This window comes from Saccharopolyspora gregorii (genome assembly GCF_024734405.1).
Taxonomy (GTDB): Bacteria; Actinomycetota; Actinomycetes; order Mycobacteriales; family Pseudonocardiaceae; genus Saccharopolyspora_C; species Saccharopolyspora_C gregorii.
On the sequence record NZ_CP059556.1, the window covers coordinates 4,811,569 to 4,869,239 of the forward strand.

Here is a 57,671-nt window from a genome sequence, read left to right on the forward strand (position 1 = left end):
GCGGGCAGGTTCTCGCAGCCGCTGAACCCGGACACGTTGCCCTCGACGCTGACCAGGTGCGCCGCCAGCGGCTCCCACTCGTGGTAGCGCAGCGGGTAGGCGGAGCGCTCCACGCGCTGCGCGGCGGTGCCCGGCTGCAGCTGCTCCCAGCCGGGGATGTTCAGCAGCACGTCGTAGAACTTGTTGATCTGGTACTCGACGTTGGTGACCTGCGCGACGCTGCCCCAGCCCATCGACGGCCGCATCTGGAAGATGCCCAGCGAGTCCCGGTCGCCGTAGGTCAGGTTCGACAGGTTCGACTCGGTCTTGCCCGCCTGGATGGCGATCTGCCACGCCCGCGGCGGCAGCTTCCGCTGCTGGCCGATCTTGATGATCTCCTTGGCGATCAGCACCGACTCCTGGTCGAGGCTGCCCGCGTCCCGCTCCCCGCGGCCCGCGCCGTCCCCGGACGGGCCGAGGCCCGAGCTGCACTCCGACCAGCTCTGCCCGCCCTGCATGCCGGAGAGCACGACCACGAACGCGCCCAGCCCGACCAGTCCGGCGAAGCCGGACAACACCACGACCGCGACCAAGAGTTTCCGCATGTCAGCTCACCTTGTTGTAGCCGGAGACGCGCCATCCCTGCTCGGTTCTCATCACGTCGACCTCGATGTCCCCGGCATCGGTGGGCAGCCGGGCCGCGATCGAATTGGCGGTGGAGCTCAGCGGGACCGCCGGCCCGGTGATCCGGGTGGACGGCACGTTCGCCGGGTCCACCGAGGTCATCACCGTGATGAACTCGTCGGTCGTGTAGGGCCGCAGCGACTCCACCCACTTCCCGGCGGGGGTGCCCGGCGGGTGGGTGGCCCACTTGGCGCCCCACGCCTCCACCACGTGCAACCCGGCCGGGTCGGCCGGTGCCGGGGCGGGTGGCGTGTTCGGCACCGAGATCGTCGGCGGCGCGGGAGTCGGGCTCGCCGGCGCCGGGACCGCCTGGTGCTGCTCGGTGGTGCCCGACTGGTCGCGGTAGCTCCGCGAGGGCGGCGGCTCCGGCAGCATGATCCCGATGGTGGTGGCCGCGGCCGCCAGCACGATCACCGCGGTCACCAGGTGCTTCGGCGAGCGCAGCGGCCAGCCCCACAGCCTCCGGTAGACCGCGGCGCGTCCCCGATGCGTCCGGATCGGCATGGCCCGTTCCCCTTCACCCGGCCGGTCGGGATCGCGCCCGCCCGGCCCGCTGCAGCTGTCGAATCACCGGTCGCGACCGATCAGTCCCCATCGGCCACCTCCAAGCCCCGGGACGGCCGGTACACCACGTGCACCGGCTTGCCCGCGACCACTTCCAGGTCCGCGCGGCGCGGCGCGGTCGGCTCCGCCGGGGAGGGGATCGGGGAGCTGTCCGCGCGGGACGGCACCAGCACCGGCTCCTCCTCCCGCCGGTCCCAGGAGGCGTCCGCGACGGGCGCGGTGTCCACGACGCGGCTCGGCCTGCCCTCCGGCAGCGCCGCCGCCGGGCCACCGGGTCGCCGGGACTCGGCGGGACCGGAGGCGGGCAGCGCGGGCGAACCCGCCCCGCCGCCGGTCGGGGAACCGCTGCCGGGCAGCGCCGCCCACGGGCCGCCCTGCCGGTCCAGCCGCTGCGCCGTCACCGACATCGTCTGGTGGTCGGCCTCCGGGCGGGTGTGGCGCCTGCCGCGCTGCCCGGCCGGGTCCGGCGGCGGCGCGTCCGGGTCGGATTCGCGCACCTGCTCCCAGAAGTCGCCGCTCGGATCGTCGGCGGACCTGCGGCCGCGGAACCAGCCGAACACGCCGCGGGCCTGCGCCACCCCGCCGGAACCACCGATCGAGAGCTGCACCATCTGCCCCATCCGGCGGACCGGTTTCCCGACCATGATGAACACGATCGTCACCAACCCGGCCAGCAGGATCTGCGTCAGCACCGGGAAACCGCGCAACGGGTTGAAGATCCACGCCAGCACCCAGGTGTGCAGCCCGGCCATCGCCGCGATCACCAGCACGTTGAGCATCGCCGCCCCGCCCACGCGGCCCACCGCCCGCAGGATCTGGTGGTTGAGCAGCGCCACCAGGCCGATCAGCGGCCCGGCCAGGATCAGCACCCGCAGCAGCACCTGCGCCAGCAGGATCGCCGCCTTCGCCATCAGCTGGAACGAGGCGAACGCGAGGCTCTGCACCAGCGACAGCATCCCCGCGCCGACGCGGCTGCCGTCCTTGCCCTGGAAGTAGCCGTAGGCGCTGGTCGTGCTGAGCTGCCCGGCGACGTTGGTGAACGCCGTCTCCTTCGGCGTCGACGGCCCCGCGTCGGCCCCGGCCGCCACCTCCTGCTTCGTCCACGCCTGGGCGCGCAGCAGCTCGCGGCCGTACTGCTCGGCCTGCGGGGTGTCCGGCGAACCGAACTCGCCGCGCAGCCAGTTCCGGTAGACCACCTGGTGGTGCAGCACGGTCGGCAGCGTGTTCGCCTCGTCCACCCCGACCTGCTGGAGGAACCCGGCCTGCACCGCCGACGTCCCGGTGAGCACCACCTCGTCCAGCGCGTGCGTGTAGATCATCGGAGTCAGGTAGGTGGCGGAGGCGAACCACAACCCGGCCAGCGCCCACATGGTGCGCTTGCCGATCGAGGCCAGGTCGCCCTGCCAGATGTAGCGGAACAGCAGCACGGCCAGCACCAGCGCCGCCACCCCGAACCACGGGGTGAACACGCTGTCGTACAGCGCGACCGTGCCGGTGGCGATCAGGTCGTCGAGCGGGCCCATCAGCTCGCCGTTGAGCAGCGCGTAGTGCAGCCCGTTGGTCGCGCCCACCAGGTTCTTCGAGACGTTGAACAGCTCGTTGCCCAGCCAGGTGTCGACCAGCGCGTTCGGGTTCATCACCCCCTGCGGCCCGCAGCCGAGCCCGTAGGTGTGCCACACCAGCCCGGCGTAGCCGACCTCGTCGTAGGCGGTGCCCGGCTGACCGGAACCCAGCGGCGCCGGGTCGATCGCGCCGACCATGCCGGAACCGGGGCGCTCCGGGCTCGGCGGCTCCGAGCAGTCCAGGCTCTGCGCCGAGGCCGGGGCCCCGATCAGCGCCTGGATGGCGACGAGCGCGCCCACCAGCAGCACCGCCGAGCGTCGGCCGCGGGCGCGCTGCGCCGGGAGCTGCCGGGCACGCCGGGGCAGCACTCGTTTCGCGGCCCGCACCAGCACCACGATCACCGCCGCCATGATCGTGGGCGCGACCAGCGCGCTCACCGCACTTCGTCTCCGCCTCGACCGGGCCGCTGCTGCGCGCGCTCGGTGCCGACGGTGCGCTCCTCGCCCGGTCCGATGCCGACGGATTCGAGCTCGAACTCGTCGAAGCCCTCGATGTCGTCGGCGTAGTCGTCCTCGGGCACGTGCGGTGGCGAGGGCAGCGGCGGGGTGTCGGAGTTCGCCGCGCCCTCCGCCCCCGGCAGCGCCCGCAGGTCCTGCTCGGACTCCGAGCTCGCCGGGGTGGTGTCCAGCGCCTCGCGCAGGTGCTCCAGGTGCGGTCCGCCGAAGTCGATCCGGATGCGCTCCACGCCGCCCGCACCGTCGCCGAAGATGAACTGCCGCGGCGCCCGGTCCCGCTCGGTGCTGCCGCGCGCCGGGCCGGGCTTGCGCCCGAGGGCGGACACGACCTGCTCGTAGCCGGCGCCCACCGGGACCTTCAGCAGCCGCAGCGCGTCCGACTGGGCCTGGTCGTCGTCGAGCCTGCCGACGAACACCGAGTCCAGCAGCGACACGAAGCCCTGGATGCGCAGGAAGTCCGCCGGGATCTGGCTGGACAGCAGCACCCGGACGTTCCACTTCCGGGAGTCGCGGGCGAACCGGTTCATCAGCACCCGGCCCGTCGGCACCTCGGACAGGAAGAACGCCTCGTCGATCCAGACGCCCTTGCGCTCGTTCTTCGGCCGCTCGTACACGGAGCGCTGGGTCAGCCACGCGGCCAGGTTCAGCATCTCCACGCCGAGGGCTTCGGCGTCGGTCCAGTGCTCGCGGCCGACGCCGTCCTTCGGCAGCGTCAACCCGGCCATGGTGAGCACCGTCAGCCGGTCCTCGCGGGTCTCCGAGTACGGGTCGGCGTCGGCCTCGGGGATCAGCAGCGACATGCGCTCCCGGATCTCGTCGAGGAAGTCGGCGACGACCACCGCGTGCTCGTGGTGCTCGGAGGCGTCGCGGCGCAGCGCCTCGAACACCATCCCCGGGTGCGCGTCGGGACGTCCGCCGACGGCGCGCACCGCGCGCAGCAGCACGATCCGGGTCTGCGGCAGCCGCGCCACCTCGTAGGGCAGCAGGCCGGTGAGCACGTCCAGCACCAGCCGCCGCCGGGTCGCCGCCGACAGGGCGCGTTCGCGCCGCCAGCTGCGCTCCGGGTCGTCCTCGTCGACGAAGTGCTCCAGCTGCGGCTCCGCCACCACCCGGTACGGGTTGAGGATGCCGGGCTGGGCGTTGAGCAGGTTGATCGGCCGCGCGTAGGGCCGCAGCTCCGGCAGCTTGCACAGCTCCGCCAGCGGACCCGACGGGTCCAGCAGCGTCCAGTGCGCCCCGGCCCGCAACGTCTTGTAGACGGTGCCGCCGCCGAGGAACGACTTGCCGCCACCGAGTCCGGCGACCATCGCGGTCAGGCCCGAGGCGTCCCGCACCTCCTGCGCCATCCACGGGTCCCAGGCCACCGGGCGCCGCGTCGCCGTGCAGGTCTCGCCGAGCAGGATGCCGCGGCGGTCGCCGACCTCCGCGGTCGCCTGCGGCACCGAGGAGGCCGCCCACACCACCGAGCCGCGCCGCATGTAGGCGCCGGAGGCCAGCTGCTCACCGGGGATGAACTCGCGGGCCATCGCGTACTGCGCCTCGGGGTGCTCGATGGCGACCTTCGGCTTGTACAGGTCCAGGATCTGCTGGGCGAGCCGCAGCGCGTCCCGCTCCGTCGGCCCGGACACCGCCAGCCGCCACCACGAGCGGACCCGGGTGGCGAGCGCGGTGAACCCGGTGCTCATCTCGTCGTCGATCTCCAGCACCCGGCCCGCCTGGCGGGCCAGCGAGGTCGGCGGCTCCAGGCCGTGCTCCTCGGTGTAGTGCCGGACCTGCGAGCGCACCTTGTTCATCTGGCGCTGCAGCTCGCCGCCCACGTCCTCCGGGCGGCGGACGTAGATCCGCGCGGACCACTCCACCGGCGCGGGCAGCCGGTCGGAGTGCTGGATCCACGGGTCGTCGATCTCCGGGATCTGCAGGCCGTGCGTCTGCCCCACCGTCAGCACCGCGACGTGCCGGGTGATGCCCGCGTTGGAACCGGTGCGGCCGCGCACGGTGGCGGTCGGCGAGTACGGCTCCTGGTACATGTCGGCGGCGTCGGTGAACGACGCCAGGTCCTCCGGCTCCCACTCGGCGCCGGGCACCGCGGGCAGGTTCCGCGGCGCGGGCAGGCCCAGCGAGCAGGACCGGTGCATCAGCCAGGAGATCTCCTCCGCGGTCACCGGACGGCCGTCCAGACCGGCGGAACCGATCACCTGGTCCAGGTGCTCGATCTCGCTGTCCAGCGCGACCAGCTCGGCGTCCACCGCTTCCGGGAACACCCGGCGCAGCAGCGGGGCGGCGCGCTCCACGGCGCGGTCCACCACGTTCCGGGTCTGCACCTGGACGCCGAGGTAGACCTCCTTCTCCGCCATCGAGCGGCCCATCAGCTGCTGCTGCTCGCCGACCATGTAGTCGTCGAAGCTCAGCGCGCCGGGCACGTCCGGCAGGGCGCCGCGCGCGTTGTGCACGTGCGCCTCCGCCCACATCCGGATCGGGTAGGGCCGGCTGGTGACGCGCAGGTGCATCCACCGGCCCTGCAGCTCGGCGTACTGGCCCGCGATGGCGGCGATCAGGTCCTGGCGCTGCGAATCGGAGCGGAACGACCAGCGCTGCGGGGACAGCCGGTACCAGGCGAACACGTCCTGGCCGGTGCGCAGCAGGTGCCCGTCGATGGACCGGGCGGCGATGGACGGCGTGTAGCTCGGCAACGACTGCTCGTCGGGGAGCCTGCGGTCCTGCCGCTTCGCCTTGCCCCGCGCCCCGCCCCTGCCCTGCGGGGCGCGCTGGGGTGCGCCCGGCCCTGGGGCCTGGCGCTCACCGCCTCGACGGCGACCGAACACCGCGAACCTCCTTGCTACGCGCACGCCCGCCTGCGGACCGGGTCCGTTCCGCGGACTTCCTGGGGCGGCGGACCTGCCGGGTCGCGCCGCCGGTGGGCTGGGTCCCCTGCTGGACCCGGTTCGTCCGCCGGGTCTGCCGGGCGGGGGTCGCCCGGCCTCGCCGGGCGGACTTCTTGGCTCGTCCGGACTGCTTCTGCTTGGGCCGCGGCCGCTCGGCGCGCACCTTGAGCCGGGCGGCGCCCGCCGCACCACCGCTGCCGGTGGTGCGCTCCCGCGGCGCGGTGAGCTCACGCAACCACATCACCATCACGGCTCCCAGCGGCCGTTCGTGGGTGATCCGGGAACACACGATCCGCGTAACCAGGATCGTGAGGACGACCGCCCAACCGGTGGAGAAGAAGCCGAAGCCGATGTTCATCCGCCGTTCGATGGCCAGCACCAGCAGGAACACGACGGTCCCCACGCCCCAGGCCACGTAGCGCGCCCGCCACGGGAAGGTCGCCTTCGGCGGGCCGAGCCACACGGCGTCGACGCGGTACACCTCGTCATCGGTGCGGATCCGCACGGCTGATCACCCGTTGGTGCTGAACAGGCCGGCGATGAACGTGCCGATGTCCACGCCCGCACCGGTGACCGCGAACCCGATCAGCGCCAGCGCCACGAACACGCCCATCACGCGGCGCATGACGCCGGCGTTGTCGCCCTTGCCACCACCGAGCCACAGCAGCAGCAGCGCGACCGCCAGCAGCAGCAGTGGCAGCAGGTTGTTGAGGATCCAGCCGCGGATGCCTTCGGTCCCGAGACCAGTCTGCTGCGCCAACGGGTCGAGCGCGGCCAGCACGTGCACGTGCGCCAACGTTTCCAGCGACATGGCGGTCATCTTGTTACCCCTGGATGCGTGAAGGGTCGTCGGGCGGGTACGTCGGCCGACCGGATCTCCCCGGCGCGACGGTACGAGTAGAACATGTCATGGTCACCAGCAGTAGTGGTCGATCGAGCACCACAGATGACGTCGGCACACCGGCTCAGTCACCGAATGGGCCGATCGGGCTTGACTCGGATGGAGCAGTGCGCGCGGCGGAGCGGAAGGCGGGCACGCGCCGGATCGGGAACCACGAATCGTTCACCCTGTTGCGAGCCCCTTCCTCACGGACCGTGCACGAATCGGCCGGTCAGTGGAATTCGGCACACCTCGCCGCGGCGCACCGGAACCCGATCACCGGACATCGCGCGACGAGACCGTCGCCCGCCACCCGGACGTGATCTTGACTGCATCCAGCGTAGCGGCCGCACCGGTCACGGCCGCGATCAGGTCGCTGCACGGGCAGTGACCAGCGACCCGGTTCGGCGCCGTCGGAAATGACCGGATCCGCGCAGGCCGGGCCGCGTCGGGCGCGCACCCGCGATCGCTAGACTGGAGCCGGTGGATGAGTCGGCCGGGCGGCCGCGTCGCGGGAGACCGCGTCGAGGAAAGTCCGGACTCCACAGGGCAGGGTGGTTGCTAACGGCAACCCGGGGAGACCCGCGGGACAGTGCCACAGAGAACAGACCGCCCGACCGGTTCGCCGGACGGGCAAGGGTGAAACGGTGGTGTAAGAGACCACCAGCGCCCCGGGTGACCGGGGCGGCTAGGTAAACCCCACCCGGAGCAAGGCCAAGAGGACGCCACGGCGTCTGCGCAGGTGTTCGAGGGTTGCCCGCCCGAGCCTGCGGGTAGGCCGCTGGAGCCTGCCGGCGACGGCAGGCCGAGATGGATGGTCGCCGACCGGACGATCGCGAGATCGCCGGGAACAGGATCCGGCTTACAGGCCGACTCCTCCACCCCCTCTTCCCGTCCGGTGGAACCGGATTGACCGGATTCGCGGGCGTTGCTCTACTTCCCGGATGACCGGTGCCCGGCTGACCCGCTGCCGCTTCGTGGACTTCGCCCGCGTCGGCACCGAGCGCTGTTTCGCCTGCTGAACGATCGCCGCCACGCCCGTTCCGGCCGGATCCCGGCCGCACGCAGGAAGAACTCCCGATGCGCACCGTCGTCACCGTCGTCGCCAGCCCCCACCCCCGTTCGCGCGCGGCTGAACTGGACCGCGCCGCCGCCGACGCGCTGCGCGGCGCCGGGTTGCGGGTGCGGCGGCTGCCGCTGGAACTGCTGCCGGAATCGGCGCTGCTGGCCGGGCGCGCGGACGCCCCGGCGCTGCGCTGGTCGCGGCGGCTGCTGGAGCGCGCAGACGGGATCGCGCTGATCACCCCGACCTACAAGGTGTCCGGGAGTCCGCTGCTGCGGGCCTGGCTGGACGTGGTGCCGCCCGCGGGCGAGCGGCCGGTGCAGCCGGTGTGCCTCGGGTCCACGCAGGCCCAGTCGGGCGCGGCGGACTACGCGGTGCGGCGGCTGCTCACCGACCGCGGGGCGCGGCGGGTGGCCCCGGCGTGCTTCCTGTTCGACAGGTGGCTCACCGCGGTCGACGACGGCTGGGAGTGGGACCAGCGCGCCACGGCTCGCCTCACCGGCGCCCTCACCGCCTTCGCCGACGACCTCGCGGGCGCTCCCGCGCGGCCTGAGCCGAGCGGGAGGGGCGCCCGCGGGCCGGGCTCAGAGGTGCGAGATGTCGTTGACCAGGCGCACCGAGGCGTTGTCGTCGGGGTAGAACTCGACGATCGACAACGAGGCCAGGTCCAGGTGCAGCCGGTAGTACAGCGACGGTCCCACGTCGAGGCCGAGCCGCAGCATCGCCTTGATCGGGGTGACGTGGCTGACCACGACGACGGTGCGCCCGGCGTAGCGGTCGACGATCTCGTCGCGGACCGCGGTGACCCGCTCGAAGACCGCTTCGAGGCTCTCCCCGTCCGGCGGTTCCACCGTGGAGTCGCCGAGCCAGCTGCGGTGCAGCCGGGGGAACTCCGCGGCGGCCTCGGTGAAGGTGAGGCCCTCCCACCCGCCGAAGTCCGTTTCGAGCAGGCCGTCGTGGAAGGTGAGCTCGGAGCCGGTGGCGGCGGCGATCGCCTCGGCGGTCTGCCGGGTGCGGCCCAGCGGGGACGCGAGCACCGGGGCGCCAGGGACGCCGTCCATCTCGGCGAGCCGGGCGGCGGCGGCCCGGGCCTGCCGCTCCCCCAGTTCGGTCAGCGGCACGTCGCCGCGGCCGGAGTAGCGGCGGTCCACCGACATCGCGGTCTGCCCGTGCCGCACCAGCAGGATCTTGGTGGGCGAGCCGACGGCCCCGTTCCAGCCGGACGGCCGGGTGCGGTCCTGCGCGGCGGTACCGGACTCCGGAGCGGTGCCGGCGGGCGCGGCGGTACCGGCGGGCGCGGCGTCGGAGCCCCCGTCCGCGCGGTCGTCCATCGCCGCGTTGGCGAGCCGGTCCGCGTGCGCGTTCTCCGCCCGCGGGATCCAGTCGAAGGTGACGGAGGTGAACCCGGCGACGAGCTCCCGCGCCTCCTCGGCGAGGGCCCGCAGCGCCTCGTGCTTGATCTTCCACCGGCCGGAGAGCTGCTCCACGACCAGCTTCGAGTCCATCCGCACCGCGACGTCGTCGGCACCGAGCTCGGCGGCGGCGCGGAGCCCGGCGAGCAGCCCCTGGTACTCGGCGACGTTGTTGGTGGCGACGCCGAGCCACTTCGACCGCTCGGCGAGCACCGCCCCGGCGGCGTCGCGCACCACCGCTCCGCACCCGGCGGGCCCCGGATTGCCCCGGGAACCGCCGTCGGCTTCGACGACGACGCGCATCAGGAATCCTTGGTGCGCACCAGGATGGCGCCGCACTCCTCGCAGCGGACCACGTCGTCGGCGGCGGTGTCGCGCAGCTCGGCGAGCTTGGAGCGGTCGAGCTCGATGCGGCAGGCCCCGCAGCGGTTGCCCTGCAGCGGGCCGACGCCGACGCCCTTGGACTCGCGAATCCGGTCGTAGAGGGCCAGCAGCGGTTCCGGCAGCGTCCCGGCCACCGACTGGCGTTCGACGGTGCGCTTGGCCTCGGCGGTGTCCAGGTCGGTCATGGCCTCGTCGCGGCGGTGCTGCACGTCGGCGAGGCGCTGCTCGGCCTCCTCGACCCCGGCGCGGGCGCGGGCCACGTCGGATTCGAGCGCTTCGCGCTGCTCCATGACGTCGAGGAGCTCGTCCTCCAGGTTGCCCTGGCGGCGGGCGAGGGTCTGGAGCTCGTGCTGGAGGTCTTCGAGCTGCTTGGCGCTGCCGCCGGACTCCATCAGCTTGCGGTCGCGCTCTTCGCGCTTGCGCACCTGGTCGACTTCGCCTTCGAGCCGCTTCGCGTCGCGGTCGATGTCGCCGAACGAGGTCTGCGCGGCCACCAGCGAGTCCCGCTGGGCTTGCAGCTCGCGTTCGCGCTGGCCGATCTCCTCGAGTTCGGGCAGCGTGCGGCGGCGGTGGTTGACGCGGTTGAGCTCGGCGTCCACCTCCGCCAAGTCGAGCAACCTGCGCTGCACGGCGGGGTCGGCTTTCACGCGGGAGTCCTCCCAGAGTCGGGGGCCGTACCGGCGGCGTGAGCGGTCCACGGGTCGGTCCGGCGTGTGGAGACGAGAACCTCGACAGTATCCGGTAGCGCCGCGCCGACGACGTCGGCAGCCTGCTGGCACCACGGCCACTCGCTCGCCCAGTGCGCCACGTCCACCAGGGCGGGCACCTGAGCTCCCGGGAGGTCGCCGCGCGCGATGTGCTCCCCGGCGGGGTGATGCCGCAGGTCGGCGGTGACGTAGGCGTCGACGCCCGCGGCCTGCGCGGTGCCCAGCTGGGAGTCCCCGGCGCCGCCGCACACGGCGACGGTGCGGATCTCCCGGTCGGGGTCGCCCGCTCCGCGCACGCCCCACGCGGTGGTGGGCAGGTTCTCGGCGACGCGCTGCACGAAGCGGCCGAACGGTTCCGGCTCGGGCAGCGTCCCGATGCGGCCGAGCCCGGTGGCGGAGCCCTCGGCGTGCGGCGCGAGGGGCCCGGTGACGGTGAGGCCGATCGCCTCCGCCAGCGCGTCGGAGACGCCGACGGTGGCGGTGTCGGCGTTGGTGTGCGCGCAGTACAGCCCGATGCCGGCGCGGATCAGCCGGTGCACCAGCCGCCCCTTCGGGTCGTCGGCGGGGACGCCGTGCACGCCGCGCAGCAGCAGCGGGTGGTGCGAGACGAGCAGCTGCGCCCCGAAGTCCACCGCTTCGTCCACAGTGGACTCGATCGGGTCGACGCAGAACAGCACCCGCTGCACCACCGACTGCGGGTCCCCGCACACCAGCCCGACCGCGTCCCAGCTCTCGGCGAGCTCCGGCGGGTACGCGGCCTCCAGCGACTCCACGACGTCCTGAATCCGCACGGTCATCCGAATCGCACCCCTTGGTTCGGTCTTCGCACTATCCGAGAAGTTCGCGCAGCGCCCGGACCAGCACCGCGTTCCGCGCCGCATCGCGCACCGCCACCCGCAGGTGGTCCGGTCCCAGCCCGGGGAAGGTGTCGCCGCGGCGGACCGCGATGCCGCGCTCGCGCAGCGCGGCGCGCACCTTCTCGCCATTGTGGACTTTTAGCAGCAGGAACGGTCCGCGGGCCGGTCCGGCGACCGCGACGCCCGGCACCGCGGCCAGGTCAGCGGCGAACCGGTCCCGGACCTCGGCGATCTCCACCGCCGCCCGCTCGGCCTCCGCGACGGCCTGCGGGGCGCAGCAGGCGGTGATCGCCGCCAGCGCGAGGGTGCCCAGCGGCCAGTGCGGGCGCGGCGCGGCCAGCCGCGTCAGCAGCTCCGGTTCGCCCAGCGCGTACCCGGCGCGCAGGCCGGGCAGCGCCCAGGTCTTGGTGAGGCTGCGCACCACCAGCACGCCCGGGATCCGCTGCGCCGCGAGGGATTCCGGCTCGCCCGGCACCGCGTCGGAGAACGCCTCGTCGACCACGACCAGCCGCCCCGGGCGGGCCAGCCGCCGGATCGTCGCGGCCGGGTGCAGCACCGACGTGGGGTTCGTGGGATTGCCCAGCACCACCAGGTCCGCCTCGTCCGGCACCAGCGCCGGGTCCAGCCGGTGCTCGTCCAGCAGCACCCGCCGCACCGGCACGTCCGCGGCGCGCAGCGCGAACTCCGGCTCGGTGAACGACGGGTGCACCACCGCGGCCAGCGACGGGCGCAGCCCGGGCAGCAGCGCGAAGAGCTCCGCCGCCCCGGACAGCAGCAGCACCTCGGCCGGGTCCCGGCGGTGCCGCTCGGCGACGGCGGCGCGGGCCGCGAGGTCGTCGGCGGCCGACGGGTAGCGGCCCAGGTCGTCCAGCGCGGACGCCAAGTGCTCGCGCAGCCAGCGCGGCGGCCGTTCCAGCCGGACGTTCACCGCGAAGTCGAGCAATCCCGGTTCGGCGTCGACATCACCGTGGTGGCGCAGCAGCGCCCGCTCGTCCCCGCTCGTCATCGGAGGCAGTCTAACGACCGGCGGATGATCACCGGCGCCGATTCCCGGACCGGCAGCGGCGCCCCGTACGGTCGTTGGCCGGACATGTCGAGCCCGGTAGCCGCGCAAGGAGCCGCACGTGCACATCTCGTTCATCTGCACCGGGAACATCTGCCGATCGCCGATGGCGGCGGTGGTCTTCCGCGAACACGCCCGCCGCGCGGGCCTGGCGGAGGTCGAGGTCAGCAGCGCCGGAACCGGGCCGTGGCACGTCGGCGAGGGCGCCGACCCGCGGACGCTGAAGGTCCTCGCCGACCACGGCTACCCCACCGAGCACGTCGCCGCGCAGCTCGGCGACGAACACTGGGACGCCGACCTGCTGCTGGCGATGGACGCCGGGCACCTGCGGGTGCTGCGGGACGCGCTGGACGACCCGGAGCGGGCCCGGCTGCTGCGCTCCTTCGACCCGGCCGCCGACGACGGCGCCGAAGTCCCCGACCCGTACTTCGGCGGCGACCGCGGCTTCGAGGACGTGCTCGCCATGATCGAAGCGGCGATGCCCGAGCTGCTCGACTGGACCCGCGAGAACATGTGAGCCGCCGGGTCGTCGGACCCGCGGTCGTCGCCGCTGCCGCCGGCGGCGGGACCGCCGACCGGGCACGCGACCCGAGTGCCGCCCGGCACGAGTTCGAGGACGAGGCAGGTCCCATGGGTGAGATCGAGGACGTGGTGCTGCGCTGCACCGGATCCGCGGCCGTGTCGGTGCGGGCGCTCGGCGGCGGGGACGCCGGGGACTCCCGGTCGGTGCGGCTCGCCGACGGCCGCGAGGTGTTCGTGAAGACCAACCCGGACGGGATGCCCGGGGCGGTCGCCGCCGAAGCCGCCTCGCTGGCGTGGCTCGCCGAACCCGAGGTGGTGCCGGTGCCCGCGGTGCTCGGCAGCACCGAGCGGCACCTGGTCACCGAGCACCTCGGCTCCGGACCGCCGTCGGCCGCCGCCGCCGAGGAGCTCGGCCGCGGCCTGGCCCGGCTGCACGCCACCGGCGCCTCCGCGCACGGCGCACCGCCGCCCGGCGGCCCCACCGACGCGTGGATCGGGCTCGCGCCGATGCGCAACGAGCCGTGCCCGGACTGGCCCGAGTTCTACGCCGACCAGCGGGTCCGCCCGTACCTGCGCCGCGCCGTCGACGCCGGACTGCTCGGCGGGGAGGCCGCCGCGCTCGTCGACCGGGTCTGCGAACGGCTGCCCGAGCTGGAGGGCGCCGACGAGCCGCCGTCGCGGCTGCACGGCGACCTGTGGGCGGGCAACGTGCACTGGGACGGGCGCGACGCCTGGCTGATCGACCCGGCGGGGCACGGCGGGCACCGGGAGACCGACCTGGCGATGCTGGCGCTGTTCGGCTGCCCCCACCTGGACCGGGTGCTGGCCGCCTACGAGGAGGTGCGGCCGCTGGCCGAGGGCTGGCGAGCTCGGGTGGGCGTCCACCAGCTGTTCCCGCTGCTGGTGCACGCGGTGCTCTTCGGCGGCGGCTACGCGCGGCAGGCCGTCGCCGCCGCCCGCGAAGCCCTGGGCTGAGGCCGCCGGCCCGCTCACCTGGGCCGGGATCGTGTGCTGCACCGCACTGCGCCGGGGGTGGAGGGGACCTCCCGGTCCGCGCCGCCTACCGTGGTGGGGTGCGCCTGAAGTTCCTGCTCCGGCCCGGCTGGATCGGACTGATCCTGCTGGTCGTGCTGTTCGCGACGTTGTGCTTCACGCTCCTCGCGCCCTGGCAGTTCGGCCGCGACGACGAGACCCAGGCGCGCAACGCGGCCATCACCCACTCGTTCACGGCGGACCCGCAACCGCTGGCCGAGGTGCTGCCCGGCGGCGCCGCCCCCGGCCCGGACACCGAGTGGACCAAGATCACCGCCACCGGTTCGTACCTGCCGGAGGGCGAGACGCTGGCCTGGTTGCGGTCCGTGCAGGGCGAGCCCGCGATCGAGGTGCTCACCCCGTTCCGCACCACCACCGGCGAGACGCTGCTGGTCGACCGCGGCTTCCTGCGCCCGGTCGGCACCGACGCGCCCGACTACGACCCGGCGCCCGCCGGGCAGGTCACGATCACCGCGCGGGTCCGGATGGACGAGCGGGACCAGGAGCACCGGCCGGTCTTCGACCGCCAGGGGCACCGCTGGACCTACTCGGTGGACTCGCACGTCGTCGGGGCCGGCACCGGGATCGCGCTGCGGCCCGGCTACTTCGCGCTGGTGGAGGACCAGCCGGGCACGCTCGGCGCGCTGCCGCTGCCGCAGCTGTCCTCCGGGCCGTACTTCTCGTACGCGCTGCAGTGGATCTCGTTCGGCGTGATGGCGCTGGCGGCCATCGGGTACCTGATCTACGCGGAGCTGCGGCCGCCGGAGGACGCCGCCACGGGCGGGGCGCGGAAGCCGCGGAAGATGTCCGTCGCCGAGGCGGTCGCCGAGGACGAGCGCCGCGAACGCGAGCAGGCCGGCTCCGGCGAGTGATCAGCCGCGGCGCCGCACGCCGAGCGCGACCACCGCGACCGCGGCCAGCGCGCCGGTGACCGAGCCGATCACCCGGGACAGCTCCACGCTGCGCCGCACGTCGCCCGCGTCGGCGGTGCGGCCCTCCCCCATGATCGGCCGCTGCTCGGTGGTGTGGCCGTAGACGGTGCGCCCGCCGAGGCGGATCTGCAACGCGCCTGCGAACGCGGCCTCGATCTGCCCGGCGTTCGGGCTCGGGTGCGCGGAGGCGTCCCGCCGCCAGGTGCGCCAGGCACCGCCCGCGGAACCGCCGACCACGGGCGCGCACAGCGCGGTCAGCACGGCGGCCAGCCGCGCGGGCCCCAGGTTCAGCGCGTCGTCCAGGCGGGCCGAGGCCCAGCCGAACCGCAGGTAGTGCGGGCTGCGGTGCCCGACCATCGCGTCCAGGGTGTTCGCCGCCCGGTAGCCGAGCAGGCCGGGGACGCCGAAGACCGCGCCCCACACCAGCGGGGCGACCACGGCATCGGAGGTGTTCTCCGCGAGCGATTCGACGGTGGCCCGGGCGAGCCCCTGCTCGTCGAGGTGCGCCGCTTCCCGCCCGCACAGGTGCGCGAGGCGCCCGCGCGCGCCGTCCAGGTCGCCCGCGTCGAGCAGCCTGCCCATCGCGGTGCCCTCGTCGGCCAGCGAGGCGCCGCCGAGCACCGCCCAGGTCGCCAGCGCCGTCACCGCGGCCTCCGCGGCCGGGCCGCCGCGGCGCGCGGCGCGGTCGGCGAGCACGCCCAGCGCGGCGGTCCCGCCGACGAGGAGCCCGCTGTAGAGCACCCCCGCGGCGCGTTCGTCGCGGTGCAGCACCCGCTCCGCGGTCTGGGCGAGGCGACCGAAGCCGGCGACGGGATGCCCCCGCCGTGGGTCACCGAGTGCAGCGTCCGCCGCGACTCCGAGTAGCAATCCGACCGCTCGTCCCGCTCTCACCGCCGAGTCTCCCCCTTCGTTCGCCCGTCCGGGCAGCACAGAACGCTACCGCTGTCCCGGACCACCGCGGCGGGCGGCACGCACGCAGGGTGAGCGTTCGGCCGGGCTGTCGACCGGGAGCACCGGCACCACGGGTTATCGTGGCCGACCGTGACGGCCCCGGATCACGAAGCTGACGTGCTGCGCGCGGGGGTGGCGGGCACCGAAGCCGACTCCGCCGCCCCCGCGCAGGCACCGGACGACGTTCGGGCGGACCAGCAGCGGTTGCGGCTGTTCGCCTACCTGAGCGCGCGCGAGCACCGCACCTACCTGGCGATCATGCGGTTGTTCACCTCGACGCTGCTCGCCGACCTGTCGATCGGCGAGGTGACCGCCGCGCTGGCCGCCGCCGAGCGCGAAGGCCGCATCGACCCCGGCGAGTCCGATGTGGACACCGTGGTGGAGCGGCTCAAGCAGCTGCGCAGCTGGGGGAACCTGGTGCTGGGCCGCCGGGAGACGATCGCGGCCAGCATCGCCGAGTTCCAGCACGGCAGCGTCCGCTACCAGGTCAGCAAGCTCGCCGTGCGGGTTCAGCGGGACATCGACGCCCTGCTGCGGGTCCCCGAGGGCGCCCGCGAGGTGTCCCGGGAACTGCTGCCCGCCATCGAGCGCGGCCTCGGCGAGATCGGGTCGGCGCTGTCCGCCGCGCTCACCGCCGAGCACCGCGAACCGGGCTCGAAGCGCGCCCGGCAGACCAGGGAACGGCTCGCCGAGCACGTCACCACCGTGTTCCTGCAGCACGCCGAGCTCGCCGCCACCGTCCGCGACTTCTACGCCTACCTCGGCGAGATCGTCACCCGCCACCACCTGGCGCCGGACGAGATCTCCGGGTTCCGGAACCTGCTGGTCGAGTACATCCAGATGGTCGTGGAGGACGTGCTGCGGCACACCGAGACGATCGCGGGCTCGCTGGCCGGGCTGGCCGGGGCGCGCGGCGAGCTGCTGCGGCTGCTGGGCCCGGCCGACCAGCTGGGCACCGACGTGGAGCGGGCGCGCGGCCGGACCTCGGCGGACTGGCAGGAGCTCACCGACTGGTTCGTGGACGCGCCCGGCCGCCCCAGCCAGGTCGCGGCGCTGCGCGAGGCGACGGCGCGCGCCATCGGTTCGCTGCTGGCGAGCGTGAAGCGCGCGACCTCCGGTGGCGGGCTGCTGCCGGGCCGCCGCGGGGAGCTGCTGAAGCTGGCCCGCTGGTTCGACGAGGCCGAACCGCACGAGGCGCACCGGCTGTACGCGGCGGCGTTCGGGCTGCACTCGGCGCGGCACCTGCTGCCCGCCCCGGACTACGACAGCGACAACCACGACGTGCCGTGGCGGGACGGCCCGGTGCAGGACGTGGTGGTGAGCGTGCGCAGCCGCGGTGATCGCGGGGCGCGCGGCCGCACCTCGCGGGTGCTGGACGACCCGATGACCGAGGAGACGCTGCTCGCGGAGGCCCGCGAGGAGGACGCGCGGCGCGGCCGGGCCGTCGCCGAACTCGCCGCGGCGGGCGGGTCGCTGGCCGAGACGCGGCTGTCCGGGGAGGCGCTGGACGTGCTGTGCGAGCTGCTGACGCTGGCGATGGCGCAGCGCGACAGCGCCGACGACCCGGGCACCGCCCTCGACCCGGTGCACCGGCTGCGGGTCACGGTGCGGCCCGAACCGGGCACGCACACCCGCATCCGCAGCAGCGCGGGCGCGCTGACCCTCAACGACGCCGTGCTCGACGTGCGCGGCGACGGCGCGATCCCGGCGGAGGCGACCCGATGACGGCGGCGACGAGGACCTTCGACGAGCTGTCGTCCATTGACGCCTCGAACGTGGTGCGCTGCGCCCGGGCGCTGCTGCGCCGCCCGCTGCTGCGGGAGGGCACCCCGGACGGCGACCTGCTGCCGATGATCTACCGGCAGCGGGCGGCGCTGCACGAGGTGTTCTCGGCGCTGCTGGGCTACCGGCTGGTGGTGGAGCGCCGGTTCGCGCGGCTCTACAAGTCCGGGCCGGGCGCGGACGCCACCCGCGGCGAACCCTCGCTGACGCCGCGCGGCTACGCCTACCTGGCGCTGACGCTGGCCACGCTCACCGGCATCGGGCGGCAGGTGCTGCTGTCCCGGCTGGTCACCGACGTGCGGGCCGCCGCGGTGGAGGCGGGCGTGCCGGTCGTGGACGACCCGGCGGACCGGCGGGCGCTGACCGCGGCGCTGCGGCACCTGGTGGCGCTCGGCGTGATCAGCGAGACCGAGGGCACCGTGACCGCGACCGACTCCACGGCCGAAGCGCTGATCACCATCGACACCGACCTGCTGGGCCAGCTGCCCGCGGGCCCGATCGGGACCGCGGACGGCCCGGCCGAGCTGGTGGCGGCCGCGGCGCAGGCCGGGCCGCGCAGCGTCGAGCACGTGGTGCGGCGGCGGCTGGTGGAGGACCCGGTGGTGCTCTACGCCGACCTGCCCGCCGAGCAGCGCGACTGGCTGCTGAAGAACTTCGGCGTGGAATCCCGGCTGCTGGAGCGGTTCTTCGGCCTGGTCACCGAGGTCCGCTCCGAGGGCGTCGTGGTCAGCGACCCCGAGGACTACCTGACCGACACCCCGTTCCCCGGCACCGGCACGGTCGCCCGGGTGGCGCTGCTGGCGCTGCCGCGGCTGCTGGAGCTCGGCGAACCCCGCGAGTCCGACGGCAGGCACCCGGTGACCCGGGACCAGCTCGCCGAGGTGTGCGCGGACCTGGTCGAGTCCTACCCGGCCGCGTGGTCCCGCCAGGCCACCGAAGAACCGGCGGAGCTGGTCCGCTCGGTCGCCGACCTGCTGCGCCGCCTCGGCGTGCTGCGCGGCGAGGCCGCCGACGGCACCGCCACCACCGGGGAGGATCATGGCGAGCTCACCTGGTGGCTGAGCCCGGCCGCGCACCGGTGGCTGCCGGAGCCCGACGCGACGCCCGCGCCCGGCCGGGAACCGGAACCCCCGCCGGCCCCGGAACCGCCGGGCCTGTCCCTGTTCGACGACCTGGAAGAGGACGGTGCACGGTGAGCCCCGACGACGCGACCGCAGCGGTGGACGCCACCGCCCCCCGCCCGGGCGACGCGACGCTCTCCGCGGGTCCGGTGCACCGCTGGCGGCTGCACCGCGGCGGCATCGTGAACATCTGGCAGTACGCCGAGCACACCTTCGACCTCTCCGGCGGGCGGGCGATCTTCCAGGGCACCAACGGTTCCGGGAAGTCCCGGACGCTGGAGCTGCTGCTGCCGCTGTGCCTGGACGGGGACCTGCGGCAGCTGGGTTCGAAGGGCTTCGACACGGTCAGCATCCGGCGCCTCATGCTGGACGAGTACCCGGGCGGGCCGAACCGGATCGGCTACGCGTGGGTGGAGCTGCGCCGCGAATCCCCCGACGGCGGCGAGGAATTCTTGACCTGCGGAGTCGGGGTGAAGGCCTCGAAGACCTCGCAGGCGGTCAGCGACTCATGGCGGTTCGTCACCTCGCGGCGGGTGGGGATCAACCTGCACCTGGTGGGCCCGGAGCGGGTGCCGCTGGGTCCCGCGCAGCTGCGGGACCTGCTGGGCGCGGACTGCGTGCTCGACGACCAAGGCTTCCGCGCGAAGGTCGCCGCGCAGGTCTACGGGGTGCCCGCGGCGCGCTACGGCGACCTGCTGCACCTGCAGCGCACGCTGCGGAACCCGGACGTGGGGCTGAAGGTGCTGGAAGGGCAGCTGGAGCAGATCCTCTCCGACGCGCTGCCGCCGCTGGAACCGGCGCTGATCGAGCGGCTGGCGAGCTCGTTCGACGACCTGGAGTCGATCCGGGAGAACATCGTCCGGCTCACCGGCGCCGACAAGGCGCTCGGCGCGTTCCTGTCCACCTACTCGGGTTATGCGCTGGGGGCGCTGCGGGAGCGGGCCGAGTCGATGCGCTCGGCGCAGGACCGGCTGGCGGTGCTGCGCAAGGAGCTCGCGAAGCTGGACCGCCAGGTCACCGCGCACCGCGAGGAGCGGGACACCGCGCAGCGCACCGTCGCCGAGCTGGAGCAGCGCGAGGGCACGCTGGAGTCGAGCATCGAGGCGCTGCGCTCGCACCCGGCGTACGCGGAGCTGCAGAACCTGCGGGACCGCGAACGCGTCGTGGAGGGCGCGCGGTCGGCGGCGGTCGCGGCGCTGGAGACCGCGGCCCGGCACCGCGCGCAGGAGGAGCGGTCGGCGGAGTCGGTGCTGGGCACGCTGCGCAGGCTGGTGGGCGACGCGGAATCCGCGGAGCAGGCGGCGCAGCGCGCCAACCGGCAGCTGGCCGCGGCCGGTCTGGACGGGAACCTGGTGCCGCGCCCGCCGGAGGTGCCGAAGGCGGAGCCGATCAGCGTGCCGGAACGGGTGCGGGCCGCGCCGGAACCGGACGCGGAGCTGCTGGAGGTGGACCGGCGCAGCGCACCCGAGGTGGACACCGACGACCTGGCGCGCCGGTTCCGCACCGTCGCCGACCGGTCCGCGCAGGCGAGCGCGGAGGCGCAGCGCCGCGGCGCGTGGACGTTGACCTTGCACCAGCAGGCCGTGGAGCTGGACCGGCAGCGCGAGCAGGTCGGCAAGCTGCAGCAGCAGGCTCGGCAGGCGCAGCTGATCGCCACCGAGTCCGTCGGCAGGCGCAACCAGGCGCAGCAGCGGCTGCAGGAGGCGGCGGCGGACTGGCGGAACCGGGCGCAGCGCTGGGGATCCGAGCATCCGGAGTCCATCGTGGACGATCCGGTGCCGGAGCCGCCCGCGCAGGAACGGCTGCTGGCGGACCGGTCCGCGGCGCGCGCCGCGCAGGAACGCGCGCGGCAGTGGGCGCGGCCGCGGCTGCAGGAGGCGCGGCAGCGGATCTCCGCGGTGGAGCGGGAACTCGGCGAGGTGCGCGCCCAGGTCCGCACCGGGGAGCAGGAGCTCGCCGAACTGCGCTCCGGGGTCGAGCGCACCCCGGCCCGCCCGGACTGGGCGGCCGCGGAGCGCGCCGAGCAGGACGGGCGCGCGTTCTACCGGCTGGTGGACTTCCAGCCGTCCCTCGACGACGCCCAGCGGGCCGGGCTGGAGGCCGCGCTGCAGGCGTCCGGCCTGCTCAACGCGTGGGTGTCCGCGCGGGGCACCGTCGCCGGTTTCGAGGACGTGCTGGCGGTGCCGGGTGAGCCGGGTTCGGCCGGGACGCTGGCGGAGCTGCTGGTGCCCGCGCCGGAGCCGGGTTGCCCGGTGCCCGCGGAGCAGGTCGCCGCCCTGCTCGCCTCGGTGTCCACAGTGGACTCACAGGGTTTGTCGGTGGACGGCCAGGGCCTGTCGGTGGACACCGCGGGCCGCTGGCGCGCCGGTGTGCTCGCCGGGACGTGGCACAAGGACTCCGCCGAGTACGTGGGCGCGGGCGCCCGCGAGGAGTCCCGCGCCCGGCGCATCGCCGAACTGGAGGAGCAGCTGGCCGCGCTGCGCGAGCAGATCGGTGACGTGGAGAAGCGGCACCGCGAGGCCACCGAGCACGGCGACGCGCTCGAACGCCACCTCGAATCCTTCCCCGACGACGCCGACCTGGTGACCGCGCACGCCCAGGTCGCCACCGCCACCGACGCCGCCGAGGACGCCGACCGGCACGCCAAGCAGGCCCGCGGCGAACTCGACGAGACCGACCAGCGCTGGCAGGCGACCCGCGCCGAACTGGTGCGCGCCGCGGGCGAAGCGGACCTGCCGCCGGAGACGCAGGCGCTGGAGCAGGCCAACCGGGCCGCGACCGAGGCCCGCACCGCCATCGACGCGCTGCACGAGGTGCTCGAATCGCGCTGCCTGGCGACGCTGGCGGACCTGCGCGACATCGCGCTGCACCACGACGCCGCGGTCGCCGACCGGATGGAAGCCGAATCGCAGGCCGAGCAGCGCTGCGCCGAGCACACCGAGCAGGCCGCCGGGCTCACCGAGCTCAACGACGCCGTCGGCGGGCAGGCGCAGGAGATCTCCGGGAAGGTCGGCGAGCTGGAGCGGGAACGCGCCCGGCTGCGCGAGGACCTGCCCGCCGCGCGGGAGCGGATCAGCACCGCCCGCGAGCAGGTGGTGCGGCTGGAGACCCAGCAGGAGACCAAGCACGCCCAGCTCGCCGGCCGCGAAGCCGACGCCGAGGCCGCGTCCACCGCGTTCACCGCCGCGCTGCGGGTGCCGGGCGCGTGGGCTGCGGCCGAGGTGGTGCCCGCCGAGGACGACGCGGACCGGAACGCGGAACCGCCCGCCGACCCGGCGGAGGCCGCCGAGCTGCTCGCCGCGGCGGGCGACCGCAAGACCGCGGGCGAAACGGCCGTGCTCAACCGGTTCCAGGCGTTGCAGCAGTCGCTCAGCGGCGGCTACGACATCACCGCGGGCGACCAGCAGGGCCTGCTCACCGTCACCGTCACCGGCGAGGAGGGGCCGCAGCCGGTCGCGGACGCCGCCCGCCGCGTCGCCGAACGCCTCGCCGAGCAGCGCGGGTTCCTCAACGAGCGCTACCGGTCGATCTTCGCCGACTACCTGATCCGCGACCTCGCCGAACGCCTGCGCGGCCAGGTGACGGTGGCCGAGGACCTGTGCAAGCGGATGAACGAGGTCCTCGACGGCGCCCGCTCCAGCCAGGGCGTGCACGTCCAGCTGGAGTGGGAACCGGCGCCGTCGCTGGGCGACGACATCAAGCAGGCCGTCGACCTGGTGCGCACCCCGTTCGCCGACCGCAGCGACGACCAGGACTCGTTGCTGCGCAAGGTGTTCACCGACCTCATCGAGGCCGAGCGGGACAGCGCCTCCGGCGGCTACGCGGAGATCCTGTCCCGGGCGCTGGACTACCGCTCCTGGTTCGCGTTCACCGTGCGCGTCCGCGACACCGGCCCCGAGGGCAAGCCGCGGGTGCGCCGGTTGCGGCAGCTGTCCTCCGGCGAGACGCGGCTGATCTCCTACGTGACGCTGTTCGCCGCGGCCGCCGCGTTCTACGACGCGGTGAGCGTGTCCTCCGGCGGGCGCGGGCCGCTGCGGCTGGTGCTGCTGGACGAGGCGTTCGAGCGGCTGGACGATCCGACGATCGCGCGGATGCTGGGGCTGCTGGTGGACCTGGACATGGACTGGCTGATCACCTGGCCCAGCGGGTGGGGCGTGTCGCCGAAGATCCCGAAGATGCACATCTACGACGTGCTGCGGCCGCGCAGCGGGCACGGCATCGCCTGCACCCACACGACGTGGGACGGTCGGGACATGGAGCGCACTGATGGCTGAGGTGTCCGCGCGGGTCCGCGAGCAGGTCCGCGCCGCGTGGGGCGGTGCGGTGCTGCGCGAGTTCTGGGCGCAGGCCCGGGAAGCGCTGGAATCGGCGAAGCGGCCGGACCGGTTCTCCGTCGCGCTGCCCGACGAGACGACCCGCGCCGCGGTCAGCGAGATCTACGGCCGGGAGCTGTACCTCGGGCACTCCCGGATCATGGTGGCGAAGCTGGACCAGGTGCTGCGCGCCGACGGCCGGTTCGGGCTCGGGCTGGCGCAGGTGCTGGAGGTGCTGCACGGCGAGCCCGTCGCCACCGCCGGTTCCGGTGCGCCGGAACCGGGATCCGCCGCGATCGCGCAGGCGCACGCGGCCCTCGCCGCGCACGGCCTGGACCGCTCGCCGTGGGCGGAGGCGTGGGCGCGCTGGCTGCACCAGTACGGCCGCGTCGCCGAGGCCGAGCTGCCGCGGCTCACCGACCGGGCCGGGTCGGTGCTGGCCGCGCTCGCCCTGGACCCGGGCGCGGCCCCGGCGGTGTGGGTGTCCCGCGCCGACCTCGCCACGCCGGACGAGCCGACCGAGCTCGACGACGGCGGCGCGCTGAGCCGCATCGTGCTGCGCGCCGCCGCGCTCGCCCACCACGTGGACCCGCCCGCCGGCGAACGGGAGCGCCGGTCGTTGTGGGAGCGCTGCGGGGTGACCGTGGACGACGTGGCGGGCACGGTGCTGAGCTGGGCGCTGCCGCTGCGCGGCGCGGACGCCTGGTCCCGGTCGATCACCGGCCGCACCGAGCTGGGCCTGCCCACGCACCTCACCCACCGCGACCTGGCGGCCGCCCCGGAACGGCTCGTCGAACCCGGCGCGGTGGTGGCGGTGTGCGAGCGGCCGCGGCTCGTGGAGGCGTCGGTGCGGGCGGGGATCCGGCATCCGCTGGTGTGCGTGTCGGGCACCCCGTCGACGGTGGCGCTGGCGCTGCTGGACCGGCTGCGGGCGGACGGCGCGCTGCTGCGCCACCACGGGGACTTCGACTGGCCGGGCATCGCGGTCGCCCGCTCGCTGTGGTCGGAGCGCCAGGTGGGGTTGTGGCGCATGTCGGCGGCCGACTACCGGGCCGCGGTGGACCGGGCCGCGCGGGAGCGGCTGGACCTGCCGAACCTCGTCGGCACCCCGGTCGAGACGCCGTGGGACCCGGAGCTGGCGGAGCTCATGTCCACCGCGTCCCGCGCGGTGGAGGAGGAGACGTTCCTGTCCACCCTCCTGGACGACCTCCGCACCGGGACGCTCCCCTGATCGGCCTGTCCCGTCCCACCGCGGGGCGGGCGAGCCGCTGAGGTTCCGCCACCCGGTGCGGCGCGGCGGAAGTGGGGGCGGGGCAATGCCCGCGCCCGAGCCACGGGAGCGGACGCCGGCGATCAGGTGGGTTCGATCAGCGTGCGGTGGTGGGTGACGACCTTCCGGAACGCGCGGACGTAGCCCTCCGCCAAGGCCGGGTCGTCGTGCGGGACGGTGACGGTGAGGGTGTTGCGGTGCCTGCGCTCGGCCCGGGGGTACTGCCCGGCGCGGTAGCGCGGCCACCCCTCCGGCAGGTTCGGGAACATCCGGTTCGGCGCGTCGAACAGCGGGTGCTCGTTCAGCGGTCGCGGCGCCCGCGGGTGGTCCACCTCCAGGCAGCCCTCGGCGCGCAGCGCGGCGACGAGCGCGTCCACCGGCAGCCCGCCCAGCTCCTCCGGCCGGTGCACCAGCGCCAGCGCGTACCAGGCGGGCGCCACCCGCGCCGGCACCTCCGGCACACCGATGCCGGGCAACCCGCGCAGCTCCGCGATCATGTGCGCGGCCAGCTGCCGCCGCCCGCCGAGCCTGCGGTCCAGCTCGTCGAGCTGGCCCAGCGCGAGCGCCGCCGCCAGCGGGTGGATCCGCTGCGCCAGCCCGGTCCCGGTGACGACGTAGCGGCGCAGCGGGTGGTCGATGGGGATCTCGCCGCGGCACCTGGCGCCGTCCTGGCCGTGCAGCAGCACCCGGTGGTGCAGGTCGTCGTCGTCGGTGAGCACGAACCCGCCCTCCCCCGCCGACAGCGGCTTCGACCCGCCCATGCTGAACGCCGCCACGTCCCCGAAGGTGCCGACGCGCCGCCCGCCGACCGCGGCACCGTGCGCGTGCGAGCCGTCCTCCACCAGCCGCAGCCCGCGCCGCTCGGCGATCTCCGCGAGCGCCTCGATCCGGGCGGGCACGCCCCACAGGTGGGTGGCCACGATCGCCTTGGTGAACGGCGTGATCGCCGCTTCCACCTGCAGCGGATCGATGTTGCCCAGCTCGTCGCAGTCGACCAGCACCGGTTTGACCCGCAGGTGGAACAGCGGCGTCGCGGTGGGGTGCGCGGTGTAGGCGGGCACGATCACCTCGTCGCCCTCGGCCAGCCCCAGCGCCGAGTACGCGGCGTGCAGCGCTGCCGTCCCGGACGAGGTGGCGATCGCGTGCCGCACGCCGAAGAACTCGGCCAGCTTCCCCTCCAGCTCGGCGACGATCCCGGTGCGGCCGGGCAGCGACACCGCGCTGTAGAGCTGCGCGGTGACCGCGACCGCGGTGTTGATGTCCACCGGCGGCCAGGAGATCTGCGGTCCTGCGGTCCGCACCACGGGTGGACCGCCGTGGATCGCCAAGGGGCTGCTCACATGATCAGATCCTTCGGGTCCGCGCCGCGGGAACGGAGCCGGAAGGCGCGAAATCGTTGTGCGTGTGAAGACTTCTGGGGACATTTTTCGCTCAGCTACCCGCCATCTGTGTGAAACGTGCCGTCGCCGTCGGAGAACCTCGACTCAAGGGGATCGCACGCCCCGGGAGTGTGCGTAGGCTGAGCGCCTGCTCACGGTGAGCTCACGCACACGCACGCCGGACGCGATGGGGATGGTGACCATGACCGGCCAGGCGAAAGCGGACCTGGACGCCGCAGCCGAACAAGACGCCTTCGTCGCCGAATTCCGGCGGTGGCGCGACGTTCGCGGCCTGTCCAGATCAGCGCTGGCCCGGGAGATGGGCTACAGCCGGTCGTACGTGTCGAAGGTCGAGAGCGGCGGGGAGCACGCATCCCGCGAGTTCGCGCAGGCCGCCGACGGCGCGTTGAACGCAGGCGGCTCGCTGCGACGCGCCTGGCGGGAGCAGAACGCGGTTCCCGCTCCGCGCAAGCCCAGCCCGCCCCAGCACGCCGCCCCGGCCATCGAACCCGCGGGCGGGCTGGTGGTCGAGCACGATCACGCGGAACTGTTCTACGTCAACGGTTCCTACCGCGCCACCATGCGGCGACATCTGGTCAACAACGGCACCGAGCCGATCACGCGCTACCTGATCCGGGTCTCGGTGGACCGGTTCCCCGGCGACCCGGAACGCTCCAACCGGCTGTACCGGGACAATCCGCTGACGTGGGAGGAGATCGACCTCCAGGCCTGGCACGGGGAGAAGCGCCAGGAACCGATGCGCTGGAGCGTGCAGCACGACCGGGACGCGTTCAAGGAGGTGTGGCTGCTCTTCGCGAACGACTCGGGCCGATTTCCCTTGTATCCCGGGGAAAGCGCGTGGATCGAGTACACCTACACCGTCAGCGACGACAAGTGGGGCCACTGGTTCCGGCGGGCCGTGCGGCTGCCCACGACGCGGTTATCGGTGACGTTGAACTTCCCCACCGAGCTGGACCCCGCGGTGTGGGGCCTGCACACCTCGATGACCGCGGAATCCATGCCGTTCCACACCGCGATCGAAACCCGCCACGAGCAGGGCCGCACGATCTACGCGTGGTCCACCGAAGATCCGCCGCTGCACGCGCGGTACCGGCTGGAGTGGCACTTCCGCAACGACTCCCCCACCGCGCCGTCCGGGCCGCCGAAACCCAGCGAGACCATGACCGCGCTCGGCATCGTGCAGGAGGGCGATCCGATGCTGCGCCGCTCGGCACGGCCGTTCACGCTGCCTGCCGAGGCCGAGGACGCCCGCCGCGTGATCAACGAGCTGCACTCGGCGACGCAGCGCATCTCGAAGGCGCACACCTTCGGCAAGGGCATGGGCATCGCGGCGCCGCAGATCGGCATCGAGCGGGCCGCGGCCATCGTCCGCCCGCCCGGCAGCGACGACCTGATCACGTTGCTGAACCCGCGCGTCATCGAATCCGGCGAGCAGGGCGACGAGCAGTACGAGGGGTGCTTGAGCTTCTTCGACGTGCGCTGCCTCGTGCCGCGCCCGGCGGTGGTGCACGTGGAGCACCAGGACATCACCGGGGAACGCCGGATCACGATCTTCGAGCGGGGCGTGGCGCGGCTGGTGGCGCACGAGGTGGACCATCTCTACGGGGTGCTGTGCAGCGACCACCTGCCGCCGGACGTGGCGCCGATCCCGGTGGAGCAGTACCGCGGCACCGGCTCGAACTGGCATTACCCGGAAGGCTGATCCGCCTTCTGCTGCTTGCTGAGCGGGTGGCGGAACCTCAGCGGCCTCCTCGCTGCGGGATCTTTTTCACCGGTGGCTCCGCCACAGGAGAAGAAGCCGTCCTCGCGCGGAGGCCGCTGAGAACCCGCGGGTGGTCCCGTTGCTCGGGTGGTCGCTGCTCAGCGGCTTCGCCGCCGACAGGAAAGAGATGGGGGTGGTGATCGGCTTTGCGGTGCTTACGTAACGTTGCGTAATCGATTCTTGGCGGCGGGAAGGGCTCTCGAACGGGGGAGGACGCGCGGGTTTTCAAGATCGACGCACGTTCGCGCACGTTCTTTCGGGTAGTGTGCGGCCGCGGCGCTTGGACGGTCCCACCTGGCGCGGGACCATCGGAGCAAGGCTCGCGGCACCGGTCCACCCACCCTCCTGGACCGGACAAGCCCACCCGGAGCCGACGGAGGCGGCCATGTTCACCTTTCCCGTGGAACCAGCGGACCTGTTCACCGAGCGTGCTCGGAACTTCCGGAGCTGGGGCGTGCCGACGGCGGTGATCGCCCGCGTCCGGCACCGCGTCGACGACGTGTGGGGGCGCGGCCGCACCGGCTGGGTCCCGGTCTGGGCGGAGGAGGCCCGGCGCGCCGAGATCGAGCAGGACTGGGCGCGCGCCGCCGCCTGCTGGGGCGCCGCCCGGTTCCCCTGCCTCGCCACCGCGGACCGGCGGGAGGCCTACGCCCGCCAGCTCGACTGCTTCCGGCACGCCACCGCGAACCTGCCCGTCGCGTTCCGGCGCTACCAGCTCGACGTCCCCTACCGGCAGCGGTCCACCCGCGTCACCGCGCACGTCTACCGGCGGCGCCGCGGCGTGAGCGACCAGCTGCTGCTGCTCTGCGGCGGCGTCGACACCTGGAAGGTCGAACTGCACCGGATGGCGCTGCGCATCTCGCTGGTCAGCGGGCTCACCGTCGCCGCCGTCGACATGCCCGGCACCGGCGAATCCCGGGTGCCGCTGGCCGCCGACGCCGACCTGCTGCTCGCGGGCACCACCCGGCAGCTCGCCGACCGCACCCGGTGCGCGAAGACCGCGGTGCTCGGCCTGAGCTTCGGCGGGCACTGGGCGGCGAAGCTCGCGCTCACCGGCAGGGTCGACGCCGCCATCGACCTCGGCGGGCCGATCGGGGCGTGCGGCTCCGCCGTCGACGTGCTCGGGCTGCCGCACGGCATGGCCGGGTCCGTCGGCAACGCGCTGCACCTGGCCGAGCCGCCCGGGCGGGCCGAAGCCGACCGGTTCTCCCTGGAGTTCTCGCTGCGCAGGCAGGGCCTGCTCAGCACCCGGTCCGCGGCCCCGCTGCTGGCGATCAACGGCACCGGCGACCCGTACGTGCCGCTGCGGGACACCATCGCGCTCGCCGACCGGCCGGAGGCGGAGGTGTGGCTGGTGCCCGGCACCGGGCACTGCGCGCGGGAACGGCTGCCGCGAGTGCTGCCGCCCGCCATCGCCTGGTTGCTGGCGGAGCTCTCGCCGCGCTCGGTGCGCAGGCAGCTCGCCGCGCGGGCGCTGCGCACCTCGCTCGGCGACGCCGTCACCGGCCCCGCGCACGTCACCGGCACCGACGGGCACGTCGAGACGATCAGCGCCCGCACCCGCCGCCCGCACCGCGCGAGCGGCCCCGGCGCCGCCTGAGCCACCGGCCGCCTCGCGGGTGGACGGCTACGTCGCCCGGTGCCCCTCCGGGTGGGTGCGCCGCCGTCGATCGGTGCGCTCGCACCGGTGTCGGGCCAGGATGGGGCCGGGGCGCGCGCTCCCGGCCCCGAGCGCTCCCGTGACCCGCGTTCGAACCGACCCAGCGCGAACGCGGCCCCGCACGGCCGCGGCGGGCTCACGTCGCGGCGGGCTCACGTCGCGGCGAGCTCCGGATCCGGATCGCGGGTGAGCGCCTCGGCGATCTCCTCCGCCGCGGGCGGAGCATCCCGGTACCAGGCGCCGACCGCCACGAACAGCAGCAACGACACGAGCACCGGCGAGACCACCGTGATCGCCTCGGACAGTCCCAGCGCGTACTTCGCGAGCGCGAAGGTGAGCAGTCCGCCCGCCCAGGAGATCAGCGCGGCGGTGGGCCCGACGTGCCGGAACGGCCGCAGCATCCCCAGCATCATCGGGATCGAGATCGGCCCGATCAGCGCGCCCACCCAGGCGACGATGATGCCCAGCACGCCGCCGAGGTTCTCCGCGTTCAGCGCGAGCACCACGCTGAGGAACACGAACACCACCGTGAGCACCCGGCCCGCCCGCAGGAACTGCTCGTCGGTGAACTCCCCGGCACGGCGCCACACCCGCGGCAGCACGTCGCGGGTCATCACCGCCGAGATCGCGGTGGCGTCGGACGCGGCCATCGCCATCGTGTGCGAGAAGACGCCGACCAGCACCAGCCCCAGCAGCCCCGCGGGCAGGAACTGCAAGGCCATCTGGGCGTAGACGTCCTCGGAGTTCTCCACCCGCACCAGCAGCGGTGCCGCGAACATCGGCAGCATCAGCACGATGGGCCACACCAGGTAGAGCGCGCTGGACAGCAGCGCCGTGCGCCGCGCCGCCGCCGAGGTGGGGGTGGCGATGTAGCGCTGCGCCAGGTTCCACATGCCGCCGTTGTACTCGAACGTCTTCACCAGCACGTACACCAGCAGGAAGTACGCCGGATAGCTGCTCGTGGTCGGCGCGGTGTGGCCCGCCGGTAACGCGGACCAGAAGTTCGCGTAGCTGAATCCCCGGTCCGCCAAGGCGATGCCGACCGCACCGATCATCGCGAACGCCGCGACCCCCTGGATCACGAACTGCCCCAGCTCGGTGAGCGCGTCGGCCCACAACCCGCCCGCGGTGCAGTACACCAGCGTCACCGCCGCGGTGATCACGATGCCCCAGCCGAGCGGGATGCCGACGAACTCGTTGAGCAGCAACGCGATCGCCGACCACTTGGCCGCCACGTCGAACACCTTCAGCAGCGAACCGCTCCACGCCAGCACCTGCTGGGTCGGCACGTCGAACCGCCGGGCGAGGTACTCCAGCGGGGAGGCGATGCGGTAGTGCGTGCGCAGCCGGTTCCACTTGGGGGCGAACAGGAAGGCCCCGATTCCGGTGGCGACGGCCAGCGGGAACATGAACACGACGTAGGACACGATGCCCTGGTCGTAGGCGACCCCGGCGTAGGCGACGAACACGACGGCGCTGTAGCCGGACATGTGGTGCGAGATCCCGGCCAGCCACCACGGCATCCGGCCGCCCGCCGTGAAGAAGTCCGCGGTGTCGGCGACCTGGCGATGCGCCCAGACACCGATCGCCAGCATGATCAGCAGGTACCCTGCGATGATCACCCAGTCCAACGGGTGCATGTGGTGTCCCTTCCCTGGCCGGAGGAATCCGGCTCTCACGTCGTTGTGGGGGTTCGCCGCCGGCGCGGCTCTCGGGCGGTGCGGAGTGCGTTCAAGCTAGGGAGGCGGGACATCCGCGGCAATCGGTTGCCACTACTTGCCACGGGGTCGCGGGCGGCGGTCCGCCGGCGCGCACGCCGCTAGGGCTCGTCGCCGGCGGTGCCCGGGACCTCGGCGTCGATCGCCGCGATCAGCTCGTCGTCCGAGGCCAGGTCCGCGTCGAGGGCCGCGAGCACCGCGCGGGCGCCGGAACGCGCCGCCGGTACGAGGTCCGCGGACCTCGGATCGTGGACGTCACCGCCGCGGAAGTGGGCGATCCACGCGGCGAGCACCACCACCGCGGCCTCCGGCAGCCGACCGGCGCCGCGTTCGCGGTGCAGCACCGGCAGCACGCGCGCCGGGATCTTCTGCGAACCGTCCACCGCGATCTGCCGCAACCGGTGCTCGACGCCCGGTGCCGCGAAGCGCCGCCGCAGCGCGGCCCGGTACTCGTCGAGTTCCGCCGCGGGCAGCGGCAGGTGCCGCGCGGCGGTGTCCCACCACGACTCGACCAGCCCCGCGAGCACCGGATCGTCCATCGCCTCCCGCACCGTGCCCCGGCCGCGGCCCGGCCCGGCGTAGGCGAGCAGGCTGTGCGCGCCGTTGAGCAGCCACAACTTCCGCCGCTGGTAGTCGTCGACGGAGTCGACCAGCCGCGCGCCCGCCCGCTCCCAGCGCGGCCGCCCGCCGGGGAAGTCGCCCGCCAGGAGCCATTCCGCGTACGGCTCGGTCACCACCGGCACCGCGTCGCGGATCCCGCTCAGCTCGTGCACGACCCGCACGTCGGCGGGTGTGGTGGCGGGCGTGATCCGGTCCACCACGGTGCTCACGACCAACACCCCGGCTTCCAGCCACGCCGCGAACGCCGCGTCGCCATCCGCCGCCGCCTCGCGCAACACCGAACGCAGCACCGCGCCGTTGTCCGGCACGTTGTCGCAGGGCACCAGGGTGATCGGTGCGGCGGACGCCCGGAACCGCGCCCGCAATCCCGCCACCAGCCGGGAGATCGCGGAGTCCCGCCCCGGCGGCGGCACCCGGTAGGCCGCCTCCGTCGCGGTGAGCGTCACCACCGCCACCTCGGGCGCGGCGAGGTCGGCGAGCCACTGGTCCGCCTCCGCACCCGCGTGCGCGCGGCTGAGCGAGCCGACGGTGCGCACCGGATCGTCCGCACCGCGCACCAGCAGCGAGTACATCCCGCCCTGCGCCGTGAGCGCCGCGGGCAGCTCGGTGCTGCGGAACGTGTACGCCGCGATGCCCCACTCCGGATCGGCGGCGGTGTACCAGGCCTGGTGCGCGCGGTGGAACCCGCCGAGCCCCAGGTGCACGGCGCGGACGGGGGCGGGCTCGGCCTCCCGGTCCAGCAGCATGATCACAACCGGAAGGCGGTCCGGGGCTGGCGGTCGTTGAGGTCGCGCAGGACCTGCGCGGCGTCGTCCTCGCCGAGCACGTGCTCCGCGACGAGCGAGGCGAGGTGCCCGGCGTCCACCCGGCGCGCGGTGTCGTGCCGGGCGGGGATGGAGCAGAAACCCCGTGTGTCGTCGATGAATCCGGCGGTGCGGTGGAAACCGGCCGTCTCGGTGACGGCGTCCCGGAACCGCCGCATCGCGCGCGGCGCGTCCAGGAACCACCACGGCGCGCCCAGGTACACCGACGGGTAGAACCCGGCGATCGGCGCGAGCTCGCGGGAGAACACCGTCTCGTCGAGCGTGCACAGCACGGTCCGGAACCGCGGATCGGTGCCGAACCGCCGCAGCATCGGGCGCAGCGACTCGGTGAACTCCGCACGGGTGGGGATGTCGTGGCCGGTGTCGGGGCCGTAGCGGGCGAAGGTCTCCGGGTGGTGGTTGCGCAGGCTCCCGGTGTGCAGCGCCAGCACCAGGCCGTCCTCGCTGGACATCCGGGCCATCTCGCCGAGCAGCTGGCGCGACAGCAGCGCCGCGTCGCCGCGGCCGGCGCGCACCTCGCCGAACAGCCGGGAAGCCTCGTGCTCCGGCAGGAACTCCATGCGCGGGTCCGGGGCGCCGTGGTCGGTCGCGGTGGCGCCGTGCGCGCGGAAGAACTCGCGCCGCGCCTCCAATGCCCGGACCAGGCCGCGGTAGTCGCCGGTGTCGATGCCGCTGACCTCGGCCAGCCGGTCCAGCGCCGCGGACCAGTCCGGGCGGGTCGCGTCGAGGTAGCGGTCCGGGCGGAACGTCGGCACCACCCGCCCCTGCCAGCTCGGGTCCTCGGCGAGCGCGCGGTGGTGGCGCAGATCGTCGGCGGGATCGTCGGTGGTGGCCAGCACCTCGATGCCGAACGAGCGGTACAGCGCGCGCGGCCGCAGCTCGGGGCGGGCCAGTCGTTCGGTGAGCTCGTCGAACAGCGCGTCGGCGGTCTCCGCCGCGGGCTGGACCGCCACGCCCAGCACGTCGTGCAGCTCCGCTTCCAGCCACTGCCGGGACGCGGTGCCGAGGAACAGGTGCCAGTGCGAGCAGAACGCCCGCCACACCTCGCGCGGTGGCGCCGGTTCCTCCGGACCACCGGGGAGCCCGCACTCGTGCAGCGGGACGCCGTGGGCGTGCAGCAGCCGCGTCACGTAGTGATCGGGCGTGACCAGCAGCTCCGCCGGATCGGCGAACGGCCGGTCCGCCGCGAGCAGCTCGGGATCGACGTGCCCGTGCGGGCTGATCAGCGGCAGGTCGCGGACGTGCTCGTAGAGGCGCCGGGCGATGGGCCGTTGCACCGGATCGCTCGGCAGCAGCCGATCGGGGTGCGGCGCGAGCGGCATCGCCGCCGACGAGGTGGAACCACTGGACATGCCCGCAGGATCGGCCGCGGGCCGCGCCCCGGACAACTAGTTGCCATCGGTTGCCGGGCCGGTGGACCCGCGGACCACGAGGTGCGCGTCGAACGTCCTGGACCTGGTGCCGCCGCCGGTCAGCTCGGCGTGCACCGCGTCGACCGCGCAACCGCCGACCTGCTCGGCGGGCCCCGCGATGGTGGTCAACCCGGGCACCACCAGGTCGGCGCCGAAGATGTCGTCGCACCCGACGACGCTGCGGTCCTCCGGCAACCGCAGACCCATGACCTGCAGGCGTTGCATCGCACCGATGGCGACGAGGTCGTTGTAGGCGATGGCCGCGGTGGCCCCGTCCAGGACGAACGCCTCCGCCGCGTCCCGGCCGCCCTCCCTGGTCGGCGGGCGCGGCCCGAGGAACGACGACCGCAAGCCCAAGGACGCGGCTTCGGCGTGCACCGCCCCCCAGCGCTGCCCGTTGATCCACGAATTGCGCGGGCCGGACAGGTAGGCGATGCGCCGGTGCCCGAACGCGGCGAGGTGGCGGACCGCGGTGCGCATCCCGGCCGCGGTGTCCACCACCAGGCTCGGCAGGCCCTCGATCACCCGGTTCACCATCACCAGCGGCCGGTGCCGCGCCAGCTGCCGCACCGAGTCGTCGGCGAGCCGGGAGGTGGCGAGGATCCCGCCGGTCGAATTCGCCAGCAGGTGCCGCAGGTTCCCGGCCTCCACCTGCGGCGACTCGTCGCTGTCGGTGAGCGCCAGCGCGTAGTGCCGCTCGATGGCGCGGGACTGCGCGGCCTTGATCAACCCGGCGTAGCAGGGGTTGGCGATGTCCGTGACGACCAGCATCAACGTGCGGGACCGGCCGGGCGCTTCGGCCCTGGCCAGCGGGCGCGGCTCGTACCCGATCTCCGCCGCCGCGGCCCGGACCAGGTTGCGGGTCGTGGCGCTGACCCGCGACGGATTGTCGAACGCGCGGGACACGGTGGACGCGGCGACGCCGCAGCGCCGCGCCACGTCGTAGATCGTCGGTCTGCGCTCGGCCACCGGCGCCACCTCCTGCTCGGCTCCGATCAATCGACCACGCCGACCGCCGCGATGACAACCCGTCGCCGCGACGTCCCGGCGTTCCCGGTGCCGGGCTCCGCGAGCCGCCGCGGGTTCCTCCCCGGCCCGTTCGCCCGACCCCGTTGGACGAACGGGCCGTGCACCCGGCCGGTCCAGCGGAGGTGCCGTGCACTCGGCGGACCGGGGACCGTCAGGATGGGGAGGCAACCCGTTACAGGACCGGACAGTTCTCGTTGTACGGGGACGACGCTCGGGAGGCTCGCGTGACCTGGATGATCTACGGTGCGACCGGCTACACGGGGCGGCTCATCGCGGAGCGCGCCGTCGACCGGGGACAGCGCCCGGTGCTGGCCGGGCGGGACCCGGCGAAGGTGGCGCGCGCCGCCACGCCGCTCGGCCTGCCCTACCGCGTGTTCGACCTGCGCGACGAGCGGGCCGCCACGACCGCGCTCGCCGACGTCGACCTGGTGGCGCACTGCGCGGGCCCGTTCTCGGCGACCTCCGCGCCGATGGTCTCGGCGTGCCTGGCCACCGGGACGCACTACGTGGACATCACCGGCGAGATCGACGTGTTCGAGTCGGTGGCCGCCCGGCACGAGGACGCGGCGAAGGCCGGCGTGGTGCTGCTGCCCGGATCCGGGTTCGACGTGGTGCCCACCGACTGCCTGGCCGCGCTGGTCGCCGCCGAGCTGCCCACCGCGACCACCCTGGACCTCGCGTTCCAGGCCAGCGGCGGGATCAGCGGCGGCACGCTCAAGAGCGCGCTGGAGGGCGCCGCGCTCGGCGGGCGGGCCCGCATCGACGGCGAGCTGCGCACCGTCCCGATGGGCTGGCGGCACCGGGAAGTGCCGTTCCCGTCCGGTCGCCACGCCGTGACCTCGCTGCCCTGGGGCGACGTGAGCACCGCGTTCCGCAGCACCGGCATCCCGAACATCACCACCTACACCCGGCTGCCCGGCCTGAACCGGCTGGGACCGCGGGCGACGGCCGTCGGCCGCATCGCGCTGGGGAACCCGGTGGCGCAGCGCCTCGGCAAGGCGGCGATCGGTGCGCTGGTGCGCGGCCCCGGCACGGCGCAGCGGGCGCGGAACTGGGTGGAGGTGTACGCGGAAGCCACCGACGACGCCGGGCGTTCGGTCTCGGCGGCGCTGATCGGACCGGACACCTACGAGTTCACCGTCGACTCGGTGCTGCGCACGGTCGCCGCCCTGCTCGCGGGCGGGGTCCGCCCCGGCGCGCACACCCCGTCCACCGCGTTCGGCCCCGACTTCGTCCGCCGCCTGCACGGGGTCCGGATCATCGAGCCCGCCCGCTGACCCGCGGGAACGACCGGACCGCCCGTCCGGAACGGGACGGGCGGTCCGGTCACGTGGTCGGTCAGAGCAGGCCGAAGGTGGATTCGACGACCATCCAGACGCCGAAGACGGCGAACAGGGCGGCCGCCCCGTAGCGGATGAAGCGCTCGGGCAGGTGCTTGCCGAGCAGCAGCCCGACGCCGATGGCCAGCGCGTCCGCCAGCACCATGCCGACCGTCGAACCGATCCAGGTGCCCAGCCAGTCGTGCTGCGAGGCGAGCGTGACGGTCGCCAGCATCGTCTTGTCGCCGAGCTCGGCGAGGAAGAACGCGAGGGTCACCGCGATCACCGCGGAGCGGGCGGTGCGGCCTGCCTTGCTCTTCTCCGCCTCGGTGAGGTGGTCACCGCGCAACGTCCAAGCGGCGAAGCCGAGGAACGCGATTCCGGCGACGAGCCCGATCCACTCGGTCGGCAGCAATGCGCCCATGCCGAATCCGAGCGCGACGGAAGCGGCGTGCACGACGGTCGTGGCGATGGTGATTCCGAGCAGCACCTGCCAGGCCCGGAATCGGGTGGCGAACGTCATCGCCATCAACTGGGACTTGTCGCCGAGTTCGGCCACGAAGATGGCGGCGGAACTGATGGCGAAACTGGCGAACACGGTGGATGCACCTCTCCTGGGGCTGGGATCAGGCACGTCGCGGCCTCGACCCGATGTGCTTTCGGATCGAAGGTCTCGCCCGCCTGCGCTTCGAGAGGCTCCGCGACCGGGCGCGTCGTCGCGCCAGCATGTCGATCGCGAATTGAGGGCTACTCCCCTTCCGGTGCACAGATTACCCATTCCACCGGAACAATCAACACATCACCGGTAGATCGCGGACGCGAATTCAACCGGCCTCCCCGGCTGAAAACACGTTTCGGCGAACCGAAAACCATTCCGGCGGAATGCCGGAAAAGGAGTTCAGCGCACCAGCGCCAGTTCGGTCGGCACCGGCCGGGACACCAGCAGCCCCACCGCCGAGACGGTGTCCACGTCCTGCGCGCCGGGCCCGGTGCCCTCGACGCCGAGCTCGGGGCGCCACCGGGCGGTCTGCACCAGGCCCGGCTCGGCGAGGTCGTAGCCGTTGAACACGCCGCGGAAGGCGTCGGCGCTGCGCCAGGCCGGCCGGCAACCGATGCGGGCGGCCACGTCGCCGAAGCGGTCGACCTGCTCGGGCGTGGCGGTGACCGCGGACAGGTGCGAGACGACGAGCGCGCTGCCCACCGAGCAGGCGTCCCGGTAGGCGGCGACCACCCCGGACAGCTCGTCGTCGTCGGTGATGAACGGCAGCGCCGCCATCGCCAGCACCGCCACCGGCCGGGTGAAGTCGAGCAGGCCGGTGACGCCGGGCGCGGTGAGCACGCTCGCCGGTTCGCACAGGTCGGCCCGGGTCACCGTCACCCCGCGCGCCCCGGCGAGCTGCGCCTCCGCCAGCCGCACCGTGAACGGGTCGGCGTCGACGTAGGCGACGCGCGCGTCCGGGTCGACGCGCTGGGCGGTGCCGTGCACGTCACCGACGGTGGGCAGCCCGGTGCCGAGGTCGAGGAACTGGTCGATGCCGCGCTCGGCGAGGTGGCGCACCGCGCGGCCGAGGAACGCGTGCAGCACGCGGATGTGCTCGGGGAGGTTCGGCAGCACCGGTGCGAGGTCCGCGGCGAACTCGCGGTCCAGCTCGAAGTGCGCGGTGCCGCCGAGCAGGTGATCGCACACGCGCGCCATCGACGGCAGCTCGGGTCCGCCCGGCCCCGCCAGCCCTCGTCGCCCGTCCGCGTCGCAACGCGTGCCCATCGCCCACCCCCAGGTTCGCGAACCTCCCCAGCCTAGATCGTCGGGGCACGCCCCGACAGGGAATCGGCGCGCGTGGGCCGGGTCACCGGGCGTCGGGGGAACAACCGGCGGCCGCGGCGGCGTTGCAGCACGCGGTGCTCCCCCGCTCCTCTCCTCGGGCGGGGGAGATCACGGCACGAGGTGGTCGGAGTCCCGCGCGTCGGTGATGGCCATGTGCCCGGGTGCGTGGCCGATCGCCAGCGGCGGCGCGGACCGCATCACCGCCGCCTGCGGCGTCACCCCGCAGGCCCAGAACACCGGGACCTCTCCCGGCCGCACCTCCACCGCTTCCCCGAAGTCCGGCGCGTCCAGGTCCCGCACCCCCAGTTCACCGGGCGAGCCGACGTGCACCGGTGCCCCGTGCACCGCCGGGTAGCGGGACGTCACCCGGACCGCGGTCGCGACCTGCTCGGCGGGGATCGGCCGCATCGACACCACCAGCGGCCCGGAGAGCTTCCCGGCGGGGCGGCATTCGCGGTTCGTCCGGTACATCGGCACGTTGCGCCCCTGTTCGAGGTGCCGGACGGGCACGCCGGCCTCCAGCAGCGCGGCCTCGAAGGTGAAGCTGCAGCCGATGAGGAACGACACCAGGTCGTCCCGCCACAACCCGGTGATGTCGCCGAGCTCCTCGACGAGCGCGCCGTCCCGGTACACCCGGTAGGCGGGCAGGTCGGTGCGCAGGTCGCCGTCGAAGATCGACGCCGCGGTCTCGCCGGGCTCGGTGACGTCCAGCACCGGGCAGGACCGCGGGTTGCGCTGGGCGAACAGCAGGAAGTCGTAGGCCTGCGCCCGGGGAAGCACCAGCAGGTTGGCCTGCGTCCACCCGGCGGAACACCCCGCGGTGGGGGTGCGCAGGCCGGCGCGGAACTCGGCCCTGGCCTGGCTCGGGGTCAGCTCGGCTGGTCGCATCGGGATCACCTCTCGGTTCGGCGGAATCGGATGCGCTGCCCGGGACGGGCTTGAGCGGCGCGGTCCACCTCGGCGGCGAGCAGCACCGCGATCACCGGGTACCCGCCGGTCACCGGGTGGTCGGCGAGGAACAGCGTGGGGCGCCCGGACGGCGGCACCTGCAGCGAGCCGAGCGCCATGCCCTCGCTGGGCAGCTCGTCGTCGCGGCACCGGGTCAGCTCGGGACCGTCGAGGCGCATGCCGACCCGGTCGATCTCGGCGCTGACCTCGAACTCCGCGCCGAGTAGCGCCGCGAGCGCGTAGTCGGTGAACCAGTCCGCCCGCGGCCCCGGCACGACGTCGAGCACCAGCTGCCCGTCGCGGGCGCGCACCGGGGCCTGGTCGATCACCGGGAACTCCCGCGGCGCGGGCCCGACCGGGAGCCGGGTGCCCGCGGCCAGCCGCGGCGGCCCGAGCCCGGAGAGCACGTCGGTGGCGCGGGACCCCAGCACCGGTTCGACGGCGATGCCACCGCGCACCGCCACGTAGCCGCGGAGCCCGCGCGCCGGTGTCCCGAGCCGCAGCAGCGCTCCCGCGCGGACCCGCAGCACGGTGTTCACCGGTTCGGCCCGCCCGTCGACGGTGATCGGCCCGTCCGCGCCGGTGACCGCGACGGTCACGTCCCGTTCGGGCCGCAGCACCAGCCCGCCGAAGGTGGTCTCGATGCCCGCGGCGCCCTCGGGGTTGCCGACGAGCCGGTTCGCCAGCCGCAACGCACCCCGGTCGGCGGCACCGGAGACGCCGACCCCGATGCCCGCGTGGCCGGGGCGGCCCAGGTCCTGCACGGTCGCCAGCGGACCCGGCGCGACGACCTCGATCACGAGACCTCCTCGAACCGGACGCGCACCCCGGGCCGCAGCAGCGCGGGCGGTTCCCGGTCGGTGCGCCAGACCTCCAGGTCGGTGCGGCCGATGAGCTGCCAGCCGCCCGGCGATTCCCGCGGGTAGACACCGCTGAACTCCCCGGCGAGCCCGACCGCGCCCGCGGGCACCCTGGTGCGCGATTCGCCCCGCCGCGGGACGGCGAGCTTCGGGGAACCCCCGGTGAGGTAGCCGAACCCGGGGGCGAACCCGCCGAAGGCGACGGTCCAGGTGCTGCCGGTGTGCTCGCGCACCACGTCGCGTTCGGTGAGCCCGGTCAGCTCGGCGACGGCGGCGAGGTCGGCGCCGTCGTAGACCACCGGCACCCGCAGCAGCCCGCCCTCGCCGCCGCCGCGTTCGCCGGGCCGGGCCTCGCGGACGGCGCGCTCGACGGCGTCCGGGTCGGCCCGCTCCGGGTCGAGCGCCAGCAGCAGCGTGCGGGCGGCGGGCACCAGGTCGACGACGCCGGGCGGGGTGTCGGCGCGCAGCGCGGCGTGCAGCGCCTGCACCGCGGGCAGGTCGTCCAGTTCCACCAGCAGCCCGGAGTCGGCGCAGCGCAGCACCCGCGGTCCGCTCATCGCGCACCGCCGGCGGCGAAGGGGGCGAGGTCGATCCCGGCGTCCCGCAACCGGTCCCGCACGGTCTCGGCGATGGCGACCGCGCCGGGGCTGTCGCCGTGCACGCAGATCGAGTCGGCGGCCACGGTGATCTCGCTGCCGTCGATCGCCTCGATCGGTTCGCCGCCGGCGATGCGCAGGCAGCGCCGCGCGATCAGTTCCGGGTCGTGCAGCACCGCGCCCGGTTCGCGGCGGGAGACCAGGGTCCCCTCCGGCGTGTAGGCGCGGTCGGCGAACGCCTCCCGGTACGTGGTCAGCCCGGCCTCGGCGGCGCGGGACAGGAAGCTGGAGCCGGGCAGGCCGAGCACCGCGAGCCGCGGATCGTAGGCGGTCACGGCCTCGACGACGGCCGCGGCCTGCTCCTCGTGGCGCACGATGGCGTTGTACAGCGCCCCGTGCGGTTTCACGTACCGCACCGCGGTGCCTTCGACGCGGGCGAGGCCGTCGAGGGCGGCCAGCTGGTACAGCACCTCGTCGGTGAGCTCGCGCGGCGGCACGTCGATGAACCGGCGGCCGAACCCGGCGAGGTCCCGGTAGCCGACCTGGGCGCCGACCGACACGTTCCCGGCCGCGGCCCGCGCGCAGGCGCGGCGGATCACCCCCGGGTCCCCCGCGTGGAACCCGCATGCCACGTTCGCGCTGGTCACCACGCCCAGCAGCGCGTCGTCGTCGCCGAGCTCCCAGCGGCCGAAACCTTCGGCGAGGTCCGAGTTCAGGTCGATGCGCACGTCCCCTCCATTCACTGCCACAGCTGCGCCATCGCGCCGAGCGAGTTCACCCCGAAGTACAACGACAGCAGCCAGGCCAGCACGCCGATCACCAGCAGCCACCGCGGGTACCGGTACCCGCCGAGCAGGTCCCGGCGCCGCGCCCCGACCCACAGCAGCACGCCGAACCCGACCGGCAGGATCAGCCCGTTGAGCGCGCCCGCCAGCACCAGCAGCGTCGTCGGCGCCTGGTCCAGCAGCAGGAACACGACGGTGGACAGCGCGATGAACCCGACGACCAGCCAGCTGCGGGCCCGCTGCAGCGCCGGGGAGAAGGTCACCACGAACGACACCGAGGTGTAGGCGGCACCGACGACCGAGGTGATCGCCGCCGCCCACATGATCAGCCCGAACAGCCGGAGCCCGATCTCCCCGGCCGCGTGCTGGAACGCCTCCGCGGTCGGGTTGCCGGAACCGAGCGTGGCGCCCGCGGCGACCACGCCGAGCACCGCGAGGAACAGCACCGCCCGCATCACGCCGGTGACCAGCAGCGACAGCACCGATCCGCGGCTGACCTCGACGATGCGCTCCGGCCCGGTGACTCCGGCGTCGACGAGCCGGTGCGCGCCCGCGTAGGTGATGTAGCCGCCGACGGTGCCGCCGATGAGGGTGGTGACGGCGAGGAAGTCGACCCGGTCCGGCAGCACCGCCTGCTTCAGCGCCTCCCCCACCGGCGGGTCGGACACGACGGCGACGTAGCAGGTCAGCGCGATCATGAGCACGCCGAGCACGACCACGATCCGGTCCATCGCGACCCCGGCCCGCTTGCTCAGGAAGATCCCGATGGCCAGCAGCGCGGAGAGCCCGCCGCCGAGCTTCGCGTCCATCCCGACCATGGCGTCCAGGCCGAGCGCGGTGCCGGAGACGTTGGCGATGTTGAACACGAGCCCGCCGAACACGACGAGCGCGGCGATCGCGTAGCCCAACCCGGGCAGCACCGCGTTGCCGAGGTCTTGGGCGCGCATGCCGGAGACGCCGATGATGCGCCACACGTTGAGCTGCACCGCGATGTCGATGAGCACGGACAGCACGATCACGAAGGCGAACGCGGCGCCGAGCCGCACGGTGAAGTCGGTGGTCTGGGTGATGAACCCGGGGCCGATGGCGCTGGTGGCCATCAGGAAGACCGCCCCGATCAGCGCGCCGCGGTGGGCGCCGGTCTTGGTGGTGGTGCCGCTCATGCAGTGTCCTCCCGGCCTCCGGCCTGCCGCGCCGCCGTCCGCAGCGCTGGGGTTTCCCCGCCGGCCGGGTCGCCGGCCGCGCGGTGTCGCCACGATAGGGGCCGTTCGGCGAGGGATCAATAGTGCGTTCCTACATTCCCCATGTTCAACGTTCGATCGTTCAACAATCCTGCGGTAGCGTGTCGTCGGATCGTCGGACGTGCCCGCGGGCCGCCGCGGATACACTGCGGTTTCCGATCAACCCCGGGAGAGGCATGACCAGCGCGCAGTGGGTCGACCGGCTGGCAGCGGACCGGTCCCTGCTCGAACGGACCAGCACCGTCGAGCGCGTCACCGACCTGCTGCGGCAACGCATCATCCAAGGCGAACTGCCGCCCGGCACCCAGCTCTCCGAGGTCAGCGCGAAGGACGCGCTCGGCGTCTCCCGCAACACGCTGCGCGAGGCGTTCCGGCTGCTCGGCCACGAACGGCTGCTGGTGCACGAGATGCACAAGGGCGTCGCGGTGCGCAAACCCAGCAGCGCCGACGTCGCCGACCTGTACCGGCTGCGCCGCATCATCGAGGTCGGCGCTGTGCGCCACGCCGCCACCACCAAGCGCGAACTGGTCGCCGCGGTGGCCCGCGCGGTGCGCGCCGGCGAGCAGGCCGCCGCCGACGGCGACTGGAGCGAGGTCGGCACCGCCAACATGCGGTTCCACGAAGCGCTCGTCGGGCTCGCCGACAGCCCCCGGATCAACGACGCGATGGCCGGGCTGCTCGCCGAGCTGCGGCTCGCGTTCCACGTGATGTCCACCGACGAGCGGGGCGGGCTCGACCCGCAGCGCACCCGCGGCTTCTACGAGAGCTACGTGGAGCGCAATCGCGCCATCGCCGACCAGGTCGCCGCGGGCGAGCTGGAGGCCGCGGCCTCCGCGCTGGAGACCTACCTCGCCGACGCCGAAACCCAGCTGATCACCGCCTACGCGGAACGCACCTGACCGAGCGGCAGGACTCAGTCGACGAGCCTGCGGCGCATCGCGGTGTAGGCCAGCAGCCACATCAGCGCCGCGAACAGCAGCAGCGCACCCACGTGCAGCAGGTCAACGCCCGGGCGCAGGCCGAACGAGGCGTCCCGCACCAGCTCCACGCAGTGGTACAGCGGGTTGAACGCGGCCACCGTCCCCGCCCAGCCCGGCAGCTGGTCGATCGGGAAGAACGTGCCCGCCACCAGGAACAGCGGCGTGATCACCGCGCTCACGATGTAGTTGAACGAGTCGATCGACGGCACCACCGCCGAGCACCAGATGCCGAACAGCGCGAACCCCAGCCCCGTGATCAACCCGACCAGCGGCACCAGCAGCATGCCCGGCGCCGGGTCGAGCCCGAACACCATCGCCACCAGCAGCGGCGCGCACCCGTACACCCCGGACTTGGTGGCGATCCACAGCGCCTCGGCCGCGACGAGCTCGTGCACGTCGACCGGCGCGGCCAGCATCGCGTCGTAGGAGTGCTGGAACTTGCGCCGCACGAACGTGGTGAACATCCCGGCGAACGCGCTGGTGAACAGCACCGACGTCGCCACCACCCCGGTGCCGAGGAACTCGATGTAGGGCAGCCCGCGGATGGTCGCGATCAGCGAGCCGAGCCCGAAGCCGAACGCCAGCAGGTAGATCGTCGGCTCCACCACCGAGGAGAACGTGCTGGACAACCAGTACCGCCGGTACAGCGTCAGCTCCCGCCGCCACACCCCGGCGAACGCGGCCAGTTCGAAGGTGCGCAGCCGCTGCGGCGTGGTGCTCATTCCACGGCCTCCCCGGTGAGCGAGACGAACACGTCCTCCAGGTTGCTCACCCGGCGGTGCCCGGTGCCGAGCCGCGCCGCCACCGGCTCCGGCATCAGCTCGGCGCGCAGCACCGAGACGGCGGGCCCGGTGCGCCGGGTGCTGAGCCCGGCCTCGCGGGTGATCGTCTCCACTTCGACGAGCCGCGCGGGCGGGCCGTAGTACTCGACGACGTCCTGCCCCGCGTGCTGCAGGCGCAACTCGTCGGGGGTGCCGGTGGCGATGACGCGGCCCCCGGACATCACCGCCACGTCGTCGGCGAGGCGCTCGGCCTCCTCGATGTAGTGCGTCGACATGAGCACCGTGACGCCGTCCGAGCGCAGCGCGTCGATCAGCGCCCACAGCTCCTGGCGCACCTGCGGGTCCAGGCCCACGGTCGGCTCGTCGAGCAGCACCAGCCGCGGCGAGTGCACCAGGCCGCGGGCGATGAGCAACCTGCGGCGCATCCCGCCGGAGAGCTCGTCGGTCTTGGTGTCGGCCCGCTTGCGCAGCTGCGCGAGGTCCAGCGCGCGCAGCACCGCCGCCGCCCGGTCGGCCCGCGGCACCCGGTACAGGTGCGCGAAGACCTCCAGGTTCTGCCGGGCGGTGAGCTCCTCGTCCAGGTTGTCCAGCTGCGGCACCACGCCCATCGCGGTGCGCGCCCGCTTCGACTCGCGCGGGACCCGGAAGCCGAGCACCTCGATCTCCCCGGCGTCCGCCCTGGTCTGCGCGGTGATCAGGCGCATCGTGGTGGACTTGCCCGCACCGTTGGGCCCGAGCAGTCCCAGGCAGGTCCCGGCGGTGACGGTCAGGTCGAGGCCGTCCACGGCGGTGATCTCGCCGTAGCGCTTCACCACGCCGCGCAGCGCCAGCGCGGATGACGTCCTCGTCGCGACACGCTGCCGTGCGGTCATGCGCGTTCCCCCCAGGTGGCCCGTGGACTCCGCCAACCGTACCGACGCGGCCCGGCCGACCGGCGCAACCGCGGAGATCGCCGCGCGGCGCGGCGATCCCGGCGGCGGCTCGTACCTCCTGGCAGGGCCGCCGCCCCGCGGACCGCTAGGCGAGCCCGGCGAACAGGTCCTGCTCGGCGCCGTGCGGTCCGGTGCCCGGACCGCGTTCGCCGCGCACCAGCAGGAAGTGCTCGACGGCGAACTCGGGGCGGCGCACCACCTGGCCGAAGAAGCCGTCTTCGTCGATGTTCACCTGGCTGCGGTAGTGGCGCAACGCCGCCAGCTTCGCCTCGTGGTGCGCGGCGCCGTCCAGCACCGCGGTGATCTCCTCGTCGGGCATGGTGTTCGGCTTGAACTCGGTGATCCCGGCCTCCCGCACCCGTTCCGCGAACGAGTCGGGCAGCACCGTCCAGTACACCTTCGGCACCTGCCAGGCCGCGCCGAGCTCCGGGGCGAACTCGGGGTCGGCGGCCGGGTCGAGCGCGTTCATCAGCGCCCGGTGCGCGGCGATGTGGTCGGGGTGGCCGTAGCCGCCGAAGTCGTCGTAGGTGATCGCGACGTGCGGACGTTCGGCGCGCAGCAGCGCGACCATCTGCCGGGTGACCTCCACCGGGTCGGCGGCGGCGAACACCCCGTCCTCGTGGTTGCTGTCCAGCCCGGCCATGCCGCTGTCGCGCCAGCGGCCGGGGCCGCCCAGCCAGTGGTGGCGGATGTCGCCGAGCTCGGTGAGCGCGGTCGCGATCTCGCCGCGGCGGTGCTCGCCGAGCGCGTCCGGAGCGCCCCGCAGATGGGCGAGGTCGTCGGCGACGACCTCGCCGAGTTCTCCGCTGGTGCAGGTCACCAGGGTCACGGTGGTGCCGTCCGCCGCGTAGCGGGCCATGGTGGCGCCGGTGGCGGTGGCTTCGTCGTCGGGGTGGGCGTGGACCAGTAGCAAGCGGCGGTCGCTCATGCTTTCGAGAGTAGCCAACTCCACCGACCAGGGCGGCGGAGTCCGCCGCCCGCCCGCCGGCCGGCCGTCACAGCCGGTCCGACAGCACCACCCACACCGGACCGGACGCGAACGGCAGCGGTTCGCCGGACGCCGTCGTGTACGTGGTGCCCACGTCGGCGGAGGGCCGGGACCAGCGCGCGTCGAAGGCCTTCCCGTCGCGCAGCACCACGGCCCGGCCGGAGCCCACCGTCGCGGCGTGCGGCGAGGCGCTGCCCGCCACGTCCTTCATCGCCGAGTCCCGCACCTCGACCTGCTGCAGCACGACGGTGCCCGCGCCGAGCCGCCCGCTGTCCGCCGCCGTCGCGGGCGCGCCGTCCATCGACACCAGCCAGCGCCGCTGCTCCGGCGACCAGGTGAAACCGGTGGAGGCCGCCCGGTAGTCGACCTGCGCGGAGGTGCGCGGCGCACCTCCCGCCGGGGCGGGCCCGAACGCCAGCGGCGCCTTCGGCGACCAGCCGGCGCCCGCGGGCAGCTCGCCGGGGCGGACGTAGAGGTTGTGCGGCACCGGCTTGCCGGTCCCGCGGAAGAACGCACGGGGCGCCTGCTCCGGCTGGACCGCTTCGAGCGGCGCGGCGTTCAGCGCCGGCAGCAGTTCCGGGGCCGCGCCGGAGAACGCCAGCGTCGGCCTGCCGTACTGGGCGAGCAGTTCCAGGTCGGTCTCGCGGGCGCTGCGCACCGGCCCGACGACGGGCGGCCGCTGCTTCCCGAACACGGCGACGAGCCTGCTCAGGCCACCTTCGACCGGTTCGACGACGACCACGTCCGCGGCGCCGATGCCGGTCGGCGGCCGGGCTTCCGGGGCGTTGTCGATCTTCACCGCGAGCACCGGGTCGTCGCTGCCGGGAGCTCCTCCGGCGGGCGCCGGTTCGGCGGTGGGCGGAGCCGCGCCCTGCGGGGCGTCCGGGGCGCGCTGCGTCCGCGCGGGCTGGCAGGCGAGACCACCCGCCAGCACGGTCACCAGCACCGCGAGCAGCACCACCGCTCGTCCGAGAAATCCGCGGTTCCGCACCATCGCCCACCCCTCACTCGAACACCCAGAGTGCCCCTCTTTCGGGTGACGAGCAAGGTTCGCAAGGCCCTGACCAGGTGTTGTTCATGAAAGGACTACCTCCGACGGTCACGATCAGTGCACCGTTCCGACCAGTAGCCGCCCCACCCACCAGCGCCCACCCGCGAACCGCACCGGAGTGAACGGACCGTCCGACCAACGGGACGGGACGAACGGTCCGTTCACCTCCCCGAACACGAGTCAACGGACCGTCCGACCAACCACACCGGACGAACGGTCCGTTCACCCTCCGCGGAACACGAGTGAACGGACCGTCCGTCCAACGAGATGGGACGAACGGTCCGTTCACTCCTCCAGCGGTGTGCCGGGTCAGCCGCCCAGCAGCTTGTCCGGCGTGATCGGCAGGTCCCGGACCCGGATGCCGGTGGCGTGGTGCACCGCGTTCGCGATGGCAGCGGGCGAACCCACGATGCCGATCTCGCCGACGCCGCGGCTGCCCATCGGGTTCGAATGCGGGTCGTGCTCGTCGAGCCAGCTGACCTCGATGTCGGCGACGTCGGCGTGCGCGGCGACGTGGTACTGCGCGAGGTCGTGGTTGATGACGTGCCCGAACTGCGGGTCGAGGACGCTGTGCTCGAACAGCGCCATGGACATGCCCATGGTGATGCCGCCGAGCAGCTGCGACCGCACGAGCCGCGGGTTCACGACCCGCCCCACGGAGAACACGCCGAGCAGCCGCGGCACCCGCACCTCACCGGTGTCGGCGTTGACGCGGACTTCGGCGAAGTGCGCGCCGAACGAGTGGATGGCGTACCGCTGCTCGTCCGGCTCCTCGGGCATCGCGCCGTCGGCTTCGTCGCCGTCGGCGGGGTCGTGGCCGAACTTCTCCCGGAACCGCCGGGCCGCTTCGACGACGGTCGTCCCCCAGGAGGTGAGCCCGGAGGAGCCGCCTTCGACGGTGGCGGTGGGCAGCGCGGTGTCGCCGAGCTCCAAGTCCACATCGGACACCGGGCGGTCCAGCGCGTCGGCGGCGATCTGGGTGAGCGCGGTCCGGGTGCCGGTGCCGATGTCGGCGGCGCCGATGCGCACCTCGTAGCGCCCGTCGCGGTACCGGACGGTGGCGGTGGAGCCGGGCATCTTGTAGCCGGGATAGGTGGCGCTCGCGACGCCGGTGCCGACCAGCCAGTCCCCGTCCCGCGCGGACCGCGGCGCCGGGTCGCGGCCGGCCCAGCCGAACCGTTCGGCGCCTTCGCGCAGGCATTCGGCGAGGTGCCGCGCGGAGTGCGGCAGCCCGGTGGCGGGATCGACGGCGGGTTCGTTGCGGCAGCGCAGGTCGATCGGGTCGATCCCGCAGGCTTCGGCGAGTTCGTCCACTGCGGACTCGGTGGCGAACATGCCGGGTGCTTCGCCGGGTGCGCGCATCCAGAACGGGACGGGGACGTCGAGCGCCGCGAGCCGGTGCGTGGTGCGGCGGTTCGGCGCGGCGTAGACGGTGCGGGTGCCGACGGCGGTCTGTTCGGCGAACTCCTGCACGGTGGAGGTCTGCTCGACGACGTCGTGGGTGACGAGCTCCAGCTTCCCGTCGCGGTCCGCGCCGAGCCGCACGTGCTGGATGGTGGGCGTGCGGTAGCCGACGAGCGCGAACATCTGCTGCCGGGTCAGCGCGAGCTTCACCGGCCGCCCGCCCGCGACCCGGGCGGCGAGCGCGGCGAGCGCGTTGTGCGCGTGCGCGGTGCCCTTGGAGCCGAAGCCGCCGCCGACGTGCGGGGCGAGCACCCGGATCCGTTCCGGGTCGAGCCCGAGCACCGGCGCGAGCCGCGACCGCATCTGGTGCACGCCCTGCGTCGAGTCGTACATCGTGAGCACGCCGCCGCGCCAGGTCGCGATGGTGGCGTGCGGTTCCATCGGGTTGTTGTGCTCCATCGGCGTCGTGTAGGTCGCGTCCACCACGACCGCCGGTTCCGCGCCGTCCGGGTCGCCGTCGCGCGTGTCGGCGGCGAACGACGGGTTGACCACCTCCGGCGCGTAGAGCGCGTCGTCGTCGCCGCGCAGCACCACGTGGTGCGGTTCCCGCCGGTAGTCGACGCGCACCAGGTCCGCGGCCTGCCGCGCGATCTCGGGGGTCTCGGCGAGCACCGCGCCGATGAGCTGGCCCCGGAACGCGACCTCCGGGGATTGCAGCACCCACAGCTCGGCGTCGGAGTCGGTCGCCAGCCGGGGCGCGTTCTCGTGGGTGAGCACCGTCGCGACGCCGTCGAGGTCTTCGGCGGCGTGCACGTCGATGTCCTCGATCCGGCCGCGCGCGATCGTCGCCTGCACCGGATGCACGTACAGCGGGTCGGGCACGGGGTGCTCGAACGCGTAGCGCGCGGTGCCGTTGATCTTGTCCGGGCCGTCCAGCCGTTCCAGCGGGGCGCCGATCGCCCGTGGCCGCAGCAGGTCCGTCATCGCGCCTCCTCCACCAGGTCCCGCAGCACGGCGACGAGCGTCCCGCGGGTCATCGGTACCTTGTACGCGTTGCCGCTGAGCGGTTCGGCCGCGGCCAGTTCGGCGTCCGCGGCCGCGCGGAACGCCTGCTCGCCGACGGGCGCGCCGCGCAGGGCCCCTTCGGCGCGGGTGGCCCGCCACGGCTTGTGCGCGACCCCGCCGAGCGCGATCCGCGCGTTGCGCACCCGGCCGTCCGCGACGTCCAGGTCGGCGGCGACCGAGACGAGCGCGAACGCGTACGACGCCCGCTCCCGCACCTTCCGGTAGACCGAGCGCGGCGCGCTGCCCGGCAGGTCGACCGCGGTGATCAACTCGCCGTGGCGCAGCACCGAGTCCCGCTGCGGCTCGTCACCCGGCAGCCGGTGGAACTCGACGACCGGCACCGCGCGTTCTCCCTCCGGGCCCTGCACCCGCACCTGCGCGTCCAGCGCCGCCATCGCCACCGCCATGTCGGAGGGGTGCGTGGCCACGCACTCCGGGGAGGCGCCGAAGATCGCCGCGTCGCGGTGGTGCCCGCCGATCGCCGAGCACCCCGCCCCCGGATCGCGCTTGTTGCACGGGGTCGTCACGTCCTGGAAGTACGGGCACCGGGTGCGCTGCAGCAGGTTCCCGCCGGTGGTGGCGGCGTTGCGCAGCTGCCCCGAGGCGCCCGCCAGCAGCGCCTGCGCCAACGCCGGGAACCGGCTGCGCACCAGCGGGTGGGCCGCGAGGTCGCTGTTGCGCACCCCCGCCCCCACCCGCAACCCGCCGTCCGGGAGCTCCCGCACCTCGTCCAGCGGCAGCCGCGACACGTCCACCAGCAGCTCCGGCGCACTCACCCCCAATTTCAGGTGGTCGACGAGGTTCGTGCCGCCCGCGAGGAACACCGCTCCCGGGTTCCGCGCCACGGTCGCCACCGCGCCCGCCGCGTCGTCCGGGCGCACGTAGTCGAACGGGTTCATCGCGATCCCTCCCGCCGGGCCGCGTCGCGGATCGCGGCGACGATGTTCACGTAGGCGCCGCAGCGGCACAGGTTCCCGCTCATCCGCTCCCGGATCTCCGCGTCGTCGAGCTCCTCGAACCCGGCGGCGACGTCCGCGGTCGCGTGGCTCGGCCTGCCGTCGGCGGCCTCGGCGAGCATCCCCACCGCCGAGCACACCTGGCCCGGGGTGCAGTACCCGCACTGGAACGCGTCGTGCTCCAGGAACGCCTGAGCGACCGGGTGCACCTCCCGCCCGGCCGGCGGTCGTCCCGGCGCCGCCACGAGACCGGCGGCACCCGCGCCGCCGGACCCGGGAACGACCTCCCACGTCGGTTCACCGTCCACCGACCGGGCGTCCCGACCGCCGGAGTCCCCCGCCGCGGCACCGGCGGGCCCGCCCGGGCCCGTTCCCGCCTCAGCGGACTCCGAAGTACCGCTTCCCGCGAGCCGCCCCGTGCCGGATTCCGCCGCAGCGCCTCCGGCTCCCGGCCCGGCAGCAGATCCGCCGACACCCGGGGCGACCCCGCCAGGTTCGGCGGCACCCGGTCCAGGTTCGGCGGCACCCCGCCCGCCCCCGGCGGGTCCACCGGCTCCAGGCCCACCAGCGGCAGGTCCGACCACCCCCAGCCCGGCAGCGGTGATGATCTCCGCGCCATCAGCGGCCACCGCCAGCAACAGGCAGGTCAGCACCCGCCGCCCGTCCACCAGCGCCGTGCACGCCCCGCACTGCCCGTGGTCGCAGCCCTTCTTCAGCGAGACCACCCCCAAGTGCTCGCGCAACCCGTCCAGCACGGTCACCCGAGGCTCCACCTCGAGCCCGCACCGCACCCCGTCCACCGACCAAGCGATCTCCATCGACGTCCCCTCCCCGAAAGAGCTCCCCCGCCAGGGTGAGGGGCGTCGCGGCCGAACGCGCGCCGCAGAGCGCTCGGCGCACGCGCGTTCGCCGCGGTGCGGCCGTCCGGGAAGCGTGCCGTACGGTCGTCGGCATGGCTGTCGAGCGGCCGGCGGTGGCGTCCAGTGCGGGCGTGCGCAAGAGCATGCGCGCCAACAAGGGGCGGGACACGAAACCGGAGCTCGCGCTGCGCAGAGCGGTGCACGCGCTGGGGTTGCGCTACCGGGTCTCCACCCGCCCGCTCGCCGAGCTGCGGCGGACCGCTGATCTGACGTTCACCCGCGCCAAGGTCGCCGTGTTCCTGGACGGCTGCTTCTGGCACGGCTGCCCCGAGCACCACACCAAATCCGCGACGAACGCGGCGTTCTGGGCGGAGAAGGTGCGGCGCAACCGGGAACGCGACCGGGAGACGGACCGCTTGTTGGCGGAGGCGGGATGGTCCGTCATCCGCATCTGGGAGCACGAGGCCCCGGACGACGGGGCGGCCCGGGTCGAACGAGCCGTCCGCGGCCGCCGCGTGGAGGTGGCCGGCCCGCGGGCGTCGCGTTCCCCGGAGTGACACCCATCCCGGGTGCACTCGGCGCCCGGGACTCTTCGGGATCCTCGGTACGAGCTTCCCGCGCGGGAGGTCTTCGGGGGCCTCGGCGATGAGGGCGAGGGCATCGAGCGGCGGGGCGGGCGTCGTGCTCCCCGGCGGAGGTCTAGCTCGACGGCCGGGTGGGGGCCGTGGTTCGAGCGGAACGCGTCGGTGGCGGTTCTGCGCGGTGGAACACGTGCAGTCCGCAGTGGACGGAAGTCAGGCCGCGTCGGCGGCGAGTTCGGCGGCGCGGGCGGCGACGCGGAGTTCGCGGCGCTCGCTTTCGCTGAGGCCGCCCCAGATCCCGGACAGGTCCGCGTTGCCGAGCGCGTAGCGCAGGCATTCCTCGCGCACCTCGCAGGAACCGCAGATGCGCTTGGCCATCTTCCCGGACTGACCCTTCTCCGGGAAGAACGCGTCCGGGTCGGACTGGGCGCACAGCGCCGACTGGTACCAGTCGGCCGCACCGGTCGGGGCGGTGATCGCGTCGATGATCTTGATCATTCGTACCTCTCATTCGTGCGGATCAGCACGGGTCGGAATTGCTCGTGTTCAGCGGCCGGGACCGGCCAGGTCGCGCACGCACGTTTCGCAGCGGGACCACTCGTCGAGCTTGCTGCCGAATGCGGGAACGGTCACGCATCCGCACAAGGCCACTCGGCCGTCCACTCCGCCTATGCGGACTTGGCGGGCATCAGCGGGCACGTGGTGCAGCACCTTCTGCAGAAGACCAGGCCACCAGCGCACGGCTTCGTTCATATTCACTTCTTCCCGAGGGGCGATCCGAGGCACGGCGAGAGGCCGCGCGGGATCGAGCGGAAGTTCGGATGCGCCGCGGAATCGCGGGGCGGACTCGCCCGGCGGAAGCGGCGGAAAACGGAGCGGCGCAGCGACGCTAAGCGCGCGTCGGCACCGGTCTCCGCGCGCCGGCGCGACAGCGACCGGAGGTCACATCACCGCAGCTCAGCGCATTGTCCGGGGCGTTCGGCGCGCCGGTCGTCCCGGATCCGCGCAGCCCGGGGCGGGGCAGCGGACGGCGGGATTCGACCGGCCGCCACCGCGGGCGGTCGGGCACCTGATTCCGGCCCAGCAACTCTTCTCCTGTTCGGCATCTCGTGCGCCGGACCGGGCGAAGCCCCGAACCACCCGATCCGGCTGAAAGAGGGGCTCACGCGACGGTGCGACGACTCATCGCGGAGCGAAATGAATTCCGAGAACCGCCCGGTCAGCGACCGGACGAACCACCGCACAGCGCTACCCCTGCGAACGAAACTGCCGCTGCACGACGCGGTGGCCACCGGAACGCGGTGCTATGTCACGAGTTCCGGCGACCGCCACTTTAACCACAACATTCGGAGTTGTCCAGCAACCCATTTCGAACGCATCACGGCGCATTACCGAGCGCCCCGCGAAATCCGAAGTGGACGGGCGGTGACCGGTACCGGATCAGCTCCGCCACGCCTCCCTGCCGTGCATCACCAACGCGTAGACCACCAGCACGTCCACCACGATCGCCACCGAGGACCACAGCGGCGAGGCGGCGAACAGCACGACGTTCGCCAGCACGCTCAGCACCGCCAGCACGACCGCGACCACCCGCGCCCAGGTCCGGCCGCCGAACAGGCCCATCCCCACGGCGGCCAGCACCACGCCCAGCAGCAGGAAACCGAGGCCGACGCCGTAGAGGTCGAGCCGCACCCACTCGCCGCCGGGCGTGAGGTAGGTGGTGCCCGAGCGGGCCAGCGCGAACAGGCCGTTGACGATCTGCACGACTCCGGTCAGCACCAGCATGAACGCGGCGAAGTACACCCAGCCCACCCAACCGGTGGGGCGCTGCCGGGGATGCGGGACGAGCGTAGCCATGACGACCTCCGAGGCGGGACCTCCGATCACCACGCTGCCCCGCCCGGCAGCGCGAACCCAGGGCCGAAAGCCCCATTCCGATTTCTTGCCGGTGTCACCGGTTCGGCGGTACCGTGAGCAACCTCGGCCCTGGTCGAGCGCCCGGATCAGGCCCCGCGCGCCGCGGTCGCGGTCGGCTCGGCACTCCCGCGCAGCGCCGCGGAACGGAGATCTGGTGAACGCATTCCCTCCCCTGCCCGGCACCGGCTTCCACCGCACCGGAGCCCAGGTGGAGACGGAACGGCTGCTGGGGGCGCTGGCCGCCGACATGCGCGAGTACGCCATCTTCGCCCTCGACGCGGACGGCCGGGTCACCACCTGGAACCGCGATGCCCAGCTGATCAAGCAGTACACCAGCGAGGAGATCATCGGCAGGCACTTCTCCACGTTCTACCCGGCGGAGTACGTCGAATCCGGCTACCCGACCTGGGAGTTGGAGCAGGCGGCCGCGCACGGCTTCTTCATCGACCGCGGCTGGCGGCTGCGCAAGGACGGTTCCGCGTTCTGGGCACACGTGGTGATCACCGCGCAGCGCACCACCGACGGCACCCTCGACGGGTTCATCAAGGTGACCAGGGACGAATCGGAGGCGTTCGCCCAGCGCGAGCGCTCGGACCGCCGCTTCACCGACCTGTTCCAGCTGGCGCCGACGGGCATCGCGCTGCTCGACGAGCGGGACCGGGTCCTCGACGCCAACGGCGCGCTGTGCGAACTGCTCGGGTACCGCCCGCACGGCCTGGCGGCCGCCGAGCTGATGCACCCGCTGGACGGGGTGGCGGGGCTGGTGCCGCGCGCGGTGCCGCCGGGCCACGACCGGGCGCCCGGGTCGGTGGCGCAGCGGCGGCTGGCGCAGGCGGGCGGGCAGCCGATGTGGTGCGAGGTGCGGTGCGCGGCGTCGGTGGACCACGACGGGAACCGGTTCTGGCTGGCCGTGTTCCAGGACCTCACCGAGCAGGTGCGGCGCACCGAGACCTTGCACTTCCAGGCGACCCACGACCAGCCGACCGGCCTGCTGAACCGGCGCGGCGTCAACGAAGTGCTCGCGCCGTTGCTGTCCGCCGACACCGCGGGCCGGGTCGGGGTGCTGTTCTGCGACCTGGACAACTTCAAGCGGTTCAACGATTCGCTGGGCCACGACGCGGGGGACGAGCTGATGGCGACGCTCGCGCGGCGGCTGGTCGACGAGCTGCCCGAGTCGTGCACGCCGGCCCGGCTGTACGGCGACGAATTCCTCGTCATCTGCTCGAACCTGCCGGGCTGCGGCGGCATGGAGGCGCTGCACCGCACGGTCTCGGACATCCTGTGCGCGACGACGCCGCTGCGCGGCAGGCTGCTCAGCGTCACGGCCACCTTCGGCGCGGCGACCGCGCAGGACGGCATCACCCCGGCGGAGCTCATCCGGTCGGCGGACGCGGCGATGTTGCAGGCGAAGCGGCGCGGGCACGGCCGCACCGCGCCCGCGAGCGCGCCCGCGCGGCTGGCGCTGGAGGAGGAACTGCGGGAGGCGTTGGCCCACGACGGCCTGGAGCTGCACTTCCAGCCGGTGTTCCGCCGCGACGGCTCCATCACGCTCGCCGAGGCGCTGGTGCGCTGGCCGCACCCGGAGCGCGGCCTGCTGCGGCCGGACACGATCCTGCCGGTCGCCACCCAGGGCGGGATGCTCGCGGACCTGGACCGCTGGGTGCTGCGGGCGGCGCTGCGCGAGGCGACGGGCTGGCAGCGCATCGGCGGCCGCGCACCCGGTGTCGCGGTGAACCTCTCCGGGCTCTCGCCGGAGGACGACGGCTTCCACGAGGAGATCACCTCGGAGATCGCCGCCAGCGGCATCGAACCGGGCCGGGTCGTGCTGGAGATGGTGGAGACGGTGCTGGTGGAGCTGCCCGCGCGGCCGCGGGGCGTGATGAGCGGGCTCGCCCGCGACGGGGTGCGGTTCGCGATGGACGACTTCGGGACCGGCTACTCGTCGCTGGCGCGGCTCAAGGACCTGCCCACCCAGATCGTGAAGCTGGACCGCCGGTTCGTCTCCGGGATGGGCACCGATCCGGTGGACCTGGGCATCACCCGCGCGGTCATCGAGCTGTCGCACGCGATGGGCCGGATGTGCATCGCGGAAGGCGTGGAGAACACCACCCAGCACGACCTGCTCGACCACCTCGGCGTGGACGCCTACCAGGGTTTCCTGTTCGCCCACCCGGCCCCGGCCGAGAACCTGCGCGCGCTGCTGGCCGACTCCGCCCGCGCCTGACCTAGTACGACGAGGGCCGCACCGGAACACCGGTGCGGCCCTCGTCGCGCGCGTCGGGCGTCAGGCGCGTTGCGGCTCCTTGAGGCCGGAGCCGATCCCGGTGAGGGAGCGGACCTCCATCTCGGCCTGCTTGACCGGGTCCTGGTCTTTCTTGCCGAGCAGGGTGCCGAGGAAACCGGCCAGGAAGCCCAGCGGGATGGACACGATGCCCGGGTTGGTGAGCGGGAACAGGTCGAAGTCGGCGCTGGGGAACATCGCCGAAGGCCGTCCCGACACCGCGGGCGAGAACGCGATGAGCACGATGCACGACACGAGGCCGGTGTACATCGACCACAACGTCCCGGTGGTGTTGAAGCGCCGCCAGAACAGCGAGTACAGCATCGTCGGCAGGTTCGCCGAGGCGGCCAGCGCCAGCGCCAGCGACACCATGAACGCCGCGTTCTGCCCGATGGCCGCGATGCCGCCGACGGTGGAGAGCACGCCGACCACGAGCGCGGTGAGGCGGGCGACCCGGATCTCGGAGCCGGTGTCGGCCTTGCCGCGCTTGATGATGTTCGCGTAGACGTCGTGCGCGAACGAGGCGGACGCGGTGAGCGTGAGGCCCGCGACGACCGCGAGGATCGTGGCGAACGCGATCGCGGCGACCACGCCCAGCAGCCAGGAACCGCCGATGCGGTGGGCCAGCAGCAGCGCCGCCGAGTTCTCCCCGCCGGGCGCGTTGGTGATCGCGTCTGAACCGACCAGCGCGGTCGCGCCGAAGCCGAGCAGCATCGTCGCCAGGTAGAACACGATCATCGTCCAGGTGATCCACACGACCGAGCGGCGCGCCTCGCGGGCGCTGGGCACCGTGTAGAACCGCATCATGATGTGCGGCAGGCAGGAGATGCCCAGCACGATCGCCATCGCCAGCGAGATGAAGTCGATCCGCGACAGCGAGGTCTGGCCGTACTGAGCGCCCGGCTCCAGCAGCGCCTGGCCGAGCGGGCTGTTGGCCGCCGCCTGCTCCAGCAGGCCGGAGAGGTCGTAGGAGAAGCGGCCGATCAGGAACACGGCCATCAGCGACACGCAGATCAGCAACAGCGTGGCCTTGATGATCTGCACCCAGGTGGTGCCCTTCATGCCGCCGACCAGCACGTAGAAGATCATGATGAGGCCGACGGCGACGACGACCATCGCCTGCCCGAACTTGCTCTGCACGTCCAGCAGCAGCGCGACGAGACCACCGGCGCTCGCCATCTGCGCGACCATGTAGAAGAACGAGATGACCAGCGTCGTGTTCGCGGCGGCCGCGCGGACGGGCCGTTGCCGCATCCGGTAACCGATCACGTCGCCCATCGTGAACCGCCCGGTGTTGCGCACCAGTTCGGCGATGAGCATCAGTTCGATCAGCCACGCCACGAGGAACCCGACGGAGTAGAGGAACCCGTCGTACCCGTGCACGGCGATGGCCCCGGC

Annotated in this window: 46 protein-coding genes, 1 other RNA gene and 3 pseudogenes (2 of these 50 only partly in view); 15 read left to right on the forward strand and 35 right to left on the reverse strand. The window is 73.8% G+C overall.

What is annotated here, in order from left to right:
• From H1226_RS20940 to H1226_RS20965, 6 genes are all read right to left on the reverse strand, one after another.
• A protein-coding gene (locus tag H1226_RS20940; protein WP_258342175.1) for a C40 family peptidase crosses the window boundary here: on the reverse strand, positions 1-584 show its 5' portion. 502 nt of this gene lie to the left of the window's left edge; only the first 584 of its 1,086 coding nucleotides appear in the window; the start codon lies at positions 582-584; the stop codon falls past the left edge of the window.
• A gap of 1 nt (position 585) precedes the next feature.
• Entirely contained in the window at positions 586-1,167 is a 582-nt protein-coding gene (locus H1226_RS20945) for a hypothetical protein (RefSeq protein WP_258342176.1), read from the reverse strand.
• A gap of 80 nt (positions 1,168-1,247) precedes the next feature.
• Positions 1,248-3,227, reverse strand: coding sequence for a hypothetical protein (locus tag H1226_RS20950; protein WP_258342177.1), 1,980 nt, complete (start codon positions 3,225-3,227; stop codon positions 1,248-1,250).
• Positions 3,224-6,127, reverse strand: coding sequence for an ATP-binding protein (locus tag H1226_RS20955; protein WP_224956164.1), 2,904 nt, complete (start codon positions 6,125-6,127; stop codon positions 3,224-3,226). The genes H1226_RS20950 and H1226_RS20955 overlap by 4 nt, the downstream gene beginning before the upstream one ends.
• Positions 6,102-6,692 carry a hypothetical protein gene (locus H1226_RS20960; RefSeq protein ID WP_225044085.1) on the reverse strand — a complete coding sequence of 197 codons (591 nt, stop codon included), beginning with the start codon at positions 6,690-6,692 and terminating at the stop codon, positions 6,102-6,104. Before H1226_RS20960 ends, H1226_RS20955 begins: the two co-directional genes overlap by 26 nt.
• A gap of 6 nt (positions 6,693-6,698) precedes the next feature.
• The gene (locus H1226_RS20965; protein WP_224956162.1) at positions 6,699-7,007 is read right to left on the reverse strand and encodes a hypothetical protein; all 309 of its coding nucleotides are present in this window, start codon (positions 7,005-7,007) and stop codon (positions 6,699-6,701) included.
• 548 nt (positions 7,008-7,555) lie between these two features.
• Between H1226_RS20965 and rnpB the strand changes: the two genes are divergently transcribed.
• Positions 7,556-7,948: RNase P RNA component class A (gene rnpB / locus H1226_RS20970), an RNA gene on the forward strand.
• A gap of 199 nt (positions 7,949-8,147) precedes the next feature.
• Positions 8,148-8,558 (forward strand): annotated as a pseudogene (locus tag H1226_RS28370) (NADPH-dependent FMN reductase); the annotation flags it as partial.
• Between the two features lie 156 nt (positions 8,559-8,714).
• Here the strand turns inward: H1226_RS28370 and H1226_RS20975 are convergent.
• The 4 genes from H1226_RS20975 to cobC are packed head-to-tail and all read right to left on the reverse strand — an operon-like array spanning position 8,715 to position 12,496.
• The gene (locus H1226_RS20975) at positions 8,715-9,845 is read right to left on the reverse strand and encodes a bifunctional RNase H/acid phosphatase (RefSeq protein WP_258342178.1); all 1,131 of its coding nucleotides are present in this window, start codon (positions 9,843-9,845) and stop codon (positions 8,715-8,717) included.
• Positions 9,845-10,573: a zinc ribbon domain-containing protein gene (locus H1226_RS20980; RefSeq protein WP_224956159.1), complete on the reverse strand. Its 729-nt coding sequence runs from the start codon at positions 10,571-10,573 to the stop codon at positions 9,845-9,847. Before H1226_RS20980 ends, H1226_RS20975 begins: the two co-directional genes overlap by 1 nt.
• Positions 10,570-11,430, reverse strand: coding sequence for a Nif3-like dinuclear metal center hexameric protein (locus H1226_RS20985; RefSeq protein WP_258342179.1), 861 nt, complete (start codon positions 11,428-11,430; stop codon positions 10,570-10,572). The genes H1226_RS20980 and H1226_RS20985 overlap by 4 nt, the downstream gene beginning before the upstream one ends.
• A gap of 31 nt (positions 11,431-11,461) precedes the next feature.
• Positions 11,462-12,496 carry an Rv2231c family pyridoxal phosphate-dependent protein CobC gene (gene cobC, locus H1226_RS20990; protein ID WP_258342180.1) on the reverse strand — a complete coding sequence of 345 codons (1,035 nt, stop codon included), beginning with the start codon at positions 12,494-12,496 and terminating at the stop codon, positions 11,462-11,464.
• A gap of 118 nt (positions 12,497-12,614) precedes the next feature.
• Between cobC and H1226_RS20995 the strand changes: the two genes are divergently transcribed.
• The 3 genes from H1226_RS20995 to H1226_RS21005 all read left to right on the forward strand — a co-directional run bounded on the left by H1226_RS20995 (position 12,615) and on the right by H1226_RS21005 (position 14,979).
• Positions 12,615-13,070: a low molecular weight protein-tyrosine-phosphatase gene (locus H1226_RS20995; protein ID WP_224966697.1), complete on the forward strand. Its 456-nt coding sequence runs from the start codon at positions 12,615-12,617 to the stop codon at positions 13,068-13,070.
• Between the two features lie 113 nt (positions 13,071-13,183).
• Positions 13,184-14,050 (forward strand): fructosamine kinase family protein, encoded by an 867-nt coding sequence (locus tag H1226_RS21000; RefSeq protein ID WP_224966698.1) that lies wholly within the window; start codon positions 13,184-13,186, stop codon positions 14,048-14,050.
• 98 nt (positions 14,051-14,148) lie between these two features.
• Entirely contained in the window at positions 14,149-14,979 is an 831-nt protein-coding gene (locus tag H1226_RS21005; RefSeq protein ID WP_224956154.1) for an SURF1 family cytochrome oxidase biogenesis protein, read from the forward strand.
• On the opposite strand, the gene H1226_RS21010 is transcribed toward H1226_RS21005, so the two are convergent.
• Complete coding sequence (locus H1226_RS21010) at positions 14,980-15,930, reverse strand: cobalamin biosynthesis protein (RefSeq protein WP_224956153.1); 951 nt, start codon at positions 15,928-15,930, stop codon at positions 14,980-14,982.
• 150 nt (positions 15,931-16,080) lie between these two features.
• On the opposite strand from H1226_RS21010, the gene H1226_RS21015 reads away from it, so the two are divergent.
• From H1226_RS21015 to H1226_RS21030, 4 genes are all read left to right on the forward strand, one after another.
• Positions 16,081-17,715 carry a TIGR02677 family protein gene (locus H1226_RS21015; RefSeq protein ID WP_224977514.1) on the forward strand — a complete coding sequence of 545 codons (1,635 nt, stop codon included), beginning with the start codon at positions 16,081-16,083 and terminating at the stop codon, positions 17,713-17,715.
• The gene (locus tag H1226_RS21020) at positions 17,712-18,968 is read left to right on the forward strand and encodes a TIGR02678 family protein (RefSeq protein ID WP_258342182.1); all 1,257 of its coding nucleotides are present in this window, start codon (positions 17,712-17,714) and stop codon (positions 18,966-18,968) included. Before H1226_RS21015 ends, H1226_RS21020 begins: the two co-directional genes overlap by 4 nt.
• A gap of 74 nt (positions 18,969-19,042) precedes the next feature.
• Complete coding sequence (locus tag H1226_RS21025) at positions 19,043-23,167, forward strand: TIGR02680 family protein (RefSeq protein WP_455363832.1); 4,125 nt, start codon at positions 19,043-19,045, stop codon at positions 23,165-23,167.
• Complete coding sequence (locus H1226_RS21030) at positions 23,160-24,437, forward strand: DUF2399 domain-containing protein (RefSeq protein ID WP_258342184.1); 1,278 nt, start codon at positions 23,160-23,162, stop codon at positions 24,435-24,437. Before H1226_RS21025 ends, H1226_RS21030 begins: the two co-directional genes overlap by 8 nt.
• A gap of 122 nt (positions 24,438-24,559) precedes the next feature.
• On the opposite strand, the gene H1226_RS21035 is transcribed toward H1226_RS21030, so the two are convergent.
• A complete protein-coding gene (locus H1226_RS21035; protein ID WP_258342185.1) occupies positions 24,560-25,816 on the reverse strand; it encodes an aminotransferase class V-fold PLP-dependent enzyme in 1,257 nt (418 codons plus the stop codon).
• 196 nt (positions 25,817-26,012) lie between these two features.
• Between H1226_RS21035 and H1226_RS21040 the strand changes: the two genes are divergently transcribed.
• Both H1226_RS21040 and H1226_RS21045 read left to right on the forward strand, forming a co-directional pair.
• On the forward strand, positions 26,013-27,578 hold the full coding sequence (locus tag H1226_RS21040) for a peptide deformylase (protein ID WP_258342186.1): 1,566 nt from the start codon (positions 26,013-26,015) through the stop codon (positions 27,576-27,578).
• A 445-nt stretch (positions 27,579-28,023) separates the two neighbouring features.
• A complete protein-coding gene (locus H1226_RS21045) occupies positions 28,024-29,238 on the forward strand; it encodes an esterase FrsA (protein ID WP_258342187.1) in 1,215 nt (404 codons plus the stop codon).
• Positions 29,239-29,450: 212 nt separating this feature from the next.
• Here the strand turns inward: H1226_RS21045 and H1226_RS21050 are convergent, their stop codons facing one another.
• From H1226_RS21050 to H1226_RS21065, 4 genes are all read right to left on the reverse strand, one after another.
• Complete coding sequence (locus H1226_RS21050; RefSeq protein ID WP_258342188.1) at positions 29,451-30,938, reverse strand: sodium:solute symporter family protein; 1,488 nt, start codon at positions 30,936-30,938, stop codon at positions 29,451-29,453.
• 179 nt (positions 30,939-31,117) lie between these two features.
• Positions 31,118-32,383, reverse strand: coding sequence for a mannitol dehydrogenase family protein (locus H1226_RS21055; RefSeq protein ID WP_258342189.1), 1,266 nt, complete (start codon positions 32,381-32,383; stop codon positions 31,118-31,120).
• Positions 32,384-32,385: 2 nt separating this feature from the next.
• Positions 32,386-33,813, reverse strand: a complete 1,428-nt coding sequence (gene uxaC / locus H1226_RS21060; RefSeq protein ID WP_258342190.1) for a glucuronate isomerase — start codon at positions 33,811-33,813, stop codon at positions 32,386-32,388.
• A 36-nt stretch (positions 33,814-33,849) separates the two neighbouring features.
• Positions 33,850-34,842 carry a LacI family DNA-binding transcriptional regulator gene (locus H1226_RS21065; RefSeq protein WP_258342191.1) on the reverse strand — a complete coding sequence of 331 codons (993 nt, stop codon included), beginning with the start codon at positions 34,840-34,842 and terminating at the stop codon, positions 33,850-33,852.
• Positions 34,843-35,135: 293 nt separating this feature from the next.
• On the opposite strand from H1226_RS21065, the gene H1226_RS21070 reads away from it, so the two are divergent.
• Positions 35,136-36,179, forward strand: a complete 1,044-nt coding sequence (locus tag H1226_RS21070; RefSeq protein WP_258349470.1) for a saccharopine dehydrogenase family protein — start codon at positions 35,136-35,138, stop codon at positions 36,177-36,179.
• Between the two features lie 61 nt (positions 36,180-36,240).
• Here the strand turns inward: H1226_RS21070 and H1226_RS21075 are convergent, their stop codons facing one another.
• From H1226_RS21075 to H1226_RS21105, 7 genes are all read right to left on the reverse strand, one after another.
• Positions 36,241-36,819, reverse strand: coding sequence for a TMEM165/GDT1 family protein (locus tag H1226_RS21075; RefSeq protein ID WP_224956139.1), 579 nt, complete (start codon positions 36,817-36,819; stop codon positions 36,241-36,243).
• Positions 36,820-37,119: 300 nt separating this feature from the next.
• Complete coding sequence (locus tag H1226_RS21080; RefSeq protein ID WP_258342192.1) at positions 37,120-37,986, reverse strand: SAM-dependent methyltransferase; 867 nt, start codon at positions 37,984-37,986, stop codon at positions 37,120-37,122.
• A gap of 168 nt (positions 37,987-38,154) precedes the next feature.
• Positions 38,155-38,919 carry a putative hydro-lyase gene (locus H1226_RS21085; RefSeq protein ID WP_258349471.1) on the reverse strand — a complete coding sequence of 255 codons (765 nt, stop codon included), beginning with the start codon at positions 38,917-38,919 and terminating at the stop codon, positions 38,155-38,157.
• A 20-nt stretch (positions 38,920-38,939) separates the two neighbouring features.
• Complete coding sequence (locus H1226_RS21090) at positions 38,940-39,794, reverse strand: 5-oxoprolinase subunit C family protein (protein WP_258342193.1); 855 nt, start codon at positions 39,792-39,794, stop codon at positions 38,940-38,942.
• Positions 39,791-40,411, reverse strand: a complete 621-nt coding sequence (locus H1226_RS21095) for a 5-oxoprolinase subunit B family protein (protein ID WP_258342194.1) — start codon at positions 40,409-40,411, stop codon at positions 39,791-39,793. The genes H1226_RS21090 and H1226_RS21095 overlap by 4 nt, the downstream gene beginning before the upstream one ends.
• Positions 40,408-41,172 (reverse strand): LamB/YcsF family protein, encoded by a 765-nt coding sequence (locus tag H1226_RS21100; protein WP_258349472.1) that lies wholly within the window; start codon positions 41,170-41,172, stop codon positions 40,408-40,410. Before H1226_RS21100 ends, H1226_RS21095 begins: the two co-directional genes overlap by 4 nt.
• Positions 41,173-41,189: 17 nt before the next feature.
• A complete protein-coding gene (locus H1226_RS21105) occupies positions 41,190-42,398 on the reverse strand; it encodes an NRAMP family divalent metal transporter (RefSeq protein WP_224956135.1) in 1,209 nt (402 codons plus the stop codon).
• Positions 42,399-42,652: 254 nt separating this feature from the next.
• Between H1226_RS21105 and H1226_RS21110 the strand changes: the two genes are divergently transcribed.
• Positions 42,653-43,375: a GntR family transcriptional regulator gene (locus tag H1226_RS21110; protein ID WP_258342195.1), complete on the forward strand. Its 723-nt coding sequence runs from the start codon at positions 42,653-42,655 to the stop codon at positions 43,373-43,375.
• Positions 43,376-43,389: 14 nt separating this feature from the next.
• On the opposite strand, the gene H1226_RS21115 is transcribed toward H1226_RS21110, so the two are convergent.
• From H1226_RS21115 to H1226_RS21150, 8 genes and pseudogenes are all read right to left on the reverse strand, one after another.
• Entirely contained in the window at positions 43,390-44,178 is a 789-nt protein-coding gene (locus H1226_RS21115) for an ABC transporter permease (protein WP_224956133.1), read from the reverse strand.
• The gene (locus H1226_RS21120) at positions 44,175-45,110 is read right to left on the reverse strand and encodes an ABC transporter ATP-binding protein (protein ID WP_258342196.1); all 936 of its coding nucleotides are present in this window, start codon (positions 45,108-45,110) and stop codon (positions 44,175-44,177) included. Before H1226_RS21120 ends, H1226_RS21115 begins: the two co-directional genes overlap by 4 nt.
• 145 nt (positions 45,111-45,255) lie before the next feature.
• Complete coding sequence (gene mshB, locus H1226_RS21125) at positions 45,256-46,098, reverse strand: N-acetyl-1-D-myo-inositol-2-amino-2-deoxy-alpha-D-glucopyranoside deacetylase (RefSeq protein WP_258342197.1); 843 nt, start codon at positions 46,096-46,098, stop codon at positions 45,256-45,258.
• A gap of 67 nt (positions 46,099-46,165) precedes the next feature.
• Positions 46,166-47,152 carry a DUF3048 domain-containing protein gene (locus tag H1226_RS21130; RefSeq protein WP_258342198.1) on the reverse strand — a complete coding sequence of 329 codons (987 nt, stop codon included), beginning with the start codon at positions 47,150-47,152 and terminating at the stop codon, positions 46,166-46,168.
• A 366-nt stretch (positions 47,153-47,518) separates the two neighbouring features.
• The gene (locus H1226_RS21135) at positions 47,519-49,597 is read right to left on the reverse strand and encodes a xanthine dehydrogenase family protein molybdopterin-binding subunit (protein WP_258342199.1); all 2,079 of its coding nucleotides are present in this window, start codon (positions 49,595-49,597) and stop codon (positions 47,519-47,521) included.
• Complete coding sequence (locus H1226_RS21140; protein ID WP_258342200.1) at positions 49,594-50,577, reverse strand: FAD binding domain-containing protein; 984 nt, start codon at positions 50,575-50,577, stop codon at positions 49,594-49,596. Before H1226_RS21140 ends, H1226_RS21135 begins: the two co-directional genes overlap by 4 nt.
• Positions 50,574-50,843: pseudogene (locus H1226_RS21145) on the reverse strand (2Fe-2S iron-sulfur cluster-binding protein); the annotation flags it as partial. The gene H1226_RS21140 and the pseudogene H1226_RS21145, both read right to left, overlap by 4 nt.
• Before the next feature lie 453 nt (positions 50,844-51,296).
• A pseudogene (locus tag H1226_RS21150) lies at positions 51,297-51,452 on the reverse strand (2Fe-2S iron-sulfur cluster-binding protein); the annotation flags it as partial.
• A gap of 134 nt (positions 51,453-51,586) precedes the next feature.
• Between H1226_RS21150 and H1226_RS21155 the strand changes: the two are divergent.
• Positions 51,587-52,051 (forward strand): very short patch repair endonuclease, encoded by a 465-nt coding sequence (locus H1226_RS21155; RefSeq protein WP_258342201.1) that lies wholly within the window; start codon positions 51,587-51,589, stop codon positions 52,049-52,051.
• Between the two features lie 237 nt (positions 52,052-52,288).
• Here H1226_RS21155 and H1226_RS21160 read toward each other — a convergent pair whose 3' ends face one another.
• From H1226_RS21160 to H1226_RS21170, 3 genes are all read right to left on the reverse strand, one after another.
• On the reverse strand, positions 52,289-52,573 hold the full coding sequence (locus H1226_RS21160; protein ID WP_224965975.1) for a WhiB family transcriptional regulator: 285 nt from the start codon (positions 52,571-52,573) through the stop codon (positions 52,289-52,291).
• Between the two features lie 48 nt (positions 52,574-52,621).
• Positions 52,622-52,828, reverse strand: coding sequence for a hypothetical protein (locus tag H1226_RS21165; protein ID WP_258342202.1), 207 nt, complete (start codon positions 52,826-52,828; stop codon positions 52,622-52,624).
• A 687-nt stretch (positions 52,829-53,515) separates the two neighbouring features.
• A complete protein-coding gene (locus H1226_RS21170) occupies positions 53,516-53,932 on the reverse strand; it encodes a DUF7144 family membrane protein (RefSeq protein WP_224965976.1) in 417 nt (138 codons plus the stop codon).
• Positions 53,933-54,146: 214 nt separating this feature from the next.
• Between H1226_RS21170 and H1226_RS21175 the strand changes: the two genes are divergently transcribed.
• Positions 54,147-56,216, forward strand: coding sequence for a putative bifunctional diguanylate cyclase/phosphodiesterase (locus H1226_RS21175; RefSeq protein WP_258342203.1), 2,070 nt, complete (start codon positions 54,147-54,149; stop codon positions 56,214-56,216).
• A 60-nt stretch (positions 56,217-56,276) separates the two neighbouring features.
• Here H1226_RS21175 and H1226_RS21180 read toward each other — a convergent pair whose 3' ends face one another.
• Positions 56,277-57,671, reverse strand: the 3' portion of a protein-coding gene (locus H1226_RS21180) for a solute symporter family protein (protein WP_224957831.1). It continues 219 nt past the right edge of the window; 1,395 of the gene's 1,614 nt are visible here — the last part of the coding sequence; its start codon lies beyond the right edge, outside the window — the gene reads right to left on this strand; its stop codon occupies positions 56,277-56,279.

Excerpts from the sequence above, each read along its gene's own strand:
- cobC (WP_258342180.1), bottom strand. The coding sequence starts at position 12,496 with ATGACGAGCGGGGACGAGCGGGCGCTGCTGCGCCACCACGGTGATGTC.
- H1226_RS21080 (WP_258342192.1), bottom strand. The coding sequence starts at position 37,986 with ATGGGCACGCGTTGCGACGCGGACGGGCGACGAGGGCTGGCGGGGCCG.
- H1226_RS20975 (WP_258342178.1), bottom strand. The coding sequence starts at position 9,845 with ATGCGCGTCGTCGTCGAAGCCGACGGCGGTTCCCGGGGCAATCCGGGG.
- H1226_RS21115 (WP_224956133.1), bottom strand. The coding sequence starts at position 44,178 with ATGAGCACCACGCCGCAGCGGCTGCGCACCTTCGAACTGGCCGCGTTC.
- mshB (WP_258342197.1), bottom strand. The coding sequence starts at position 46,098 with ATGAGCGACCGCCGCTTGCTACTGGTCCACGCCCACCCCGACGACGAA.
- H1226_RS21020 (WP_258342182.1), top strand. The coding sequence starts at position 17,712 with ATGACGGCGGCGACGAGGACCTTCGACGAGCTGTCGTCCATTGACGCC.
- H1226_RS21070 (WP_258349470.1), top strand. The coding sequence starts at position 35,136 with ATGATCTACGGTGCGACCGGCTACACGGGGCGGCTCATCGCGGAGCGC.
- H1226_RS21055 (WP_258342189.1), bottom strand. The coding sequence starts at position 32,383 with ATGCTGCTGGACCGGGAGGCCGAGCCCGCCCCCGTCCGCGCCGTGCAC.
- H1226_RS21130 (WP_258342198.1), bottom strand. The coding sequence starts at position 47,152 with ATGGTGCGGAACCGCGGATTTCTCGGACGAGCGGTGGTGCTGCTCGCG.
- H1226_RS20985 (WP_258342179.1), bottom strand. The coding sequence starts at position 11,430 with ATGACCGTGCGGATTCAGGACGTCGTGGAGTCGCTGGAGGCCGCGTAC.
- H1226_RS21050 (WP_258342188.1), bottom strand. The coding sequence starts at position 30,938 with ATGCACCCGTTGGACTGGGTGATCATCGCAGGGTACCTGCTGATCATG.
- H1226_RS21105 (WP_224956135.1), bottom strand. The coding sequence starts at position 42,398 with ATGAGCGGCACCACCACCAAGACCGGCGCCCACCGCGGCGCGCTGATC.
- H1226_RS21045 (WP_258342187.1), top strand. The coding sequence starts at position 28,024 with ATGTTCACCTTTCCCGTGGAACCAGCGGACCTGTTCACCGAGCGTGCT.
- H1226_RS21170 (WP_224965976.1), bottom strand. The coding sequence starts at position 53,932 with ATGGCTACGCTCGTCCCGCATCCCCGGCAGCGCCCCACCGGTTGGGTG.
- H1226_RS21120 (WP_258342196.1), bottom strand. The coding sequence starts at position 45,110 with ATGACCGCACGGCAGCGTGTCGCGACGAGGACGTCATCCGCGCTGGCG.
- uxaC (WP_258342190.1), bottom strand. The coding sequence starts at position 33,813 with ATGTCCAGTGGTTCCACCTCGTCGGCGGCGATGCCGCTCGCGCCGCAC.
- H1226_RS21110 (WP_258342195.1), top strand. The coding sequence starts at position 42,653 with ATGACCAGCGCGCAGTGGGTCGACCGGCTGGCAGCGGACCGGTCCCTG.
- H1226_RS21095 (WP_258342194.1), bottom strand. The coding sequence starts at position 40,411 with ATGAGCGGACCGCGGGTGCTGCGCTGCGCCGACTCCGGGCTGCTGGTG.
- H1226_RS21135 (WP_258342199.1), bottom strand. The coding sequence starts at position 49,597 with ATGACGGACCTGCTGCGGCCACGGGCGATCGGCGCCCCGCTGGAACGG.
- H1226_RS21140 (WP_258342200.1), bottom strand. The coding sequence starts at position 50,577 with ATGAACCCGTTCGACTACGTGCGCCCGGACGACGCGGCGGGCGCGGTG.
- H1226_RS20945 (WP_258342176.1), bottom strand. The coding sequence starts at position 1,167 with ATGCCGATCCGGACGCATCGGGGACGCGCCGCGGTCTACCGGAGGCTG.
- H1226_RS21000 (WP_224966698.1), top strand. The coding sequence starts at position 13,184 with ATGGGTGAGATCGAGGACGTGGTGCTGCGCTGCACCGGATCCGCGGCC.
- H1226_RS20965 (WP_224956162.1), bottom strand. The coding sequence starts at position 7,007 with ATGACCGCCATGTCGCTGGAAACGTTGGCGCACGTGCACGTGCTGGCC.
- H1226_RS21030 (WP_258342184.1), top strand. The coding sequence starts at position 23,160 with ATGGCTGAGGTGTCCGCGCGGGTCCGCGAGCAGGTCCGCGCCGCGTGG.
- H1226_RS21160 (WP_224965975.1), bottom strand. The coding sequence starts at position 52,573 with ATGATCAAGATCATCGACGCGATCACCGCCCCGACCGGTGCGGCCGAC.
- H1226_RS21165 (WP_258342202.1), bottom strand. The coding sequence starts at position 52,828 with ATGAACGAAGCCGTGCGCTGGTGGCCTGGTCTTCTGCAGAAGGTGCTG.
- H1226_RS21155 (WP_258342201.1), top strand. The coding sequence starts at position 51,587 with ATGGCTGTCGAGCGGCCGGCGGTGGCGTCCAGTGCGGGCGTGCGCAAG.